Here is a 54,984-nt window from a genome sequence, read left to right on the forward strand (position 1 = left end):
TCGCCGCCCTGATCATCCACATCCTGCTCGCGCTGGCCGTGCCGGTGCTGCTGCGGTGGCCGTCGGCGGGCCGCTGGGCGTCGCTGGCGCTGGTGGTGCTCGTGGTCCTGGAGACGTCGCTCGACGGCTCGGGCATCGACTTCGCGATCGACACCGTGTACGTCGCCGCCGCCGCGCTGTGGTTCGGCATCACGCTGCTTTCGGCGTGGGTGCCGGTGGATCAGTGGCGCGCGACGCAGTTCCGCGTCGGCCCGCTGTCCGTGACGCTCGGCGGGCTGCTGACGCTCGCGGGTGTGGTGCAGCTGGTGCTGTCCGGCGTCGGGTTCGATCGGCGGCTGTACGAGTCGCTGTTCGGCATCGCGTTGCTCGTGGTGGTCGCGCTGCCGGCCGTGGTCGCCGTGCTGTCCGGAATCCTGTTGTCCCGCAACGGTTTCACGCACGCCTACCGGTATGGCGTGATCGGCGTGGCCGCGGGTTTCGTCGCGTGGAGCGCGCTCGCGGCGGTGCCGCAGCCGCCGCCGTTGCCGATCCCGGGGGTGCCGCTGCTGGCCGACGCGACCGTCGGCGGCGGTTCGGTGCCCGTGCTGCTCAGCCCGCAGCGGCCGGGGCGCAACCTCGTGCACTTCCCGCCCAGCGCCGGTGAAGGCCTTTCCGCCGGTGCCGAGGGTGGCCTGATCTCGCCCGCCGTCGCGCGCGGCGGCGCCGAGGGCACCTGGGCGGACGTCGACCTGCCGCCCGGCCGCAGCTCATTGGTGATCAAACGCGGTGACGCCACCACCACCGTCGAGGTGGACGCCGGCACCGCGCCGGGCCCGGTCATCGGCGACGCCGACGCGCCCGAGTGCGCCTCGGCCGCGCTCGGCGGGCTGGTGGCGGAGAAGCACGACGTGCTCACGAGCTGCCCTTCCGACGCTCTTTCGCCGGAGGACAGCGGTTCGCTGGTGAAGCTCGTCGAGTTCCTGGCCGGGCGGAAGCCGTCGGCGATCACGCTGGTGGAGGACTCGTCGCCGCGCGGTGTGGCGGCCGCCCGGTTGGTGCGCGACACGGCGGCGCGTTTCGGCCTGCCCGTGCAGAAGGACGCCGGCACGGACACCGCGTTGGTGGTCGTCTCGGGCTGGTCCGACGGCTACCTGGCGATGACGCGGGCCGCCGAGTCGCAACGCCTGAAGCCGACGCACCAGTACGGCCTGTACCTCGCGCCGTGGCTGCTGAACGGCCCGATCGTGAACGCCGTGGCGAGCTCGTCGATGCCCCTGCGCTTCGACCCGCGCGACCAGCTGGCGGTGACCTACGCGGTGACGGTGGGCAACACGTTCGGCGGCGAAAGCCCCACTCTCGGCGGCTTCCGGACTTGGCTGGGCCCGCAGTGGCAGTCCGTGAACGGCGAGGTTCAGATCTTCGCCGCCGCCCAGGTCAACGCGATGCCCATGTACCCGGGCGAACCGCACGGCCCGGGCATGGAGGCCGCCCGCGACTACGCCGGCCAGTGGGTCCCGGACGGCACCATCGTGCCGGTCAGCGGGCTACTCCGGTGAGCCCCCGATCTTCCGCCCCAGCGGGCGGATTCCGCTCAACCGGGCGGAGAAGTGCCCCACCGAAGTGGCGCCGTCGAAGTGTCCGCGAAGTGTTCATCGAAGTGTCCCGAGGAGAGGAACCCATGAAACGCACCATCGCCCGTGTCCTGCTGCCGCTCGCCGCGGCGGGCGCGTTCGCCGCCCTCGCCGGGGGAGTGGCCGACGCCGCCCCCACCGCCCCCGCCGCACCGGCGCCGGGATTGCCCGCTCTGCCGAGCCTGCCGACCGGTGGCCTGCCTGCGTTGCCGACTGGCGGCCTTCCGGCCCTGCCGACTGGCGGGCTGCCCGCGTTGCCGACTGGCGGCCTTCCGGCCCTGCCGAGCCTTCCGACCGGTGGCCTCCCGGCCCTGCCGACCGGCGGTCTGCCCGCGTTGCCGACCGGTGACGGCACGGCGATCTGGGCCATCCCGGGCGTTGACCTCGGCGGGCTGCTCGGCCCGACCGTCCAGGCGCCGACCGAGCTGCTCGCGCCCGTGTTCAACCTCATCACCCCGATTTCCTGAACCAGCGAAAGGAAAATCCCATGAAGAAGACCCTCACACGGACCGTCGCGATCGTGGCGCTCGCGGGCGCCGGGGTGCTCGGCGCGTCCCTGCCGGCGCTCGCCGCGACGCAGGACCAGCCGGGCGTTGTCGTGGTCGACGAGCCCGACACCAGTGGTCTGAACAACCTGTGGACGTTCGCGCCGCTGGGCGTTCCGGTGCTCGGCCTGCTCCAGTCGGTCAACGGCGTGCCGGGCAAGCTCCTGCCGACCCCCGCCGGCGGTTACTGATCGGCGATCACCCGGTAACGGCGGCCGGTGGCTCCCGCGCGGGAGTCACCGGCCCCTCGGCGAGAGGAACGGGGAAGTGGACAGACAGATCGTCGGCCGGCTCGCGATCGCCGGCATCGCGGTGATGGCCGTCGCGGCCGTGGTGGTGATCCTCGGCTCGGGCGGCGATCCGGCGCCGGCCACGGTGGCCGTGGTGGGGGAGCCGTCGAGGCCCGCGCCACAACGCGGCCCGGACCAGACGGTGACGCGCACCCTCGCCCCGTCCACTTCGGTGGCCGCGGCCTCGAACGACTGGCCGGTCACCTACGAACTCACCGGCACGGGCACGGCCACGGTCGTCTACGACGAGAACGGCCTGGGCCTCGTGCACCAGGAGTTGTCCGTCGCGCTGCCGTGGCGCAAGGACCTGACGTGGAAGAACACGGGCGTCCCGCCGACCGTCCAGCTGATGGGCCAGGGCACGGGCGCGGTGGAGTGCCGGATCTCCATCCGCGGCGTGGTGGTGAAGACGGAGAAGTCGGCTCCCGGCGACGTCGCCTCCTGCGCCGGCCGCCTCAGCTGACTCTCGTATTTCCCGACGGCGACCGGGATTGCCGGGCCACCGCGCGATTCGTGCCCGGTCGCCCGGCAGCTCCGCCGCGGACCCGATGCGCCCGGATGAGAAGGAGACGCCCGCGGCGCATCGCGCGCCCGGCCCCAGCACAGCGCCGCAGCACAGCGCCACAGCACAGCGCCCCAGCAGCCGTGAGAAGCCAGCGCCGAAGCAGCTGGTTCAGCTCAGGTTCTTCGAGAACCAGTGCTCCGCGTACTTGTCGTCGTTGAAGGGCTCGACCTCGGTGTAGCCGGTGCGGGCGTAGAGGGCGCGGGCTTCCACGAGGTCGTCGCGGGTGTCCAGGCGCATGACGGTCGCGCCGAGGGCCCGTGCGGCGTCCTCGGCGGCCGCGACCAGGCGGGCCCCGGCGCCGTGCCCACGGTGGCCGGGGCGGACGTACATCCGCTTCAGGACGCCCAGGCCCGGCTGCCCCACCCGCGTGCCGACGCAGCCGGTCATCGTGCCGTCGGGCAGGCGCGCGATGAGGAAGGTGCCGGTGGGCGCGACCAGATCGTCGGTCGGGTCCTCCGCCAGCGCGGTGTCCACCTCCGCCTCGGTGGCCGGCCGGCCCCAGTACCGCGCGGCGATCTCGGCGATGTACTCCCGCATGATCAGCCGCGCGTCCGGATGGTCGACGGCAGTCTCGGTGATGGTCCAGCTCTCGGTCACCGTGTCATCGTCACCGGGTTGTCCACCGAAATTCACGCACCAGCACCCGCCGAGGCCCATCAAGCCGAACCACGCACCGAGGCGTTCGTCACCTAGCTCCCCCTCCCGGGGGAGGACGCCCGCCAACCCCCGGCCAAGCCCGGCCGGCGCCCCCGAATCGCACGCCGACCCCCCGCCGGCCCCACCGGACCCGCCCACGAGCTGGCCGAACTCCTCCCGTCACCGCGCCCCTCCCTCTCCTCGACGACGACGCCTCCCACGTCCGCTGCCCCCGATCGTGACCGCCCACCCCGACAGGAACGACGCGAATGGTGCGTTACGGCCATGTGTGTCACTCGAACGTGGAATGGGTACCGTGCGAGCCGCAAGGGGAAACCGAACACCAGGGGAGTGCGTCATGGACGGCAACGGAACCGAAGAGCAGAAAGACCAGCCGAAGGGGAGCCACGCCGCGCCGGAGGGGGCCGGGGTCCACCCGCTGATCGACCTCTCGCGCGACCCGCACCCGGGCAAGCCCGACCACGCCAAGCCCGACGAGGAATAGGCGCTCTTCCCGCCATGTTCTGAACTGTGGGACCACCGCGCGGCTCGGCCGCGCGAGCCCCAGCTGGGGTTACGATGGGCGGTCGCCGTCCCTTCGGACCCCCCGCCCGGACCTACTGGGAAGTGGCCGGGTATCTTTGGAGACCGTGCCCGGCAGGCGTCGGGCCGCTCCGCGTGCCGTATGGCATGAGCGGGGTGCTCGCGCACCCGGTTCACCGGCCTGGTTCACGTGGGGTTCCGACGGAAAACCCTCCGGGAAGTTACCGGTCGAGAGACCGTGACGCGGGCCGACACGCCCGACCGCGGGGGCCGGTGAAGACACGAAGAAGCAAGATCACGACAGGAAGCTGGTCCATTGCCCACGATCCAGCAGCTGGTCCGCAAGGGCCGCCAGGACAAGGCTGCCAAGCAGAAGACCGCGGCCCTCAAGGGGAGCCCGCAGCGTCGTGGCGTGTGCACTCGCGTGTACACCACGACCCCCAAGAAGCCGAACTCGGCGCTGCGCAAGGTCGCGCGTGTGAAGCTGACCAGCGGCATCGAGGTCACGGCTTACATTCCCGGTGAGGGCCACAACCTCCAGGAGCACTCGATGGTGCTCGTGCGCGGTGGCCGTGTGAAGGACCTGCCGGGTGTCCGCTACAAGATCATCCGCGGCTCGCTCGACACCCAGGGTGTCAAGAACCGTAAGCAGGCGCGCAGCCGGTACGGCGCGAAGAAGGAGAAGAGCTAATGCCCCGCAAGGGTCCGGCCCCTAAGCGGCCGCTGATCTCCGACCCCGTCTACGCCTCCCCGCTGGTCACCCAGCTGGTGAACAAGGTGCTGAAGGACGGCAAGCGTTCGCTGGCCGAGCGCATCGTGTACGGCGCCCTCGAAGGTGCCCGCGAGAAGTCCGGCACCGACCCGGTCGTCACGCTGAAGCGTGCGCTGGACAACGTGAAGCCCACCATCGAGGTGAAGAGCCGCCGTGTCGGTGGCGCCACCTACCAGGTGCCGATCGAGGTCAAGCCGAACCGCTCCACGACCCTCGCGCTCCGCTGGCTGGTCTCCTTCTCGCAGGCCCGCCGCGAGAAGACGATGATCGAGCGCCTGCAGAACGAGCTGCTCGACGCGAGCAACGGCCTCGGTGCCAGCGTCAAGCGCCGTGAAGACACGCACAAGATGGCCGAGTCGAACAAGGCCTTCGCGCACTACCGCTGGTGATTTCCGCCCGGCTGCCGATCCAAGCCATGCCGGGCCCCACGCTTGAGACAGGGGAACATTCTCGTGGCACGTGACGTGCTGACAGACCTGAACAAGGTCCGCAACATCGGGATCATGGCGCACATCGACGCCGGTAAGACCACCACCACCGAGCGGATCCTGTTCTACACCGGGGTCAACTACAAGATCGGTGAAGTCCACGACGGCGCCGCCACCATGGACTGGATGGAGGAGGAGCAGAAGCGGGGCATCACCATCACCTCGGCTGCCACCACCACCTTCTGGGACGACAACCAGATCAACATCATCGACACCCCGGGCCACGTCGACTTCACCGTCGAGGTGGAGCGCAACCTCCGGGTGCTCGACGGTGCGGTCGCCGTCTTCGACGGCAAGGAAGGCGTCGAGCCCCAGTCCGAGCAGGTCTGGCGGCAGGCGGACAAGTACGACGTCCCGCGCATCTGCTTCGTCAACAAGATGGACAAGCTCGGCGCGGACTTCTACTACACCGTGAAGACCATCGTCGACCGTCTCGGCGTCCGGCCGCTGGTCATCCAGCTGCCGATCGGTGCCGAGAACGACTTCGAGGGTGTTGTCGACCTGGTCCGCATGAAGGCGCTGACGTGGCGCGGCGAGGTCAGCAAGGGCGAGGACTACTCGGTCGAGGACATCCCGGCCGAGCTCGCCGAGCTGGCCGCGGAGTACCGCGAGAAGCTCGTGGAGACCGCCGCCGAGGCCGACGACACGCTGATGGAGAAGTTCCTCGAGGGTGAGGAGCTGACGGAGGCCGAGATCAAGTCCGGCATCCGCAAGCTCACCATCCGCCGTGAGGTCTTCCCGGTGCTGGCCGGCTCCGCGTTCAAGAACAAGGGCGTGCAGCCCATGCTCGACGCGGTCGTCGACTACCTGCCGTCGCCGCTGGACATGCCGCCGGTCGAGGGCTTCCTCGCCGACGGCGAGACCCCGGTCACCCGCAAGCCCTCGGTGGACGAGCCGTTCGCCGCGCTCGCCTTCAAGATCGCGGCGCACCCGTTCTTCGGCAAGCTGACCTACATCCGGGTGTACTCGGGCAAGGTCGCCGCCGGCGCGCAGGTCGTCAACGCGACGAAGGAGCGCAAGGAGCGCATCGGGAAGATCTTCCAGATGCACTCCAACAAGGAGAACCCGGTCGACGAGGCCCAGGTGGGCCACATCTACGCGGTCATCGGACTGAAGGACACCACCACCGGTGACACCCTGGCCGACGCGCAGAACCCGGTCGTGCTGGAGTCGATGACGTTCCCCGAGCCGGTCATCCGGGTCGCGATCGAGCCGAAGACGAAGGCCGACCAGGAGAAGCTGTCCCTGGCGATCCAGAAGCTGGCCGAAGAGGACCCCACGTTCCAGGTGAAGCTGGACGAGGAGACCGGTCAGACGATCATCGCCGGCATGGGCGAGCTGCACCTCGAGGTGCTCGTCAACCGGATGAAGTCCGACTACAAGGTCGAGGCGAACATCGGTAAGCCGCAGGTGGCCTACCGCGAGACCATCCGCAAGACGGTGGACAAGCTCGACTACGTCCACAAGAAGCAGACCGGTGGTTCCGGCCAGTTCGCGAAGGTCATCGTGAAGCTGGAGCCGCTCGAGCGCACCGACGGTGCGCTCTACGAGTTCGACAACAAGGTCTCCGGTGGCCGCGTGCCGCGGGAGTACATCCCGTCGGTCGACGCGGGCGCGCAGGACGCCATGCAGTACGGCATCCTGGCCGGCTACCCGCTCGTCGGGTTGAAGTTCACCTTGTTGGATGGTGCGTACCACGAGGTCGACTCCTCGGAAATGGCCTTCAAGGTCGCCGGTTCCATGGCGATGAAGGAAGCCGCGAGGAAGGCCAGCCCGGTCATCCTCGAGCCGATGATGGCCGTTGAGGTCACGACGCCCGAGGACTACATGGGCGACGTGATCGGCGACCTCAACTCCCGCCGTGGCCAGATCCAGGCCATGGAGGAGCGCGCCGGTACCCGTGTCGTCAAGGCACTGGTCCCGCTGTCGGAGATGTTCGGCTACGTGGGCGACCTGCGGTCTCGCACCCAGGGTCGCGCGAACTACTCCATGGTGTTCGACTCCTACGCCGAGGTTCCCGCGAACGTCGCGAAGGAAATCATCGCGAAGGCGACGGGGGAGTAGTCCCCGTTCGCTCGCGGGCATAAGGGACACTCCTGAACGTCCGCAGCACAGACGAGAACAATCGAGGGCCGGCAGCCACGCCGGCCCGCGAGCACAAAAGCGAAATCAGTCCAGGAGGACATTCCAGTGGCGAAGGCGAAGTTCGAGCGGAGCAAGCCGCACGTCAACATCGGGACCATCGGTCACGTTGACCACGGTAAGACGACTCTGACCGCGGCGATCACCAAGGTTCTGCACGACAAGTACCCGGAGCTCAACGAGTCGCGTGCGTTCGACCAGATCGACAACGCGCCCGAAGAGCGCCAGCGCGGTATTACGATCAACATCTCGCACGTCGAGTACCAGACCGAGAAGCGTCACTACGCTCACGTGGACGCCCCGGGCCACGCGGACTACATCAAGAACATGATCACCGGTGCCGCTCAGATGGACGGCGCGATCCTCGTGGTCGCGGCGACCGACGGCCCGATGCCGCAGACCCGCGAGCACGTGCTGCTCGCCCGCCAGGTCGGCGTGCCCTACATCGTGGTCGCGCTGAACAAGGCCGACATGGTCGACGACGAGGAGATCCTCGAGCTCGTCGAGCTGGAGGTCCGCGAGCTGCTGTCCTCGCAGGAGTTCCCGGGCGACGACGCGCCGGTCGTGCGCGTGTCCGGCCTCAAGGCCCTCGAGGGTGACGAGAAGTGGGCCGAGGCCGTTCTCGAGCTCATGACCGCCGTCGACGACAACGTGCCGGACCCGGTGCGTGACCTGCAGAAGCCGTTCCTCATGCCGATCGAGGACGTCTTCACGATCACCGGCCGCGGCACCGTTGTGACCGGCCGTGTCGAGCGTGGCGTGGTCAACGTCAACGAAGAGGTCGAGATCGTCGGCATCAAGGAGAAGTCGCAGAAGACGACTGTCACCGGTGTCGAGATGTTCCGCAAGCTGCTCGACTCGGGCCAGGCGGGCGACAACGTCGGCCTCCTGCTGCGCGGCATCAAGCGCGAGGACGTCGAGCGCGGCCAGGTCGTCGTGAAGCCGGGCACCACCACCCCGCACACGAGCTTCGAGGGCCGGGTCTACATCCTGTCGAAGGACGAGGGTGGCCGTCACACCCCGTTCTTCAACAACTACCGCCCGCAGTTCTACTTCCGCACCACGGACGTGACCGGCGTCGTGACCCTCCCCGAGGGCACGGAGATGGTCATGCCGGGCGACAACACCGACATCTCGGTGGAGCTGATCCAGCCGGTCGCCATGGACGAGAACCTGCGGTTCGCCATCCGTGAGGGTGGCCGGACCGTCGGCGCGGGCCAGGTCACCAAGATCAACAAGTGATTTAGACGCCCCGCCCCGGGGGCTCTACACCCCCGGGTTCGGGGCGTCAAATCACGTGTGCGACACTATTCAGGTTGCTCGTTCCGGGGCGGCCGAATCCCAGAGTTGTCCGATTGACTCAGCGGGTTCCGGCCGCCCCTGTACGAGTGGCCACGGTCCGTCCAGCTCTTCCTTCGGGGTGCGGCTAGCGGGCAAAGGCCAGGGTTGGCTTCACGCCGGCCCGCGGCCACCTCACGTTGAGGAAGACCAGGCAGGACGATCCCGCGGGATCCGTCTGTGCGTCGGGCGCGACACGCCCGACCGCGTGGACCGGGGACAGGGCCGTTGAACTGCTGAAACCGGGGCTCAGGCCCGGGTTGACCAGACAAGCGGCACGAGACGACGAAGGAACGAGCAGCCACCATGGCGGGACAGAAGATCCGCATCCGGCTCAAGGCCTACGACCACGAGGCGATCGACACCTCGGCGCGCAAGATCGTGGAGACGGTCACGCGCACCGGCGCCCGTGTTGTCGGGCCGGTGCCGCTGCCCACCGAGAAGAACGTTTACTGCGTCATCCGCTCGCCGCACAAGTACAAGGACTCGCGCGAGCACTTCGAGATGCGCACGCACAAGCGTCTGATCGACATCCTCGACCCGACGCCGAAGACGGTCGACGCGCTCATGCGCATCGACCTGCCGGCGAGCGTCGACGTCAACATCCAGTAAGCGTTGGGCGAGCGGCGGAGATAAGAGACTCATGTCTGACAGGCAGATGAAGGGCATCCTGGGCACCAAGCTCGGCATGACCCAGGTCTTCGATGAGCAGAACCGGATTGTCCCGGTCACTGTCGTCAAGGCCGGTCCGAACGTGGTGACCCAGGTTCGGACCCATGACAAGGACGGCTATGGGGCCGTGCAGCTGGCGTTCGGCGCGGTCGACCCGCGCAAGGTGAACAAGCCGCGCACCGGCCACTTCGACAAGGCGGGCGTGACCCCCCGACGGTTCCTCGCGGAGCTGCGTACCACCGATGCTGAGACTTACGAGGTCGGCCAGGAGATCACCGCTGAGGTGTTCGCCGCCGGCGTCGAGGTCGACATCACCGGTACCAGCAAGGGCAAGGGCTACGCGGGTGTCATGAAGCGCCACGGTTTCAAGGGCCAGGGCGCGAGCCACGGTGCCCAGGCCGTGCACCGCAAGCCGGGTTCCATCGGTGGCTGTGCCACCCCCGGCCGCGTCTTCAAGGGCCTGCGCATGGCGGGCCGGATGGGCAACGACCGGGTCACCACGCAGAACCTGACCGTGCACGCTGTGCGTGCCGAGGACGGCCTGCTGCTGATCAAGGGCGCGGTGCCCGGTCCCAAGGGTGGCCTGCTGTTCGTTCGCAGCGCCGCGAAGGGTGGTATCACCGAATGACAAGCGTCGAGCTGAAGACCCCGGCCGGTAAAGCCGACGGCACCGTGGACCTCCCCGAGGAGATCTTCGATGTGCAGGCCAACATCGCGCTGATGCACCAGGTGGTGGTGGCCCAGCTGGCCGCCGCTCGCCAGGGCACGCACGACACCAAGACCCGTGGCGAGGTCTCCGGTGGCGGCAAGAAGCCGTACCGGCAGAAGGGCACCGGCCGTGCCCGCCAGGGTTCGACCCGTGCGCCGCAGTTCAACGGCGGTGGCGTCGTCCACGGCCCCACGCCGCGCGACTACTCGCAGCGCACCCCGAAGAAGATGAAGGCCGCCGCTCTCCGCGGTGCCCTCTCGGACCGGGCGCGCGCCGGGCAGCTGCACGTCGTGACGGAGCTGGTCGGTGGCGAGAAGCCGTCGACCAAGGCCGCCAAGTCCGCCATCGCCGCGGTGACGCAGGCGAAGCGCGTTCTCGTGGTGCTGCACCGGGACGACGAGCTCAGCTGGGTTTCCTTGCGGAACCTGGACCAGGTCCACCTGATCTGGTCGGACCAGCTCAACACCTACGACGTGCTGGTCAACGACGACGTCGTGTTCACCAAGGCCGCGTACGACGCGTTCGTCGCCGGCCCCGTCCGGGGCAAGGGCGCGAAGGCGACCGCACGGTCGAGCGAGGTTTCGGAAGGGAGTGACGAGCAGTGAGTTCGGTCGCCATTGCCGACCCCCGCGACATCTTGCTCGCGCCGGTCATCTCCGAGAAGTCCTACGGACTGCTCGAGGATCACAAGTACACGTTCATCGTCCGTCCGGACGCCAACAAGACCCAGATCAAGATCTCGGTCGAGAAGGTGTTCGGCGTCAAGGTGGTCAGCGTCAACACGGCCAACCGTCAGGGCAAGCGGAAGCGGACTCGCGCAGGCTTCGGCAAGCGCAAGGACACCAAGCGCGCCATCGTGACTCTTTCGCCTGAGAGCAAGGCGATCGAGATCTTCGGCGGACCCACCGCGTAAAGGACTGAGCTGACATGGGCATCCGCAAGTACAAGCCGACGACCCCGGGTCGTCGCGGTTCCAGTGTCTCGGACTTCGCCGAGATCACCCGGTCCACGCCGGAGAAGTCGCTGCTGCGTCCGCTGAGCGGCTCGGGCGGTCGTAACTCGTCCGGCAAGATCACCACCCGGCACAAGGGTGGCGGCCACAAGCGCGCCTACCGCGTCATCGACTTCCGTCGTAATGACAAGGACGGCGTGCCGGCCAAGGTCGCGCACATCGAGTACGACCCCAACCGCACCGCGCGTATCGCGCTGCTGCACTACGCCGACGGCGAGAAGCGCTACATCATCGCGCCGGAGAAGCTGAAGCAGGGCGACACCGTCGAGAACGGCCCGCGCGCCGACATCAAGCCGGGCAACAACCTGCCGCTGCGCAACATCCCGGTCGGCACCGTGGTGCACGCGATCGAGCTCCGCCCCGGTGGCGGCGCGAAGATGGCGCGCTCCGCCGGCGCCAAGGTGCAGCTGGTGGCCAAGGACGGGCCTTACGCCCAGCTTCGGCTGCCGTCGGGCGAAATCCGCAACGTCGACGTGCGCAACCGCGCCACGATCGGCGAGGTGGGCAACTCCGACCACGCCAACATCAACTGGGGCAAGGCCGGGCGTAACCGCTGGCGCGGCAAGCGCCCCACCGTCCGTGGTGTCGTGATGAACCCGGTCGACCACCCGCACGGTGGCGGTGAGGGCAAGACCTCCGGTGGCCGCCACCCGGTCAACCCGAACGGCAAGCCCGAGGGTCGCACCCGCCGCCGCAAGGCGAGTGACGCCATGATCGTCCGCCGCCGGCGTACCGGCAAGAACAAGCGCTGAGCAGGGAGGTAGAAGAACATGCCACGCAGCCTTAAGAAGGGCCCCTTCGTGGACGACCACCTGCTCAAGAAGGTGGACGTTCTCAACGAGGCCAACAAGAAGACCGTGATCAAGACTTGGTCGCGTCGCTCCACGATCATCCCGGACTTCCTGGGACACACGATCGCGGTGCACGACGGCCGTAAGCACGTCCCGGTGTTCGTCACCGAGGCCATGGTGGGTCACAAGCTGGGCGAGTTCGCCCCGACGCGGACCTTCAAGGGTCACATCAAGGACGACCGCAAGTCGCGCCGCCGCTGAGCGGGCACGAGACAAGACAAGGGAAGTAGCGATGAACGCCCAGAACGACGCGACGGTCGAGGCTCTGCCTACGGCTTACGCGCGGGCTCGCTTCGTCCGGGACTCGCCGACCAAGGTGCGCCGGGTGATCGAGCTCATCAAGGGACGTAGCGCCGCCGACGCCTTGGCCGTGCTCCGGTTCGCCCCCCAGGCGGCCAGCGAGCCGGTCGCGAAGGTGCTCGCCAGTGCCGTGGCCAACGCCGAGAACAATCTTCAGCTTGACCCGGAGACGCTCTGGATCAAGAACGCGTACGCCGACGAGGGTCCGACCCTCAAGCGCATCCGTCCGCGGGCCCAGGGCCGTGCGTACCGGATCCGCAAGCGGACCAGCCACATCACCGTCGAGGTGGAGTCGCGCCCCAAGGCCGACGTGAAGAAGGCGCAGAGCAAGAAGAAGGCAGGTGGCCGGTAGTGGGCCAGAAGATCAACCCGCACGGCTTCCGCCTGGGTATCACCACGGACTGGAAGTCGCGTTGGTACGCCGACAAGCAGTACGCGGAGTACGTGGCCGAGGACGTCAAGATCCGGAAGCTGCTCGCCACCGGCATGGAGCGCGCAGGCATCTCCAAGGTCGAGATCGAGCGCACCCGTGACCGGGTCCGCGTCGACATCCACACCGCCCGGCCGGGCATCGTCATCGGCCGTCGCGGCGCGGAGGCCGACCGGATCCGTGGCGCGCTGGAGAAGCTGACCGCCAAGCAGGTGCAGCTGAACATCCTCGAGGTCAAGAACCCCGAGGCCGACGCCCAGCTCGTTGCGCAGGGTGTCGCGGAGCAGCTGTCCAACCGCGTGGCGTTCCGCCGCGCGATGCGCAAGGCGATCCAGACCTCCATGCGCTCGCCGCAGGTCAAGGGCATTCGCGTGCAGTGCGGCGGTCGTCTCGGCGGTGCCGAGATGTCCCGCTCCGAGCACTACCGCGACGGCCGGGTCCCGCTGCACACGCTGCGCGCCGACATCGACTACGGCTTCTTCGAGGCCAAGACGACGTTCGGTCGCATCGGCGTGAAGGTGTGGCTCTACAAGGGTGAGCTGGTCGGTGGCCTCAAGGCCCGCGAGGCGCGCGACGCCGCCGCGGCTGCCGAGCGGGCCCCCCGCCGCGACCGCGGTGACCGTCCGGCCCGCCCGCGTCGTTCCGGCGCGTCGGGCACGACGGCGACCTCGACCGAAGCCGCCCGGGCCGCTGCCCGGGAGGCGGAGACCACCGCCGCCGCTGCCAAGAGCGACGCCGCGACCGAGGCGGCCCCGGCTGCCGAGACCGCAGAAAAGACGGAGGGCTGAGACGTGCTCATCCCGCGCAGGGTCAAGCACCGGAAGCAGCACTCCCCGAAGCGCCACGGCGCCGCCAAGGGCGGTACGAAGGTCAGCTTCGGCGAGTTCGGCATCCAGGCGCTTGAGCACAGCTACGTGACGAACCGGCAGATCGAGTCCGCTCGTATCGCCATGACCCGTCACATCAAGCGTGGTGGCAAGGTGTGGACGACCATCTACCCGGACCGCCCGCTGACGAAGAAGCCGGCGGAGACCCGGATGGGTTCCGGTAAGGGTTCGCCCGAGTGGTGGATCGCCAACGTGAAGCCGGGTCGCGTGATGTTCGAGATCAGCTTCCCGAACGAGGAGACCGCCCGCGAGGCGCTCCGTCGCGCGATCCACAAGCTGCCCATGAAGTGCCGCATCGTGACCCGTGAAGGTGGTGAGTTCTGATGGCTAACGGAGCCGCTCAGGCATCCGAGCTTCGTGAGCTCACCGCTGAAGAGCTCGTGCTGCGTCTGAAGGAGTCCAAGGAGGAGCTGTTCAACCTCCGCTTCCAGATGGCGACCGGGCAGCTGGACAACAACCGTCGGCTGCGCACCGTCCGCACGGACATCGCGCGGATCTACACGGTCATGCGCGAGCGTGAACTCGGCCTGTCCGTCACGCCCGACGCCGAGAGTGAAGGTGCCGCATGAGCGAGCCGACGACCGAGAAGACCGTCCGCAACGACCGCAAGGTGCGCGAGGGCTACGTCGTCTCGGACAAGATGGACAAGACGATCGTGGTCGAGCTCGAGGACCGCAAGAAGCACCCGCGTTACTCGAAGGTTCTCCGCAGCACCACCAAGGTCAAGGTGCACGACGAGAACAACGAGGCGGGCCTCGGCGACCGGGTCACCCTGATGGAGACCCGTCCGCTGTCGGCAGCCAAGCGCTGGCGCCTCGTGCAGGTCGTGGAGAAGGCCAAGTAAGCAGGGCTCCTCGGAGTCCTTAGTTCCGCAAGGCTCGTGTTGTCGAAGACAGGCGAGAACCGGCGCGACATACAGGAGTTGACGTGATCCAGCAGGAGTCGCGGCTACGAGTCGCCGACAACACCGGTGCGAAGGAGATCCTTTGCATCCGGGTGCTCGGCGGTTCCGGGCGGCGCTACGCGGGCATCGGCGACATCATCGTCGCCACCGTGAAGGACGCCATCCCGGCTGCCGGGGTGAAGAAGGGCGACGTCGTCAAGGCGGTCATCGTCCGCACGGTCAAGGAGCGGCGTCGTCCGGACGGCTCCTACATCCGCTTCGACGAGAACGCCGCCGTGCTCATCAAGAGTGACAACGAGCCCCGGGGCACTCGCATCTTCGGCCCGGTGGGCCGCGAGCTGCGCGACCGAAAGTTCATGAAGATCATTTCGCTCGCGCCGGAGGTGTTGTAGAGCATGAAGGTGAAGAAGGGCGACACGGTCGTCGTCATCGCCGGCAAGGACAAGGGCGCCAAGGGCAAGGTCATCCAGGCCTACCCCGAGCGTGAGCGTGTGCTGGTCGAGGGCGTGAACCGGATCAAGAAGCACACTCGGATCACCCAGACCCAGCGTGGTGCGCAGTCCGGTGGCATCGTCACCCAGGAGGCGCCCATCCACGTGTCGAACGTGATGGTCGTGGACTCGGACGGCAAGCCGGCTCGTGTGGGCTACCGCTTCGGCGAGGACGGCAAGAAGGTCCGGGTCTCTCGCCGGAACGGTAAGGACATCTGATCATGACCACCGCAGAGAAGATGGTGCCGCGTCTGAAGACCCGGTACCGCGAAGAGATCAAGGGCGAGCTCCAGAAGGAGTTCACCATCGCCAACGTGCACCAGATTCCCGGCGTCGTGAAGGTCGTCGTGAACATGGGTGTCGGCGACGCCGCCCGCGACAGCAAGCTGATCGACGGCGCGGTCCGCGACCTCGCCGCGATCACCGGCCAGAAGCCCGAGGTCCGCAAGGCCCGCAAGTCCATCGCGCAGTTCAAGCTGCGTGAGGGCCAGCCGATCGGTGCGCGCGTCACGCTGCGCGGCGACCGGATGTGGGAGTTCCTCGACCGGCTGCTGACCATCGCGCTCCCGCGTATCCGCGACTTCCGCGGCCTCTCGGGCAAGCAGTTCGACGGCAACGGCAACTACACGTTCGGTCTCAACGAGCAGTCGATGTTCCACGAGATCAACCCCGACGACATCGACCGCCCCCGCGGCATGGACGTCACTGTCGTCACCACCGCCACCACCGACGACGAGGGCCGGGCGCTGCTGCGCAAGCTTGGCTTCCCGTTCAAGGAGAACTGAGCCGATGGCCAAGAAAGCGCTAGTCCACAAGGCCTCGAAGAAGCCGAAGTTCGCGGTGCGCGGCTACACCCGCTGCCAGCGATGCGGCCGGCCGCACTCGGTGTATCGCAAGTTCGGGCTCTGCCGGATCTGCCTCCGGGAGATGGCACACGCGGGCGAACTGCCCGGTGTCCGCAAGTCCAGCTGGTAAGGCTCGAAACTATTTCCCAGTTCGCCACAGGCCCCGCCCGCTCTGTTTCCGGGACAACCCGGACGCAGGGGGGCGGGGAACCAGGCGAGAAAGGTTGACAGGTCACCATGACGATGACCGACCCCATCGCAGACTTCTTGACTCGTCTGCGTAACGCGAACTCGGCGTACCACGACGAGGTCGTGCTTCCCCACTCGAAGATCAAGGCGAACATCGCCGAGATCCTCAAGCGCGAGGGCTACATCGCGAGCTACCGCGACGAGCCGGGCGAGAAGCACAAGAACCTCGTGGTGGAGCTGAAGTACGGCCCCAACCGTGAGCGGAGCATCGCCGGCCTCCGGCGCGTCTCCAAGCCCGGTCTGCGGGTCTACGCAAAATCGACCGAACTGCCGTCCGTTCTCGGTGGCCTCGGCGTCGCGATCATCTCGACGTCGTCCGGGCTCCAGACCGACCGGCAGGCCAAGCGCAACAGCGTGGGCGGCGAAGTCCTCGCCTACGTCTGGTAAGGAAGGGGGTACAGGCATGTCTCGTATCGGTAAGCTGCCGGTCGCCGTCCCTTCCGGGGTCGAGGTGACCATCAACGGTCAGCACATTCAGGTCAAGGGGCCCAAGGGCACCCTGGAGCACACCATCGCCGAGCCGATCATCGTCGAGCGCGATGAAGACGGCACGCTGCTGGTCAAGCGTCCGGACGACGAGCGCACGAGCCGGGCCCTGCACGGTCTCACCCGCACCCTGGTGAACAACCTTGTGGTGGGCGTGACCGCGGGCTACGAGAAGAAGCTCGAGATCCACGGCGTCGGTTACCGCGTGCAGGCCAAGGGCTCGGACCTCGAGTTCGCCCTCGGCTACAGCCACCCGGTGAAGATCGAGGCCCCGGAGGGCATCACCTTCAAGGTGGAGACCCCGACCCGGTTCTCGGTGTCCGGCATCGACAAGCAGAAGGTCGGCCAGATCTCGGCCGTCATCCGCAAGTTGCGCCGCCCCGACCCCTACAAGGGCAAGGGCCTGCGCTACGAGGGTGAGAAGATCCGCCGCAAGGTCGGAAAGACGGGTAAGTGATCATGAGCGACACGACTACGACGAAGCGCAAGCCGGTCGGCAAGGACATCTCGACCCGCCGCCGCGTCGCCAAGACCCGTCGGCACTTCCGCCTCCGCAAGAAGGTCAACGGCACCCCGGCGCGTCCGCGCTTGGTCGTCAAGCGCTCCTCGCGGCACATCGCCGTGCAGGTGATCGACGACCTCGCCGGCCACACCCTGGCGTCGGCGTCCACCCTCGAGGCGGACGTGCGGGCGACCGACGGCGACAAGAAGGCCAAGGCCGCCAAGGTCGGCCAGCTGGTCGCCGCCCGGGCCAAGGACGCCGGCATCTCGGCTGTGGTGTTCGACCGTGGCGGCAACGCCTACCACGGCCGCATCGCCGCGCTCGCCGACGCCGCGCGTGAGGCGGGGTTGGAGTTCTGATGCACATGCTCGTTAATGGAAGGAAAGCCTGATGCCGGGACGTACACGGCAATTCGGCGGCGGACAGGGCGGACCGGGCGGTCAGGGCGGCAACGACCGCAATGACCGTCGCGGTGGCGGCCGGGACCGGCGCGACAGTGGCCGTGGCGGGGCCGGCCAGGACAAGACCCCGCACCTCGAGAAGGTCGTGACGATCAACCGCGTCGCCAAGGTCGTCAAGGGTGGTCGTCGCTTCAGCTTCACCGCCCTCGTCGTCGTCGGTGACGGCGACGGTCAGGTCGGCGTCGGCTACGGCAAGGCCAAGGAAGTTCCCGCGGCCATCGCCAAGGGCGTCGAGGAAGCGAAGAAGAACTTCTTCCGCGTGCCTCGCGTCGCCGGCACCATTCCCCACCCGATCCAGGGTGAGGCGTCCGCCGGGGTCGTGCTGCTCCGTCCGGCGTCCGCCGGTACCGGCGTCATCGCCGGTGGCCCGGTGCGCGCGGTGCTGGAGTGCGCGGGCGTCCACGACGTGCTGTCGAAGTCGCTCGGCTCCGACAACGCGATCAACATCGTGCACGCGACCGTGGCGGCCCTCAAGGGCCTGCAGCGTCCCGAAGAGGTCGCGGCCCGCCGTGGCCTGCCGCTCGAGGACGTCGCCCCGGCTCGGATGCTGCGCCAGCGCGCGGGCCAGGGGGTCTGACATGGCTCAGCTGAAGGTCACCCAGATCAAGAGCAAGATCGGCACGAAGCACGCTCACCGCGAATCGCTGCGCACCCTCGGGCTGCGCAAGATCCGCCAGTCGACTGTGCGTGAAGACACCCCCGAGGTGCGCGGCCTGATCCGGGCCGTCCGCCACCTCGTGGTGGTCGAGGAGGTCCAGTCATGACCGCCATCAAGATCCACCACCTCCGTCCCGCCCCCGGCGCGAAGCGCGAGAAGATGCGCGTCGGCCGTGGTGAGGGCTCGAAGGGCAAGACCGCCGGTCGCGGTACCAAGGGCACCAAGGCCCGGAAGAACGTGCCGGCCGGCTTCGAGGGTGGGCAGATGCCCATCCACATGCGGCTGCCGAAGCTGCGTGGCTTCAAGAACCGTTTCCGCACCGAGTACCAGCCGGTGAACGTGGGCGACATCGCCCGCGTCTTCCCGGACGGTGGCAAGGTCGGCGTCGAGGAGCTCGTCGCGGGCGGCCTCGTCCGCAAGGGCCAGCTCGTCAAGGTCCTCGGCAACGGCGACCTGAACGGCGTGAAGCTCGACCTCACGGCCGACGGTTTCTCCGGCTCCGCCAAGGAGAAGCTCGAAGCTGCCGGTGGCACCGCCACCACCAACTGAAGCAGCTCCAGTACGACCGAGGGCCCGTCCGGCATCCGCCGGGCGGGCCCTCGTCGTATCCAGGGCTGTTCGTTATCAGCGAAAACGCTTGGGGCAGCGGCAAAGCAGGTCCGAAAAACGACCTCCGGCGGGGGCCGAACAGGTGATCATCACTGCCCGCGAACGGCCCAACCTGCGGCTGTGCGGAAGGGCCCGCGCGGGGGCTGAGACGGAAAACGCACACACACTGCGGACACGCCGTGTGAAGCTGTTAGAGTCGGCGACGCGCTTCGGGACCAGTGTGCCCTGAGGCGTTCCTGGCTTTACGCCAGTGAGCTGTGTTCCCGCCGGTCCTGTGCCGGCCAAGCCGATCGTCGGTAGGACAGCCGACGACGCCGAGGAGGTCCCCCGCGTGCTCAGCGCCTTCCGCTCGGCTCTCGCGACGCCGGATCTACGCAAGAAGATCCTGTTCACGCTAGCCATCGTCGCGGTCTACCGGATCGGTGCCGCCATTCCGGCACCCGGGATCTCGTTCTCCGCAGTCCAGGCCTGTAGCTCTCAGGCGGACCAGCAAGGCGTCTACCAGCTGCTGAACCTGTTCAGTGGCGGGGCGCTGCTCCAGCTGTCGCTGTTCTCGACCGGCATCATGCCGTACATCACGGCGAGCATCATCATCCAGCTCCTCACCGTGGTCATCCCGCGGTTCGAGGAGCTGAAGAAGGAAGGCCAGTCCGGCCAGAACAAGCTGACGCAGTACACCCGGTACCTGACGATCGCGCTGGCGATCCTGCAGGCCACCGGCGTCGTCGCGCTGGCCGACCGCGGCACCCTGTTCCAGGGCTGCCAGCAGCAGATCATCCCGGACAACAGCGTCTACTCGCTGGCGATCATCGTCTGCACGATGACCGCGGGCACCGCCGTGATGATGTGGCTGGGCGAGCTGATCACCGAGCGCGGCGTCGGCAACGGCATGTCCGTGCTGATCTTCCTGAACATCGCGGCCCGCATCCCGTCCGAGGGCGCCAACATCCTGAGCAACGGCGGCGGCGTCGCCCTGGTCATGATCTGCATCTTCGGCCTGGTGATCATCGCCAGCGTCATCTTCGTGGAACAGGGCCAGCGCCGGATCCCGGTGCAGTACGCCAAGCGCATGGTCGGCCGCCGGATGTACGGCGGGACCTCGACCTACCTGCCGATCAAGGTGAACCAGGCCGGCGTCATCCCGGTCATCTTCGCCTCGTCGCTGCTCTACCTGCCGCAGCTGCTCAGCCAGCTCATCGGCGACCCGAACAGCAACTCCGGCTGGCAGTCCTTCATCCAGAACTTCGTGGTCAACCAGAGCAGCTGGGTGCACGTCCTGCTCTACTTCGCGCTGATCATCTTCTTCACGTACTTCTACATCACGATCACGTTCAACGTGGACGAGCGTGCGGACGAGATGAAGAAGTTCGGCGGCTTCATCCCTGGCATCCGTCCCGGGCGTCCCACCGCGGAATACCTGAGCTACGTCCTCGGCCGGATCACCCTGCCGGGCTCGCTCTACCTGGGCATCATCGCGATCCTCCCGAACTTCTTCCTGTCCCTCACCGGCAGCGGGAACAATCAGAACTTCCCGTTCGGTGGCACGGCTGTGCTGATCATGGTGGGTGTCGGCCTCGACACCGTGAAGCAGATCGAAAGCCAGCTGATGCAGCGCAACTACGAAGGGTTCTTGAAGTGACGCGCCTGGTTCTCGTGGGCCCGCCCGGAGCGGGCAAAGGTACACAAGCCCTCGCCCTGTCCGAGCAGCTGCGGATCCCGCACATCTCGACCGGCGACCTGTTCCGCGCGCACGTCGGCCAGGAGACCCCGCTCGGCCAGGAGGCCAAGCGGTACCTGGACTCCGGCGAGCTGGTGCCGGACTCGGTGACGAACGAAATGGTGCGCGAGCGCCTGGCCGAGCCGGACGCCAAGGTCGGCTTCCTGCTCGACGGCTTCCCCCGCAATACCAAGCAGGCCGACGTGCTCGGCGACATCCTCGGCGAGTCGGACCTCAAGCTCGACGCCGTGATCCAGCTGCAGGTGTCGGAGGACGTCGTGGTGGGCCGGCTGATGGCCCGCGGCCGCGCGGACGACACCGAGGACGTGATCCGCCGCCGTCAGCAGATCTACGTGTCGGAGACGGCGCCGCTGCTGGAGTACTACGCCGGCATCCTGATCACTGTCGACGGGGTCGGCGACGTCGGCGAGATCTCGGACCGCGTGCTGAAAGCGCTGCGCGACCGCACGTGAATCTCGGAGGGTTGCGTGTTCTGCAAGTGCTCCGCCGTGGGCGCATGATCGAGGTCAAGACGCCGGGCGAGCTGCAGGCGATGCGGGCGGCCGGGCTGGTCGTCGCGAGGACGCTGGCCGCCGTCCGTGCCAAGGCACGGGCCGGGGTCAGCACCGCCGAGCTCGACGAGCTGGCCGAGCAGACCATCCGTGACGCGGGTGCCGTGCCGTCCTTCAAGGGCTACCACGGTTTCCCGGCGTCCATCTGCGCGTCGGTGAACGAGCAGATCGTGCACGGCATCCCGTCGAAGACACAGGTGCTCGCCGAGGGCGACCTGATCTCCGTGGACTGCGGCGCGATCCTCGAAGGCTGGCACGGCGACTCCGCCGTGACGCTGGCCATCGGCGACGTCGACGAGAAGGACCTCGCGCTGTCCGCGTCCACCGAGAAGGCCATGTGGGCCGGCATCGAGGCCGTCCGGGCGGGCGCCCGGCTCACCGACATCTCGTTCGCGGTGCAGACCGCGGCCGAGAAGGCGGGCCGCGACCACGGCCTCGAGTACGGGCAGATCGTCGAGTACGGCGGCCACGGCATCGGCCGCCAGATGCACATGGACCCGTTCCTGCCGAACGTCGGCAAGCCCGGCAAGGGCCCGCGGCTCAAGGTCGGCATGGCGCTCGCGATCGAGCCCATGCTCACCGGCGGCAGCGGCGAGACGGTGGAGCTCGAGGACGGCTGGACCGTGGTCACCGCGGACGGCTCCCGTGCCGCGCACTGGGAGCACACCGTGGCCATCACCGACGACGGCCCCTGGGTGCTCACCCTCCCCGAAGAGGACTGACCCGGCCGCCGGTCCTCGTGGGCCGCCCGCGCCGGTGAGAACCGGCCCCCGCCGCTCACGAGCGCCGGGCGGGCTTGCTCCGAACGGGCGATTTCGTTCACCTGACCAGATGTTTCCCCAGGTCGAGCCGTTTTCCGGCATACTGGAGCCGAGGCGCACCGGCGTCGACTTGTAGCACAGTTACCCCCCGTTTGGGGCCGCGACACGTGTTGCGTACACTGTCAAGTCGGCGTACTCATCGCGCCGGTTCCAGCGCGCTCGTGAATCTTGCGGTCAATGGAGTCGGGGTGCAGTGTGCCGGAGCACCACCCAGGTAAGCAAGGACTCGAGCTCAACCGATCACGCTGTGTGCATCAAGCGTGCATTCAGGGATTGCGGAGGACATGGCTAAGAAAGACGGGGCCATCGAGGTCGAAGGCCGCGTAGTCGAGCCGCTCCCCAACGCGATGTTCCGCGTCGAGTTGGAGAACGGCCACAAGGTTCTTGCCCACATCAGCGGCAAGATGCGGCAGCACTACATCCGCATCCTGCCCGAGGACAGGGTTGTCGTGGAGCTCTCGCCCTACGACTTGTCTCGTGGTCGCATCGTCTACCGCTACAAGTGATCACGAAGAGCTGAGAAGAAGCAGGAGAGCAGGAGACGTGAAGGTCCAGCCGAGCGTCAAGAAGATCTGCGACAAGTGCAAGGTGATCCGCCGTCACGGCCGGATCATGGTGATCTGCGAGAACCTGCGTCACAAGCAGCGTCAGGGCTGACCACAGCACTCACGACCAGAGTGGCTTGACGGCTACACACCCTCCCCGCACCTGCCGGGCCGCGCGAGCGGTCCGGTTCACCCCCGGACTTCAGGCCGGGGCCGGGACACCCGAGGCGCAAGCTCCGGGCACGACAGGCGAGTCGGTTCCGGAACCGGACGGGGAGAAGACCTGAAGACGAAACCGAAGAAGGAGCATCAGCGCCAATGGCACGACTCGCTGGCGTCGACCTCCCCCGCGAAAAGCGGTTGGAGATCGCGCTGACCTACATCTACGGCATCGGCCGTACGCGCTCCAAGCAGATGATCGCCTCCGCCGAGCTCAACGCGGACACCCGCGTCAAGGACCTCAGCGACGACGACCTCATCAAGCTGCGCGAGTACATCGATGAGAACTTCAAGGTCGAGGGTGACCTTCGCCGTGAGGTGAACGCCGACATCCGTCGCAAGATCGAGATCGGCACCTACCAGGGCCTGCGCTGGCGTCGCGGTCTGCCCGTCCGCGGTCAGCGGACCAAGACCAACGCCCGCACCCGCAAGGGTCCGAAGAAGACGGTCGCCGGCAAGAAGAAGGCTGGCAAGAAGTGAGCGTCCAGGGCAAGAAGGTCGTGCAGATGCGTGGCGGCAACCGCCACAGCTCGGCTTGTGTCTCGCCCAAGGCGCTCTATGCCCGCCCGATGGCGCTGCGCAACCTGTACACCGACGCCGGTTCCATCATCCGGCGCGGACAGCACGAGGCAGCCGCCGCTCACCTTCAGAACGCGCGCTAACAGGAGAACCCTCAAAACATGCCACCGAAGTCCCGCACTGCGGCAGGGACCAAGAAGGTCCGCCGTAAGGAAAAGAAGAACATCGCGCACGGTCACGCGCACATCAAGAGCACCTTCAACAACACCATCGTCTCGATCACGGACCCGACCGGTGCCGTGATCGCGTGGGCGTCGAGTGGTCACGTGGGCTTCAAGGGCTCGCGTAAGTCCACCCCGTTCGCCGCGCAGATGGCCGCCGAGAGCGCCGCCCGCAAGGCGGCCGAGCACGGCATGAAGAAGGTCGACGTGTTCGTGAAGGGTCCCGGCTCCGGCCGCGAGACCGCGATCCGTTCGCTTCAGGCCGCCGGCCTCGAGGTCGGCACCATCCAGGACGTGACCCCGCAGCCTCACAACGGCTGCCGCCCGCCCAAGCGGCGCCGGGTCTGAGGAACGGGGAGGAGTAAGAAGAAATGGCTCGTTACACCGGCCCCGCGACGCGTATTTCGCGTCGCCTGAAGGTTGACCTCATCGGCGGCGACCAGGCTTTCGAGCGTCGCCCCTATCCGCCCGGCCAGCACGGCCGCGGCCGGATCAAGGAGTCCGAGTACCTCCTGCAGTCGCAGGAGAAGCAGAAGGCTCGTTACACCTACGGCGTTCTCGAGCGCCAGTTCGTCCGGTACTACAAGGAGGCCGTGCGGCGTCCGGGTAAGACCGGCGAGGTGCTGCTGCAGATCCTCGAGTCCCGGCTGGACAACGTGATCTACCGCGCCGGCATCGCCCGCACCCGCCGTCAGGCGCGTCAGCTGGTGAGCCACGGCCACTTCCTGGTCAACGGCGTCAAGGTCAACGTCCCGTCCTACCAGGTCTCCAAGTGGGACATCATCGACGTGCGGCCCAAGTCGTTCGCGATGCTGCCCTTCGTGGTGGCCAAGGAGTCCTTCGGCGAGCGTCCGGTCCCGGCGTGGCTGCAGGTCGTCGCGTCGAACCTCCGCGTGCTGGTCCACCAGCTGCCGGAGCGCGCGCAGATCGACGTTCCGGTTCAGGAACAGCTGATCGTCGAGCTTTACTCCAAGTAGTTTTTGGGGGTCCAGGGGGCTTGCCCCCGGCTCGGGTCTGGGGCTCGGCCCCAGACGAACAGAGTCCGGCCCCGGTCGGACACGGGCGGCGGCGCCCAGAGTGCGCCGCCGCCAACGCCATCCCTTCGACGTCATATGGCGGGCGTCGTCTGGAAAGGAAACAAGAACAATGCTGATTTCCCAGCGGCCGGCTCTCGGCGAAGAGACGGTCAACGAGACCCGCTCCCGGTTCACCATCGAACCGCTGGAGCCCGGCTTCGGCTACACGCTCGGCAACTCGCTGCGGCGCACGCTGCTGTCGTCCATCCCGGGCGCGGCCGTGACGAGCATCCGCATCGACGGCGTGCTGCACGAATTCACCACGGTCCCGGGGGTGAAGGAAGACGTCACCGACATCATCCTGAACCTCAAGGAGCTGGTGGTGTCCTCGGAAGAGGACGAGCCGGTCACCATGTACCTGCGCAAGCAGGGCCCCGGTGAGGTCACGGCTGCCGACATCGTGCCGCCCGCGGGCGTCACCGTGCACAACCCGGACCTGCACATCGCGTCGCTGAACGGCAAGGGCAAGCTCGAGATCGAGCTCGTCGTCGAGCGCGGCCGCGGTTACGTTCCGGCCCTGCAGAACAAGCAGGCGGGCGCGGAGATCGGCCGGATCCCGGTCGACTCGATCTACTCGCCGGTGCTGAAGGTGACCTACAAGGTCGAGGCCACCCGTGTCGAGCAGCGCACCGACTTCGACAAGCTGATCCTGGACGTCGAGACCAAGCCGTCGATCACGCCGCGCGACGCGGTCGCGTCGTCCGGCAAGACGCTGGTGGAGCTGTTCGGCCTCGCCCGCGAGCTGAACGTCGACGCGGAGGGCATCGAGATCGGCCCGTCGCCGCAGGAGGCGGACACCATCGCCGCCTACGCGATGCCGATCGAGGACCTGGACCTCACCGTCCGGTCGTACAACTGCCTCAAGCGCGAGGGCATCCACACGGTGGGCGAGCTGGTCTCGCGCAGCGAGGCGGACCTGCTCGACATCCGCAACTTCGGCGCCAAGTCGATCGACGAGGTCAAGCTGAAGCTGGTCGGTCTCGGCCTGGCGCTCAAGGACAGCCCGCCCGGGTTCGACCCGACCGCGGCGGCCACCAGCTACGACGGTGAGGGCTGGTCGGAGAGCGTCACCGGCATCGGCGGCGGGATTTCGGACGAGGGCCACGACGATGGCCAGGACTACGCAGAGACCGAGCAGCTCTGAGGCTTCGCGCCTGGACGCTGTGAGCTGAACTAGGAGAAACGATGCCCACCCCTACCAAGGGAGCCCGGCTCGGCGGGTCCGCCGCGCACGAGCGGCTGATCCTGGCCAATCTGGCCACGCAGCTGTTCGAGCACGGCAAGATCACGACGACCGAGGCGAAGGCCCGCCGGGTGCGCCCGCTGGCCGAGAAGCTGATCACCAAGGCGAAGCGGGGCGACCTGCACAACCGTCGTCAGGTGCAGCGCGTCGTCCGTGACAAGGACGTCGTTCACAAGCTGTTCGCCGAGATCGGCCCGCACTTTTCGGAGCGCGCCGGCGGTTACACCCGCATCACCAAGACGGTGCCGCGCAAGGGCGACAACGCCCCGATGGCGGTCATCGAACTGGTCGCGGAGAAGACCGTGACGTCGGAGGCCGAGCGGGCTCGCAAGACGAAGTTCGCGAAGGACGAGAACGTCGCCGCTGTCGAGGCCGCCCCGGCCGCCGAGGAGACCACTGAGGTCGCCGAAGCTGCCGAGGAGACCACCGAGGCCCCGGCTTCGGACGAGGCTGCCGCTTCGGACGACGCGGACGCCAAGAAGGACTGACGTCCTGACGGCACAGTCGACACCGGACGAGCCCGCCACTCCCCACGGGGAGGGCGGGCTCGTTCGTCTGCGCCTGGACGTGAGCTACGACGGCACGGACTTCTCGGGCTGGGCCCGGCAACCGGGCCGTCGCACCGTCCAGGGCGTGCTGGAGGAGGCGCTGCAGCGGCAGCCACCCGGCGCCGCGGTGCCGAAGTCGGTCGTCGTGGCGGGCCGTACGGACGCCGGGGTGCACGCGACCGGACAGGTCGTGCACGTCGACGTCGTGCCGCTGCCGCCGGACACCACCGGCCGGATTCCCGTGGACGCGCACGGCATCCCGGACCTGGCCCGGATGACGGGCCGCTGGAACCGGCTCCTGCCCGGTGACGCCAGGGTGCTGCGCGCGCAGGTGGCCGCGCCGGGCTTCGACGCCCGTTTCTCCGCCATCCGACGGCACTACCGCTACCGGGTCTCCGACGCTCCCTGGGGTGTGGACCCGTTGCGCCGCAACGACACTCTCGCGTGGGGCCGTCCACTGTCGACGGACGCGATGAACGAGGCCGCGCAAGCCCTGCTGGGACTGCAGGACTTCGCCGCGTACTGCAAGCAGCGTGAGGGCGGCACGACGATCCGCGAGCTGCAGCGGCTCGTCTGGCGGCGCGTGGACGAGCACCTCGTCGAGGTCGAGGTCTCGGCCGACGCCTTCTGCCACTCGATGGTCCGCAGCCTCGTCGGCGCCCTCCTGCTGGTCGGTGACGGCCGCCGCGGCGGCGACTGGCCCGCCGAGGTCCTCGCGAGCGGCGTCCGGGACAGCGCCGTCGCCCCGGCCCACGGCCTCACCCTGACGGCCGTGGACTACCCGCCGGACGCGGAGCTGGCCGCGCGGGCGGAGCAGACCAGGAACGTGCGTACCTCACCAAAAGACTCGTGAGTGTTTATGACGGTTAGAACCGTCATAAACACTCACGAGTCTTTGGACGGGCGGAGGGCCGGCTCAGTCGCCGCGGCGGACGGGGCCGAGCAGCTGCTGCTCCTTCTGCGTGGTGACCAGGCGCAGCGGCCGCCACAGGTTGCGGCCCAGCGCCACCACCTGGTCGTCCTTCAGCGTGGTCAGCTGGCGCATCATCTGCGGCGGCAGGCGCCAGATGCGGGCGGCCAGCTCGGCCTGCCCGGCGGGCAGCCGCTGCATCAGCACGAGGTCGGCGGCGTTGGCCGTGGCGCCGGCCTGCGGGTGCAGGTACGGCAGCACGTACACGGTGGTCTGCCAGGCCGAGCGCGGCGGGAACAGGTCCTGCGGCGTCGGCCCGCCGTCGGTGACGACCAGCAGCGGCGCGTCCTCCGACGGGCGCGGCAGCTCGACCGGCGACAGGCGCCGGATCTGCACCAGCGGGGACGGCCGCCCGTCGCGGTCGCCCGCGGCCTGGGGGAGCACCTGCCAGGCCGCCGGACGCCCGGTGGCCACGACCACCCAGGCGCCGACGGCCATCGCGCGCATGGCCACCTGGCGGGCCAGGTAGAGCCCGCCGACGAGCACGATGCGGGTCGGCGTGGAGCGCAGCGCCGAGATGGTCAGCGGCTCGCCCTTGAGGCCCGAGCCGAGCACGATGCCGCCGCGGTCGCCCGAGGGGCTGATCGCGTCGAGCATTGCGGGGTCGACGGTGAACTCCGGTGCCACGCCGGCGTTCTGGCCGGCGTCGCGGACGCGGGAACTCATGCCGTACCTCCGATCGGCAGCGTCGCGGCGAAGGCCGAGATCTGCAGGCCCCGCAACGGCGTCAGGTCGACGCCCAGCCGTTCCGAGATGGTCTTCAGCCGCTGGTCGGCGACGTCCAGCTCACGCGGGTTGCGCGCGCTGATGCGGACGACGCCGCGCAGCCCGATCCGGCCCTCGTCGGACGCGGGCGAGATCGACATGGCGACCGTGGCCGACAGCGCGCGGACGCTGGTGAGCGCGTCCAGGCTGCCGCTGATCTTGCCCTTCGGCCAGCCGGTGATGGCGTAGCTGGAGTGCCCGATGCCGGCCGCGGTGACGCCCGTCCAGCTCTCCTGCAGCGAGACCTCCGTCGGCGAGCCAGCGACCGCGGTCAGCTCGGCCGCGGAGATGCTGGAGCGCAGCAGCTCGTCCGGGTCCAGCGGCCGCGTCGGCACGCCCTGGGACTCCAGCGCGTTGCGCACGCGGGACATCGCGCCGATCAGCGCGCGGTGGGCGCCGACGACGCCGCCGCCACGCTCCCGGATCGCCGCCGGGCAGCGCCGCGGGTCGAGCCGGATCGCGATCCACGTGGTCCGCCGGGCCGCCGCGGGCAGCGGGCCGAGCACCTCCATGTACGAGCTGAGCGCCGGCGAGTCCGACGGCAGCGCCGCGGAGCCGGGGTAGCTGTGCCAGATCATCTGGATCGAGTCGAGGACCACACCGCGGTCTTCGAGGCACGGGGCGAGCGCGGACAGCGGCAGGCTCGGCGCGCCGCCGGCCTGCGTGATCAGCGCGGGCGCCGGCTCGACGAGCAGCACGGCCGTCCAGGTGCCGTCGTTCCAGGCGAGGCCGACCTGCTGACGCTCGTGGTCGACGCCGTGCGCGACGACGAGGTCCGGCACGGCGAGGCGCAGCAGGTTCACCCGCGCGTCGTCCGGCCCGGTGACCGCGTTGTCCTCGCCCTCGGCCGCCAGCGACTCGAGGCTGCTCGGCGGCGGCGGGGTGGCGACGCGGTCGTGCGAACGGAAGCGGTAGCGCAGGGTCAGGCCGAGCCACTGGGTGAACCAGCGGCCGCCCCAGCGCAGGAACGCGAAGATCAGGCAGACCGCCGCGATGCCGATCGCGACGTACTTGAGCGACATGTTGATCGCGAGCAGCACCAGTCCGACCGCGACCCCGACCTCGAGCAGCACGAGGTTCGCCACGGGCAGCGGGCCGAGGCTGATGCCGCCGGAGCGACGGCGTGAGGGCGGGGCCATCCGGACCGCGGACGCGGCGCTCGGCTGAGGCGTGTCGCCGGGGCCGTCCGGTCCGGGGCCGCCAGGTCCGCCACCACCGGGTCCACCGGGGCCGCCACCACCGGGTCCACCGGGTCCACCGGGGCCGCCAGGTCCACCGGGACCGTTGCCGCCGGGGCCGCCAGGTCCGTTACTGCCGGGACTACCAGGTCCGCCGGGGCCAGCGGGCCCGTTACCGCCAGGGCCTCCCGGTCCGCCGGGGCCGCCAGGACCACCGGGTCCCTTGGGGCCGCCGGGTCCACCCGGGCCGCCGGGGCCCTTGGGCCCGCCGGGACCGCCCGGTCCACCGGGACCGCCGGGTCCCTTGGGGCCACCAGGACCACCAGGACCACCAGGCCCGCCAGGACCACCGGGTCCTTTGGGAGCGTTGGGAATTCCAGGGCCGCCGGGTCCACCGGGGCCACCAGGTCGAGGGCCGGGTCCGCCAGGGCCCGCAGGGCCGCCAGGTCCACCGGGAACCGCGCCGGGACCGCCCGGTCCACCCGGGCCGCGCGGCGGCAGAGCGGGTCCACCAGGACCGCCCGGTCCACCGGTTCTGCCGGGCCGCTGAGGCGGGCCGAGGGGGCGTCCCCCGGGCGGCGGCGGTGGCCCCGGGGGGCCAGGTTGGCGTGGAGGCGTGCTGACGGACATCCGCGCGTTCTCTTCCCCTCGTGCGTGCTGCGTACCCGGATAGCCGGTCCCGGGGTGTCCGACCCTAGCTTGAGTTGGTAGAAACCCCACACCAGACGGTCCCCGTACGGCTATCCTGCGGAACCGTACCGCGACGGGGAGGACTGTAGGTCGAGAATGCCATCAACACCCACGACTAAGTCTCAGGTTCAGGCCTACAAGTTCGTTCTGCGCCGGATGCAGTCAGCGCTGGTCCGGCGCGATGCCGTCATGCTCCACGACCCCATGCGCACGCATACGCGGGCGACCGTCGTGGGTGTGGTCCTCGGTGTCCTCGGCGCCGTCGTCTTCGTGCTGATCGCGCTGCTCAGCCCGGCACCGTCCGTGCCGGCGACGGACAACATCGTGATCGGCGAGCAGTCCGGCACCGTCTACGTGGTCTCCGGCAACCCGATCAAGCTGACCCCGACGTTCAACCTCGCGTCCGCGCGGCTGATCCTGATGGCGCAGAAGAAGAACGCGTCCCAGGGACAGGGCCAGGGGCCGGCCGGCGCGCAGCCGGCCGCGGCGGACGTGAAGATCCCGACCGTCGTCTCGGATGAACAGCTGAAGAACATCCCGCGGACGAAGCTGACCGGAATTCCGGACGGCCCGCAGCTGCTGCCCGACGCGAACCAGCGCATCACCCCCAACTGGGCGGTCTGCGACCAGGTGCGGCTCGACCCGCAGCTGCCGCAGCCGGACATCGGCAAGACCGACACCACGGTCGTCGCCGGGGTGGCGAACGTGGGCGCCGAGCTGCAGCAGGGCCAGGCGCTGCTCGGCGCGGCCGACAACGGCAAGACGTACCTGATCTACCGGCTGCCGGCCAACCAGAGCCGCCCGTCCGCGAACACGGTGCGGGCCGAGGTCAGCATGGAGACCAACGACCCGGCGCACTCGGCCCTCCAACTGCCGTCGCACGCGCGCAAGGTTTCGCAGGCCTTCCTGAACGCCATCCCGGAGGTCAACCCGCTGGTGGCGCCGGCCATCCCCGGCGCGGGCACCAGCCCGTCCGCGGACTTCGACGGCCTGACCGTCGGCGACGTCTTCTCGACCACGCCGGCCGGCCAGGAGCCGGAGTTCTGGCTGATCACGCAGACGGGCATCGAGAAGGTGAGCCCGGCCGTCGCCGACATCATCCGCGTGGCGCGCAACGGCGACAGCGGCACCATCCGGTCGCTCGGCCTCGACAAGACCAAGACCACCCAGCAGCTGCAGCCGACCGACAACGGCTACATCAAGGTCGACGACTTCCCGGCGAAGGTGCCGACCGTCCTCGACGCCACCCAGGGCTCGCCGGTCGCGTGCCTCGGCTGGTCGCTCAGCGCGGACAAGACGAGCGCCCACACGTCCGTCTACATGGGCCGCGAGCTGCCGGTGGACAAGAACGCCGACGGCTCGTCGAAGGTGCTCCCGGTCAGCGCCACGGGGCCGAACGGGCTGCCCATCACCGGCTTCTACATGACGCCGGGCTTCGGCGCGGTGGTGCAGTCGGCGACCGAGTCGCCCGCGACCTTCGGCAAGGGCCCGATCCAGCTGATCTCCGACCGCGGCATCCGTTACGGCGTGCCGGACGCCGCCACGGCCGACGGGCTCGGCCTGAACGACCGGCAGCCGGCGCCGGAGGCGATCATCGGCCTGCTGCCCACCGGCTCGTCGCTGAACACGCAGAACGTGCTCAAGCAGTTCGACTCCGTGCCGATCGACCCGAACGCGGGCGCGTTCCCGTCGGCGTCCACCCCGCCGGCCGGTAACTGACCGCCGGAACCACCGGCGGGTCCCAACCGTCCACACTCGAACACAGTCGGGTGAAGTGGAGGGCGTTGTGGCCCCAGGGCAGAACGCGTTGCGGATCGACGGCGTCGTCGTCGGTGGCTACGCGAAGCAGGTCGCGCAGGCGGCAGAGGAGCTGGACGCCGCGGCGGCCGGGGTGGGCGCCGCCGCGACCACGGCCGAGCGGTTCGGTGAGCTGGGCGGCCGGCTCGGCCTGGACCAGTCGTACGCACGGGCGTCGGACGCGCTCCGGCAGCAGCTCGCCACCGGGGCCGTCGCGCTCCGGTCGGCGGCTGCCGCGCTGGAGCAGCTCGCCTCGGGCCACGCGCAGCGTGACGCCGACGCGGCCGAGCGGATCACCAGCGCCGGGAGGACCTCGTGACGGAACCGTCGCTCGCCTTCGTCTCGGATCTCGCGCGTGAACTCGGCGCGACCGACCCGGTCGAGACGTACTACCGGCCTCTCGCGGGCCGTTGGGAGGAGCTGAGCGCGGAGGCTGAACGCCTGCGTGCGGCGGCGAAGACCGCGGCCGGTGCCTCCGGTGGCCTGAATGACGAGCTGGGCCGCCTCGACGCGTCCTGGTCCGGCGCGGACGCCGACGCGTTCATCGCCTACATGAGTGAAATCCGGTCGGCGAGCGAAGGCGTCGAGGACGCTCTCGACGCGCTGGCGGACGCGCTGGACGAGCTGGTCACCTCGCTGACCGGGATCGTCCACGACGCCGAGGACGTGCTCGTGGACGCGGCCGACGTGCTGTCCGAGTCGGCGATGCTGCCGTCCGGCGGCACCAGCCGCGCCCGCGCGCAGCTGCGCGAGACCGAGCAGTCGATGAAGTCGCTCCACGACGCCGCCGAGCACGTACTGCAGGGCTTCGGCCAGCTGTGCGACGGCGTCGACGCACCGCCCGGCACGGCGTCGAGCATCGAGGTCCGGCACCGGTACCCGCAGGAGCAGTTCCGCCTCCACGACGAGGACGCGCAGCCGGCCGCCACCGCGGGCGGCTCGGAGCCGGCGTCCGGGACGCTTCCCGCCGACCCGGCGCCGCATCAGTCGCACGGTGGCCCGGCCCCGCAGGGCGACCAGCCGCAGCCCGCGGCAGTGGCCTCGGGCTCGGGTTCGGGTTCGGGGGAGACGCCCGCGTCCGCCCCGGCCGACGACGGCGTTTCCCCTTCCGGCGCGGACGATTCCGTGTCCCCGTCGGCGACCGGCGATTCCCACGACGGCAAGCACACCGCCGCCGACCCGGGGATGGAGCAGGGCCAGGCGGGCGCCGTCCCGCTCACGCCGGAGCCGGCGGCCGCGGCCGCGCCGGCCGCCGCGCAGAACCAGTCCGGCGGGATGGCGATGATGCCCATGGGTGGCATGGGCGGAATGGGCGGCGGCGGTGGTGGCGGCGGTACGCAGCACAAGTCGAAGCACCAGACGGTCGCGAAGCGGCCGGAGCTGTTCGGCGAGCCGGCCAACGTCACCCCGCCCGTGATCGGCGAGGACCCCAAGAGCGCTCAGAAGCCCGGTAAGAAGCCGAAGACCGGGAAATGACCAAAGACCCCCTCACTGCCGGGAAAGGCGGTGAGGGGGTCTTTGAGTACGGGCCGGCGGCCGGTCAGCGCGAGGGCGTCGACGGAGGTGCCGTCGAGCGGTTGCGCCGGATCGTGTGCATGACGAACAGCGTGATCAGCAGCGCCAGCACCCCGCCGCCGGTGCCGGCCAGCGCGACGATCATCGGGGTGGAGCTCTGGCCGTCGCCGGGAGGCAGTTGTGCCTGCTGCACCATGGGCTTCGGCGTCGCCAGCGCGCCGACGTCGCCCGGCAGGTTGGCGGTCAGCGCGGCCACCGGGTCGATCACGCCGTAGCCGACGTACTCGTCACGGCCGCCCGGGGCCGCCGGGTGCTGCGCGGTCGCCTCGATGCGCTGGATCACCTGGCGCGCGCTGAGGTTCGGGAACATCTGCCGCACGAGCGCGGCCACTCCGGCGACGTACGGCGACGCGAAGCTGGTGCCCTGGATCGGCGAGGTCTGGCTGCCGCTGGAGATGGTCAGGTTGGCCAGCCCGGTCGAGCCCTCGGCCGGGTCCAGCGACACGATCTCGGTGCCCGGCGCGGCGACGCCGACCCACGGGCCGTGCACGCTGAAGCTCGCCACGCCACCGGTGCGGTCGATCGCGCCGACCGAGAGCACGTCGTCGGCGAACCACGGCGGCGTGACGATCGAACGCGGCTTGTTCGCGTCCGCCTGGTCGTTCTGCGGGCAGGTGTCGGAGACGTTGCCCGCGGCCGCGACGACCACCACGTCCCGGTCCGCCGCGTACTTCACCGCGGCCTGGACCTTCTGCTCGCCGTCCTGGATGGTGCCGTCGGCGGCGCGGCAGTGGTCCACCGACATGTTCACGACCTTGATGTCGCCCCGGTCGGCGATGTTGCGGATGATCTCGGCGAGCGTCTGCAGCGTGCCCGCCGTGCCACCCTTCTCCAGCTGGCGCTGGTCTCCCTTGTCGTCCTGCTGGGAGTTGGTGCCGCCGGGCTGGCCACCGCCACCGCCACCGGAGGTCGACGGCGGGAGCGAGGAGCCGCCACTCGGCTGACCGCTGTTGTTCGGCTGGCTCGAGCTGCCGCCGCCCGTGCTGCTCTGGTCCTTCTCGCCGTAGTTCTCGCTCAGCTGCCGGTAGGAGACGATCGTGGCGTCCGGTGCGACGCCGATGAAGCCGACCTGGGGGTTGTCCGGCTTGGCCGCGATGATGCCGGCGACCTCGGTGCCGTGACCGTCGCAGTCCTGCAGGCTCGGGTCCGCGTGGTTGGTCGGCGGGGCGACGTAGTCGACGCCGCCGCTCTGCACCCGGCCCCCGAACCACGGGTGCGGGGTGACGCCGGTGTCGATCACGCCGATCTTCTGGTTGCCGCCGACATTGCCGAACTTGGCACGGACGATGTCCTGCGCCTTCGGCAACTGCAGGTAGTCCTGGCCCCAGGGGCGGTAGTTGATGTCGACGTTGCCGAGCGTGCTGCGCTGCACGCAGGCGGTCTTCTGCTGGTAGTCCTTGTCCGGCTTCTTCTCGTCCGACGGCAGCTTGGACATGTCCACCGGTGGCGGCACCGCCCAGGAGCCCGCGGCGTTCGTGGTCTGTGCGAGCGCCGGCGAGGCGACGGCGAACGGGGACAGCACCCCCAGCCCGGCGGACAGCAGGACGACTCCGACGCGGCCGGTGCGGCCGAGCTTCCTGGCGGCGGGACGCATGCGGCCGGTCACTTGAGGTTCAGGTGTCGCAGCGTCGTGTAGAGGTCCATCACGCCCAGCGCGAGCGGGAGCACCACGGCGATGCAGATCGCCTCGAGGATCTCCACGGTCCGCCGCAGCGGCGGCGAGAAGCGCTGGTTCGGGAAGATCACGCCGACCACGAGCGCGCCCGCGCCGACCAGGATCAGCGCGCCGAAGACGTACATCACGCGCTGGTCCGCCGAGGCCGAGGTCATCCACCCGATCAGGATGCCCGCGGCCGCCACCATGCCGGTGGTCAGCAGCGCGATGGCCTGCGCGCCGTTCGCGTAGGCCCGTGCGCGCAGCAGCAGCACGAGCGTGGCGACCACGCCGAGGATGATGCCGAAGACGCCGGGGGCGGTCGCCGCGATCACGGCCGAGATCGCCGTGACGGTGCCGCAGCCGATCATCAGGCCGGTCATGTAGTCGTGGGCGATCGAGGTGCGCTGCTCGATGGCGTGGTAGTCCGGGAAGCCGGTGTCCTCCTTCAGCTCCTCCGCGGTGCTGGGCACGTGCGGCAGGGGGAGCTTCGCGAGCCAGATGGTCGCGCGGGGCAGGATCGAGATGCAGGCGAGCGCGACGGCGACCGCACCGGCGGCGACGCCGGCCGCCGGCTCCGTCGAGATCAGCGTCGCGGCCAGGAAGGCGAGCGCGCCGAAGGTGCCGACCGTGGCGGCCGCGATGAAGACGGTGATGCCCGCGCCGATGACCGCGATGCAGACGGACGCGACGATCAGCACCAGCACGCTGCCCAGCAGCAGGTTCGCGCGCACCGAGAGCCCCGGCACGATGTAGAACCCGCTCACGAACGCCAGCGGCAGGCCGCCCGAGGCGGCGATCAGCACGCCCGTGGCCTCCGCCTGGTACGCCTTCGCCAGCGTCGCGCCGATCGCGACGCACGCGATCGCGCCGATGCCGCCGGCGATGGCGGGGGCGATCGCGCTGCCGCCGTAGAGGGACCCGCTCAGGAACAGCGCGAGCGCGGACAGCGCCAGCGCCAGCCCGCCCGCGACGTGGCCGAAGCGGCGTGCGGTCTCCTTGGTCCAGGGCCGGAAGCTGTCCGGCGCGGACTCCGCGATGGCGTCCACGACGTCGTCGTACAGCGGCGGCGGCGGGTTCTCGTTGCGCTTGCGCAGCTGCAGCAGCTCGCCGTCGATGATCCCGAGCGACGCCAGCGTCCGGCTCGGGTCGAGTGCGGCGTCGCCGAGTTTGGCCAGTGCCCAGCCGCCGTGGCGGGCGCCGCCGTCCGGCGAAGTCTCCTTCGCCATGTCCAGCAGCATGGGCAGCAGGTCGGCCACCGCGACGTCCGCCGGCAGCGCGACGTCGATCCGGGTGTTGGGTGCCACCACCGTCACCCTGCTGAAAACCGTCGTGCCCGTTGCCACTAGTTGCCCCCGCTCTGATGAGTCAGCTCCCGGGGGAACTTATACCGGACCCGGGCGACCCTTACACCGACTGTCTGAAAATGACCGGCGAAAGTACCTTGCCGTACCACCGGGGGCGGCCGCTACCGGGCGCGGACGCGGTGAGTGGATCTTTACTGTCGGTGGTGGGTCGTAGACTCTGGCCGCGAGAGGAAACGGGTGGGCGAACGACCCGCCGTGGGGGCTGAACGGGCCGGATCCGGGCGTTGCCCGGATTTCCACGGCGACGTTCGATAGGTTGTGCCGCGCACCCGAGCGCAGACCGCCGGCCGCCGTCGTCGAGTAGGAATAGAGGGGCCTCGATGAGCACGCTGCAGTTCAAGAAGTCGCCGCGGCTGGCCGCGCCGCGCCCGCCGGGCGGCGAGGTGCACCTCGAGCCACCACCCGAGGTGCCCCGCACGATCCCGGGCAGCATCATCGCGAAGCTGATTCCCGGCGTGATGATCTTCGCCTCGCTCGGGATGATGGGCTTCATGTTCACGTCGTCCAAGGGCAACCCGACGACGATCATGATGAGCGGCATGATGCTGATGGGCACCGTCGGCATGCTCGCGGGCGGCGGCGGCAAGGGCGGCGGCGCCAAGAAGGCCGAGATGGACGAGGACCGCAAGGACTACCTGCGCTACCTCGGCCAGATGCGCGACCGCGCCCGTGAGGCGATGGTCGACCAGCGCGCCGCGCTCGAGTGGGTGCACCCGGACCCGCAGAGCCTGTGGTCGCTCGCGGCCAGCCGCCGCATGTGGGAGCGCCGGCAGAACGACCAGGACTTCCTCCACCTGCGCGTCGGCCGCAGCTCGCACCGTCTCGCCACGCGGCTGGTCCCGCCCCAGACCGGCCCGGTCGACGAGCTGGAGCCGATCGCCACCCTCGCGCTGCGCCGGTTCGTGCGCGCGCACTCGATCGTGCCCGATCTGCCCACGCAGATCACCCTGCGCGGGTTCGCCGCGGTGAGCATGCAGGGCGACCGCGCGCTGACCCGCGGCCTCGCCCGCGCCATGGTCGCGCAGCTGGTCGCCTTCCACGGCCCCGACGACGTGATGATCGCGATCGCCACCGCGGGCCGGGCGAAGGAGGAGTGGGAGTGGGCGAAGTGGCTCCCGCACGTCCAGCACCCCACCCTGTCCGACGGCATCGGGCAGCTGCGCATGATGGCCGGCTCGCTCGCCCAGATCGAGCAGTGGCTCGACGAGGAGCTGCGTGACCGGCAGCGGTTCTCCCGCAACGCCACGCCGGCCCCGGACCAGCCGCACGTCGTGATCATCGTCGACGACGCCGAGGTCACCCGCGAGGAGCAGATCATCCTCGAGGAGGGCCTGGTCGGCGTCACGCTGATCGACCTGTCCGAGTCCGTCGGCAACCTCGCCGCCCGCCGTGGCCTGCGGCTGGTCGTCGAGCCGGAGCGCCTCGGCGCCCGCAGCGCCGGCGGAGTGGAGTGGTTCGGCCGTCCGGACACGCTCACGGTCGTCGAGGCCGAGGCGCTGTCCCGGCTGATCGCGCCGTACCGCGTCGGCACCGCGACCGGCGCGGATGTGAGCGACGAGGAGCCGCTCCTGTCCAACCCGTCGCTGCTGGAGCTGCTCGGCATCCCCGGCGACCCGATGACCTTCGACGTCCAGCAGGCCTGGCGGCCCCGCCCGATCCGCGACCGCTACCGCGTGCCGTTCGGCGTCGGCGAGTACGGCCAGCCGGTCGAGCTGGACATCAAGGAAGCCGCGGCCGAAGGCATGGGCCCGCACGGCCTGTGCATCGGCGCCACCGGTTCCGGTAAGTCGGAGTTCCTCCGCACGTTGGTGCTGGGCATGCTCGCCACGCACTCGTCGAGCACGCTCAACTTCGTCCTGGTCGACTTCAAGGGTGGTGCGACGTTCCTCGGGCTGGACAAGGCGCCGCACGTCTCCGCGGTCATCACCAACCTCGCGGACGAGGTCACGCTGGTCGACCGTATGCGCGACGCGCTGGCCGGCGAGATGAACCGGCGCCAGGAGGCGCTGAAGAACGGCGGTAACTTCAAGAACGTCTGGGAGTACGAGAAGGCCCGCGAGAACGGCGCCGACCTCGACCCGCTGCCCGCGCTGTTCATCGTCTGTGACGAGTTCTCCGAACTGCTGGCGGCGAAGCCGGACTTCATCGACCTGTTCGTCGCCATCGGCCGGCTGGGCCGGTCGCTGCAGATGCACATGCTGCTCGCCTCGCAGCGGCTCGAAGAGGGCAAGCTGCGCGGGCTCGACTCGCACCTGTCGTACCGGATCGGCCTGAAGACGTTCTCCGCGGCGGAGTCCCGCGCGGCGATCGGCGTGCCGGACGCGTTCGAGCTGCCGTCGGTCCCCGGTGGCGGTTACCTCAAGTTCGACACGTCCACGCTGGTGCGGTTCAAGGCGTCCTACGTCTCGGGCGCGTACCGGCCGGCCGGCATCCAGGCGGCCGGCCCGGCCGCCACGGTGGTGCGCGCGGACAAGCGGCCGCAGCTGTTCGTGCCGGACTTCGTGGAGCTGCCGAAGGAACCCGAGCCGCAGCAGCAGCTCGAGGAAGAGCCGAAGGCGGAGGAGAAGCAGCCCGAAGAGGCGGTCGAGCCGAGCGAGCTCGACGTCATCGTCTCGCGGCTGGTGGGCCAGGGCCCGCCGGCGCACGAGGTGTGGCTGCCGCCGCTGAACGAGCCGAACTCGCTGGACACGCTGCTGCCGAACCTGAACCCCACGGACGACCGTGGGCTGTCCCCGGTCGGGTTCTTCGGAAACGGCAGGCTGCAGGTGCCGATGGGCATCGTCGACCGGCCGTACGAGCAGCGGCGCGACATGCTGTGGGCGGACTTCGCCGGTGCGGCGGGCCACGGTGTGCTCGCCGGCGGGCCGCAGTCGGGCAAGTCGACCATGCTCCGCACGCTGATCATGTCGATGGCGCTCACGCACACGCCGGAAGAGGTGCAGTTCTACTGCCTCGACCTCGGTGGTGGCACGCTGGCCGGCCTGGCCGACCTGCCGCACGTCGGCGGGGTCGCGGTGGCCCGGCGTGAGCCGGACAAGGCCCGCCGCATCGTCGCCGAGCTGACCACCCTGCTCACCGAGCGGGAGGGCCGGTTCGGGGCCATGGGCATCGACTCGATGAACGAGTTCCGCAACCGCAAGCGCCGCGGCGAGATCCCGCCGGAGCAGGACGCGTTCGGCGACGCGTTCCTGGTGGTGGACAACTGGCGGGCGCTGCGCGACGACTTCGAGGAGCTCGAGACCTCGATCACCCGGCTGGCCACGCAGGGCCTGTCGTACGGCGTGCACGTGGTGATCTCGGCCAACCGCTGGGCCGACCTGCGCCCGGCGATCAAGGACATGCTGGGCACGCGGTTCGAGCTGCGCCTCGGTGACCCGACCGAGTCGGACATCGACCGCCGCACCGCGGTCAACGTCCCGGCCGGCCGCCCCGGTCGTGGCCTGACCCGGGAAAAGCTGCACATGCTCACCGGCCTGCCGCGGATCGACGGGTCCAGCGACGCGGACACAGTCGCCGCGGGCGTGGCGGACGCCGTCGCGAAGGTCCGTGGCGCGTGGCGTGGCCGCCCGGCCCCGCAGGTCCGCCTGCTGCCGGAGATGATCACCTACGAAGACGTCCTCAGGGCCGACACGAGGCGCGACTCCAAGCTGGTGCCGATCGGCGTCAACGAGGAAGACCTCCAGCCGATCTACCTGGACTTCAACGCCGACCCGCACTTCTTCGCGTTCGCGGACGGCGAGTCGGGCAAGACGAACCTGCTGCGGCAGATCGTGCGGGGCATCACCGACCGGTTCACGTCGCAGGAGGCCGTGATCCTGCTGGTCGACTACCGCCGCACGATGCTCGGGTTCCTCAGCGGCGACTCGCTGCTCGGGTACGCCGTGTCGGCGACGCAGCTGGACAGCATGGTCCAGGACGTCTACGGGTCGATGACGCGGCGCCTGCCGGGTCCGGACGTCACCCAGGAGCAGCTGAAGACGCGGTCCTGGTGGACCGGGCCGGACCTGTTCATCCTGGTCGACGACTACGACCTGGTGGTCACGCAGACCAACAACCCGCTCAAGCCGCTCTCGGACTTCCTGGCCCAGGCGAAGGACGTCGGCCTGCACCTGATCGTCGTCCGCCGCACCGGTGGCGCGAGCCGGGCGTCGTACGACCCGATCATCGGCAAGCTCAAGGAGATCGCGGCGCCGGGCATGGTCATGAACGGCTCGAAGGACGAGGGTGCGCTGATCGGCAACATCAGGCCGAGCGCCATGCCGCCGGGCCGGGGCAACCTGCTCACCCGCAAGGCGGGCAAGCAGCTCGTGCAGGTGTCGTGGATCCAGCCGGACTGAGGTCGGCAGGAGTGCGTTATAGCGTCAGCGGGGCTTTCCGGTGACGGTGCGGGTGGCGGTGGACTTCGGGACATCGAGCACCTGCGTCGTCATCTCCGTCAACGGCCGCGAACCGCAGGTCGTGGTGATCGACGGGTTGCCGCTGATGTCGTCGGCGGTCTACGCGGCCGCCGACGGCACGCTGTTCGTCGGCCAGGAGGCCGAGCGGCAGGCGGCCATCGACCCGTCGCGGTACGAGCCGAACCCGAAGCGGCGGATCGACGAGGGCGAGCTGCTGCTCGGCGACTCCGTGCTGCGGGTCACCGACGTCGTGCACGCCGTGCTGGGCCGGGTGGTGACCGAGGCCCGGCGGATCGTGGGCGACGCCGAGGTCGACCTGCTTGTCCTCACCCACCCAGCCGACTGGGGCGCGATCCGCACCCGGCTGCTCCGCCAGGCCGCGGGCCGGCTGGCGCGGGAGGTCGCGCTGGTACCCGAGCCGGTCGCCGCGGCGGTGTACCACGCGGCCACGTTCGCGCCGGCCGCGCAGGCTGACGACCGCACGGTCGAGTTCAGCGGCCGTCCCGGCGACGCGCTCGCGGTGCTGGACCTCGGCGGCGGCACGGTGGACGTCAGCGTGGTGCAGCGGCTGCCGGAAGCGCCGCACGACCGGGCGCGGCGGCCGTCGCCCGGAGCCGCTCAGGCCGGGGTGCCCCCGCGCGGCGGGTTCCAGGTGCTGGCCACCCGCGGTGACCCGAGCTTCGGCGGCGCTGACATCGACCAGGCGCTGCTGGAGCACGTCGGCTCGCTGGTGTCGGCCGCCGATCCCGACGCGTGGCGTCAGCTGGTGGAGGGCCGTGAGCTGACCGACCGGCGGCGCCGGCGCGTGCTGCGCCAGGACGTCCGCGGCGCGAAAGAGACGCTCTCCCGGCACGCCTACACCGACGTGCCGATGCCATCGCCGTTCGCCGACGCGCACGTGACGCGTGAGGATCTGGAGCGGCTGATCACGGCGCCGCTGGGCCGCGCGGTCGAACTCACCAGCGCGGCCATCGCCGAAGCGGGACTGCGGCCGAAGCAGCTGACGGCGATCTTCCTCGTCGGCGGGTCCAGCCGGATCCCGATGATCTCGCGGCTCGTGCACGAGCGCACCGGCGTCGTGCCGACGAGCCTGGACCAGCCGGAGACCGTGGTGGCGCGAGGCGCGCTGCGCGCGGTGCTCGTGGACCCGGACCGGACCGGCGCGTTGCCCGGCTCGTCCGTGGCGCGCCTTGGCGGGACTCAGGACCAGCACGGGGAACGCACCGAGGTCGTCCGCCCGCGGGAGCTGCCGCGCGATGGCCGGGCCGACGCCGAGAGCCGCACGGAGCTGCTGTCGCGGCCGGGGCGCACGCCGTCGGGGCCGATCCCGGTCGTGCGCCCGCCGTCGCCGGGTCGGAGCGGTTACGGCGGCCCGGTGCCCGGTGGCGTCGCGAACGCGGTGCCCGGTGGCGCCGGACCCGCGCTCGGCGGCGGGCCCAGCGGTGGGCCCGCGTTGGGCGGTGGACGCGGTGGCGGCCCCGTCGGCCCGAACGCCGTCCGTCCGGGCGGGATGTCGCAGCCGGGGCGCGCACCGTGGGCGCCGTCGCCAGGCCGCGACGACGCCGAGGCGAACGGCAGGAAGCGGCGCTCGAAGCTGCTGTGGATCGTGCCCGCCGCGGTGGCCCTGCTCGTCGCGGGGCTCGTGGTGTTCCTGACGACCCGGACGAGCGACCAGTCCGGCACGGCGCAGGGCCGGACGTACGCGCAGTACGATTTCAGCCTTGTCGCGCCCGAAGACTGGGTGCAGACGAGCGACCAGGTCGCCCAGCGGCAGGTGATCCTGCACCCGCAGGAGTCCGCCGGGGGCAACGATCTCGTCGTCGCGCAGGAGTACGTCATGGACTATGACGCGACGGCGGACCGGCAGCGGCTCATCACCGCATTGCGGGCCGAAGCGGGTAGTCAGGAGAAGTACAGCGGATTCGATCCCGGCATGACCTATGGTGGCCGCACCGTCGTCGGCTACCACGAGACCAAGGGCGACCAGTTACAGGTCGACTGGTACGTGGTCGTGCAGGGGAAGTTCCGCGTGCACGTCGGCTGTCAGTACAACGTGCCGGCGTTGCGACAGCGTGTCGCCGCGGCCTGTGACCAGGTCGTGCGAACGCTGAAGATCACCAGCTGAGGAGTGCCCGTGCCGTCCGAACCCGAATCCGCAACGGCGGCTTTCACCCGAGCGGGGCAGGACGCGGTCACGTACGCGCGCCGCGTCGCCGGCACCGCGCTCGCCCGCAACGAGCGGCACCGCAGCGAGAACCGGGAGCTGCTGAAGCAGTTCGGCCGTCAGCGGCTCTCCGGCGGGGCCGAACCGGTGCCGAGTGTGCTGCGGGGCGCCGCCCAGCGGTTCCGCGCGGCGCGCGGCCTGCCCGTGCCGGAGGTCCCCTCCGCGGCGGAATTGGCGGAGCCGGCGCCGAATTCCGCACCGCGTCCACCACGGACGAGTGAAGATGACGAAGACTTTTCGCAGTTGCGAATCATGCGCCAGGCGTAGTGAATCCGCTTCGGTTGCCGCTGTGCGTCTGCTAACCACGCAGGTGGAAGTCTTCTTTTTCGACAACAGGTCTTCGTACGGCCCGTACCTGGCGCTGCGTGCGGCGATCGGTTCCCGGATCTCGCGTTCCCGCAAGCAACTACTTGCCGCCAAACAGCGACAAGGGGGAACCAGTCATGGCAATGTCTTCGTCGTAGGTCCGTACGAAACAAACACGAGCTAGTGTGGACAACCACTAAATGAAGGGGGTAGCTCCCATGGCTGGCGGTTTTACAGGGACTCCGGAGCAGTTCACCGACGCTGAGGGTCGCGTCACCGACGTTCGCGCCCGGATGGACCAGAACCTCTCGCAGCTGCGCGACCGGATCGAAGCGACCCGCGCGGGGTGGCAGGGCGAGGCGCAGAAGGCGTTCGACCACGTCATGCAGCGCTTCGACGAGGACGGCAAGGGCATGAACCAGGCCCTGCAGAACATCGCGAACCTGCTCCAGGAAGCGGGCTCCAAGTACAAGCGCTCTGAGGAGCAGCAGCAGGAGATCATGCAGTCGATGAACAAGGGCTTCGGCGTCCTCGGCTGATCTGGGCTTCCCGCCCGGTTTTCTTTCCACCCCAGACTTCTTCTTCACTGATTCGCAAGGGAGTGCACCATGGCTGACGGCATTGTTGTCGATTACGCCACCATCCACGCGGCTGCCGACGACTGCACGTCGACGGGCAAGGAGCTGCAGCAGTCGTTCGACACCCTCAAGGACGACCTGAACCCGCTGATCCAGAGCTGGTCCGGTGAAGCCAAGGACCAGTACATGAACGCGCAGCGTGAGTGGGACCAGAAGTTCGAGGACCTCAAGCAGGTTCTCGCGCAGATCGCCGCGGTGCTGCCGCAGATCGCGGATGGTTACCAGAGCACGGACAAGGGCGTTCAGAACCTGTTCTGAGCCACCTCCGGCCGAAACCACGGCGGGCCAGGCACTTCGGTGCCGGCCCGCCGTTTTTCGTTGCCGGGCAAAGAGTTCAGCGATTTTTTGTTCGTGCGACACCGGTGCGTCACGTAATTCGGCGACGGCCTGAGGGTGCCGTCGCGTCATAGTTTTCCGGTTGGGTGCTGATTGATGGCGCCGGCCAAGAATGCCGTTGCGTCACGGATTAGGTGTGACGAATTGACCGAGGCTGTCTCCGCATCGGTGAATTAAGCGGGCAGGTCGGCCGAGGATGCTTGGTGCGGCAGGAAATCAGTGCGGTGCGCCGACCGAATACTCGGGTTTGTCGTTGAGCACCCGCACGGTCACCTTCTTCGGCTGGCCGCCGATCTGCACGCTGCAGTCGAACGTCGTCCCGTTGGCCACGGCCTCGCCGCTCGGGCACTGGACGTTCTTCACGTCGGGCTCGCCGTAGTTCTGGTTGAGCACCCGGGAAACGCCGTCCTGCAAGGACTTCTGCTCAAGAGTGTCCCCTTGGAATGCCCCGAGCAGCCACGCGACGACCCCGCCCACGACCACCACAGCCACCACGCCCCCGCCGATCACGAGGGGCCGCTTCGACCGCGGCGCCTTCCGCACGGCCTCCGCGGAAAACGCCCCGAGCCCCCCATACTGCGACGGCTGGAACCCACCCCCGAACTGCTGCCCGGACGGGTCTTGCTGCCCCGGCTGTGACGGCACCCCGGGCACCTGCTGCCCGAACCCGCCGGCGGGCTGCTGCTGTGCCGGCCAGCCGCCACTGTCCGGATTGGCGGCTGGGGCCCATGCGCCCGACTGAGCCGCCTGCTGCGCCGGTTGCTGAGGCGACTGTTGGGCCGACTGTTGCGCCGGTTGCTGAAGCGACTGCTGTGCCGGCTGTTGTGCCCACTGCTGGACCGATTGCTGTGCCGGTTGCTGAGGCGACTGTTGGGCCGGCTGTTGTGTCGGTTGCTGAGGCGACTGCTGCGGCGGCTGTTGTGTCGGTTGCTGAAGCGGCTGCTGTGTCGACTGTTGTGCCCACTGCTGGACCGGCTGCTGAGGCCAACCCTGCGCCTGCCCCGGCTGTAGCTGTCCTGGCTGTGCCTGCTCAGGGTGCGCTTGCCCGAGCTGCGCTTGCCCCGGCTGCTGCCAAGCGGCCTGCTGCCCGCCCGGCTGCTGCCACGGGCTCTGCTGCCACTGGCCCTGTTGGCTGTCGGCGGGCTGTTGCCACTGGCCTTGTTGGCTGTCGCCGGGCTGTTGCCATGGGCTTTGCTGGCTGTCGCCGGGCTGCTGCCACGGGCCCGACGATGTCGGACCGCTCGGCGACCAACCCCCACCGGTCTGGTCCGGCTGCGGCTGCCACGGCCCGGTCGCCGCGCCCTGCGGCTGACCCGGCTGCCCGGTCTGACCCAGCGGACTCGCCTGTCCCGGCTGCCCAGTCTGACCCGCCTGACCCGGTTGACCCGCCTGTCCCGGCTGACCTACCTGGCCCGGTTGACCCAACTGGCCCGGTTGACCCAGCTGACCCGGTTGACCTACCTGGCCCGGTTGACCCAACTGGCCCGGTTGACCCAACTGGCCCGCTTGACCCAGCTGACCCGCTTGGCCCAACTGCCCCGGCTGCCCCGGCTGCCCCGGCTGTCCAGCAGCGGGCGGCTGCCACCACTGCTGCTGCCCACCCGTCACCCCTGGCTGCCCACCCGGCCACCCGGCCGGCTCGCCCGCCCCAGTGGGCTGCTCAGGCGGCTGGCTCATCGGAGATCACCTCGGGTGCTCATCAGTTGCCCTGCAGTTGGCTGAGGCGGTTGTAGAAATCCTGTTTCGCGGCGGCGTCCGGCAGGGCCGTGACCTGGGCCGCGTCGGGGATCTTCGGCAGGTCCTGGGCGCTGGCCTTGCCGGTGAAGCGGAAGTCGTAGCGCAGTTCGATGTTGTGGCCGCCGCCCTGGAGCTTGGCGTCCATCACGAACTCGATCAGGGAGCCGTCCGGGTTCAGGCGGATCGTGGTGGGCACCGGGGCCTTGCGCAGGTCGGCGCCGATCTTCGCCAGCATGTCCGGCGGGAGGACTTCCACGCGCTTGTCGAGGAACTGCGAGAGCGGCACGTTCACGGTCAGCTCGGTCGTCCCGTCGCCCATGCTCTTGGCGCCGCGGACGGCCTTCTTGTCGGCGGCGTACGAGGCGTCGACGGCGTCGGCCATCTTGCACGCCGTCAGCACGCCGCCCCAGGCGCACGGCTGCACCAGGCCAGCCTCGGGCTTCGGCATCGACACCCACGGCGTCGGCTCCAGCGACTTGTACGCCGGGCCTAGGTACAGGTACTCGACCGGGCCGTCGGCGGGGGTGAAGGAGTCGATCACCTCGTCCGGGTTCTTCTGCGACCGGTTGTGCACCACGCGGCTCTCCGGGCTGCCGGTGCGGGCCGAGGTGATGATGTTGTGCACGTACTTGTCGTCGAAGCGGAGGTACGCGTCGGCGGAGTTGGTGACGTCGCGGGCGTCGAGGATGGAGTCCTCGAGCTTGGACATCGCCTTCTCGAACTTCGCGCCGACGTACGAGGCCGCCTGGTCGCCGTCCGGCAGCGCGGTGCCGGCGCGCGCCTGCCCGCACGCGGTCGCGAGCACCAGCACGGCGCTCACGGCGCCGATCGCCCTGACTGCTCGTTTCCCCATCGATGTCCCCCGGTCCTCGATCCCCGCCGCGATCGTCTCATCATCAGGTCCGACGCTCGGATGCGCGGGTGGTTCCCTCGGAACCACCCGGTACACTTCACGTGAACGGGCCTACCGTGCACCGTAGGATGAGGCCTTGTTCGCCACCCCGCTGTCCGGGTGCCGCGAACAGGGGGGTATCTTCATATGTCGTTGTGCGTTGCGGCGCGTCAGCGCTAGGCCCGCACAGAACCCACACGCAATGTTGACGACGAGGTAGACCCTTGCCCACGTACAGCCCCAAGCCCGGCGACGTCACTCGTGCCTGGCACGTGATCGACGCCGAGGATGTCGTGCTCGGCCGGCTCGCGACCGAGGTCGCCACGCTGCTGCGCGGCAAGCACAAGCCGACCTACGCCCCGCACGTGGACACCGGTGACTTCGTCATCATCGTCAACGCCGAGAAGGTCGCGCTCACCGGTAACAAGCGCGAGCAGAAGTTCGCGTACCGCCACAGCGGTTACCCCGGTGGCCTGCGCAAGCGCTCGTTCGGCGAGCTGCTCGACACCAAGCCCGAGCACCTGCTCGAGAAGGTCGTCAAGGGCATGCTGCCGAAGAACAAGCTCGGCCGCGCCCAGGCGAAGAAGCTGAAGGTCTACGCCGGCCCGCAGCACCCGCACGCCGCGCAGCTGCCGCAGGCGCGCGAGATCACCAAGATCGCGCAGGTCGCGCAGTGAGTGAGGAACAGTCTGTGACCAGCACCGAGACCGAGGCCGAGGCCGTCGTCGCCACGTCGGAGACCCCCGCGGTCGCCGACGCTGTCGCGACCAGCGAGTCCGCTGCCGCCCCGCGCCCGTCGCGGGCCGCGGGCGGCAACGCCCAGACCGTCGGCCGTCGCAAGGAGGCCGTGGTCCGCGTTCGCGTGGTCCCCGGCACCGGCGAGTTCAAGCTGAACGGCCGCACCATCGAGGAGTACTTCCCGAACAAGGTGCACCAGCAGCTCATCCGTGAGCCGCTGGTCCTGGTCGACAAGCCCGACTCGTTCGACATCTTCGCCAACCTGCACGGTGGCGGCATCTCGGGCCAGGCCGGCGCGCTGCGTCTCGCCATCGCCCGTGCGCTCATCGAGGTCGACGCCGACGACCGCCCGGCCCTGAAGAAGGCCGGCTTCCTGACCCGTGACGCTCGCGCCACGGAGCGGAAGAAGTACGGCCTCAAGAAGGCCCGTAAGGCTCCGCAGTACAGCAAGCGCTGATTCTCGCGCCTCCGGCGCAACCCCGGGAGCGCCCATCCGTCCATCGGATGGGCGCTCCCGTGTTTTTTGGGCCCTTTTGCGTCTGCCTGTCCCTGAAGCGATGCGTTTCGCGTTCCGCGAGCGACTTTCCAGGGGCAGGGGCAGGGGGCCCGCGGCCCGCGACGGCCGCTAGGTTGTCGTGGTTGTTGCTGATCCGGCCGAAAGCAGGCGGATACGGTCTGCAGCCGACCGGCTCGCAGAACCAGTTTCCGCCGTGACTGCCGTCGGATCAGCAACGAACGGCACTGTTTGGGACAAGGAGGTCGAGAATGGCTCGCCTATTCGGCACCGACGGGGTACGTGGCCTGGCCAACGCCGAGCTGACGCCGGAGCTGGCGCTGTCGCTCGCCGCCAGTGCGGCGCGGGTGCTCGCCGCCCACGACCGTTCGCACCGGCCGATCGCCGTGGTCGGCCGTGACCCGCGCGCCAGCGGCGAGATGCTGGAGGCCGCGGTGGTCGCGGGCCTCGCCTCCGCCGGCGCCGACGTGCTGCGCCTCGGCGTCCTCCCGACGCCCGCCGTCGCCCACCTCGTGAGCGCGCTGGACGCCGACCTGGGCGTGATGATCTCCGCCTCGCACAACCCCATGCCGGACAACGGCATCAAGCTCTTCGCCGCGGGCGGGCACAAGCTCCCCGACGGCATCGAGGACGAGATCGAAGCGGGCCTGAGCGCCGAGGTCGTCCGCCCGACCGGCTCCGGCGTCGGCCGCGTGTCGGACGTGTCGGACGCGCTGGACCGCTACGTCGAGCACCTGCTCTCGGCCACGCCGCACCCGCTCGCCGGGCTGAAGCTGGTCGTCGACTGTGCGAACGGCGCGTCGTCCGTCGCCGCGCCGGAGGCCTACCGCCGGGCCGGCGCCGAGGTGGTCGCCCTGCACGCGGAGCCGGACGGCATCAACATCAACGAGCACTGTGGCTCGAACCACCCGGACCTGCTGCGCGCCGCCGTGGTCGAGCACGGCGCCGACCTCGGCATCGCGCACGACGGCGACGCCGACCGCTGCGTGGCCGTGGACGCCGCCGGCGAGCTGGTCGACGGTGACCAGATCATGGCCGTGCTGGCGCTCGCGCTCGCCGAAGAGGGCGTGCTGGTGAAGGACACCCTGGTCGCCACCGTGATGAGCAATCTGGGCCTGCACCTGGCGATGAAGGCCAACGGCATCAAGGTCGTCACCACGGCGGTCGGCGACCGCTACGTGCTGGAGGAACTGCGTGCGTCCGGGCTGGCCCTCGGTGGCGAGCAGTCGGGCCACGTTGTCCTCCCGGCCCACGCCACCACGGGTGACGGCCTGCTCACGGCGCTGCGCCTGATGGCCCGCATGGCCGCGACGGGCAAGCCGCTGGCCGAGCTCGCCGCCGTGATGAACCGTCTCCCGCAGGTGCTGGTGAACGTCCCCGTCGCGGACAAGGCCGCCGTCGCGGCGTCCACCGAAGTCCGTGACGCCGTCGGCGAGGTCGAAGCCGAACTCGGCGAGGAAGGCCGCGTCCTGCTTCGCCCGTCCGGCACCGAACAGCTCGTCCGCGTCATGGTGGAGGCCCCGTCGCCCGCCACGGCCCAGGCCGCCGCCGACCGTCTCGCGGGGGTCGTCTCCGCGGCCTCCTGACCTCACTCGATCTCCCCCGAACCGCTGCGCTCGCCGTCACTGGCCAGGTACATTCCGTGTGCGAGTGCGACGGCACCGGACGTGGGTTTCCCGCGTCCTAGTGTGCTGTACACAGCAGGGCTTTGAGGGAGGACGAGCGATGGCGGGCGGCCACAAGGTCGACACGGAAGCGCTGACCAGTGCGGCCAGGGCGGTGAGCGAGACGCCGCGGAACACGCTGCAGCAGCCGCTGGCGGCCGTCAAGGACGTCCAGCTCGCCGCCGCCGATTTCGGCGAGGCGCACGGCGGCAACTTCGACTCGTACCACACCGGCGTACTGCGGCTGGCCGGCATGGCCGACGCTTACCTCAAGGCGTCGGACGCCTTCGCTCAGAAGCTGAACGCCGCGGGCGGCCGCTACCAGGCCAACGAGGCCGACAGCGCCCAGGCGGCCGGGGGTGCGGGCAAGTGAGTGCGAGCGCCGAGGACGATGCTCCTTCAAGGCAAGAAGTCGAGCAGCTGGTCTATTCGCCTGGCCTGGCCAAGACGGACACCGGGCGGGATCTGGCGCTGCAGTACCTGGACTACGTCGAGGACGAAGACCCCACGAAGTACGGGTTCAAGGACCGCGACGAGTTCAACCAGTGGCGGGACAAGCTGAAGCAGGACTTCAGCATCAGCGAAGGCGACATCAACGCCAACAACTTCGTCGGTGGCTTCACCTCCGACATCCCCGGGGTGTCGAGCCTCCAGCAGGACGTCTACAGCGCGTACTCGAACGCCAAAGCGGTCTACGACCAGGATCAGGAAAACGGCCGTCAGGCGGACAAGAAAGCCGCCGACGACGCCAAGGGCAAGCTGGACGAGATGGCCGGGCGCGCGTCCGCGACGAACGCCGGCGCGAACACCTCCGACGAGATCCTCGACCTCGGCAACGCCGGGATGCGGACGTTCGACGTCTTCGTGCCGCTGTTCAACCGGGCGGTCGCCGCTGTCGGCACTTACCAGCCTGCCAACAAGGATGATCTGTACAAGCTCTACAACGAGCAGCGGAAGATCCCGTTCACGAAGTTCGTCGCGGGGGCGGACGAGTTCACCAAGCTGAAGACCGCCGTCGCGGATTCGTCCAACGACGTGAAGGGGCAGCTCGCGACCGACCTCGCGAACTGGCAGGGCGGCGCGGCGGACCAGGCGAACGCCTTCCAGAAGAACTACCTCGCCGACGCGAAGACCACCGCGGACGGCATGGGGCACGCGGCCGACGCGATGCTGGCGGCCGTCGGGTCGGTGGGCAAAGCCTGCCGGGACAAGGCGAACTGGGTGATCAAGTACCGTGTCGACTCGCTCGGCCCGGTCACCGCGCAGGACCTCGACCGGATCATCCGGATCGTCGAGCTGCGCAGCAACGCGAGCCAGGACGACTTCAAGCACTGCGCCAAATTCCTCGACCAGCAGTCGCAGGACTCGATCAACGACGACGACTGCGACCTCAACGACGACACGATCAACCACATCGTCGACCAGTGCACCCAGTACCTGAAGAACAACTTCGGCAAGTTCTTCGACGGGTACATCCGCGACTTCAAGACCATGTGCACCAACACGCACACGGCCGTCGACGGGGCGTGGAAGGCGCTGTCGGACTTCCTGCTGAAGCTGCCGGAGGATCCGTTCGCCGATGTCGGCAAGTCCACTGACGACGGTGGGTCGACGAAGGCCAGCAGTAGCTCTGGCAGCGGTGTCGGCAGCGGTGGTGGCGTCAACAGTGGTGGGGGTGGCGGCGTCACCCCGCCGCCGTCCGCGTCGGTGGGACCGCAGCCGAAGCCGCCCGAGGTGCCGGACCCGAGCCTGAACCCGGTCACCCACCAGGCCCTCGAGACCAATCCCGAGACCGGGCAGCCGTACCCGATCGACCCGCGCACCGGGGCCGCGATCAAGACCGACTCGACCACGCCGGAGTCGATGACCGTCGAGCAGGGTGATCACAAGATCGCCATGACCGAGCCGGGCGCGGACGGCCGGATGGATATCAAGGTCGACGACGGCTCCGGGGCCGCGAAGGACTACCAGCTCGACTTCGACCCGGCCAAGGACGGCGCGACGCCCGGGGCCACGCCTGCCGATGGCGCGGTGCCGGGGACAACGCCGACCGGGGTTCCGGCCCACGGCACCGCTCCGGGTGGCCCGGCCGGGCACGAGCCCGGTGCCCAGCCCGCTCCGGACGGCGGCTATCGGCCGGGCCCGGACGGCAAGATCCACATCGAGGACGGCCCGCTCAAGATCACCGCCGAGCAGCCCGAGGGCGCCGGTGGCCCGACCGTGGTGACCGTCGACGACGGGAGCGGCGAGCCGGTCAAGTACACCCTCGGTGACGACGCGGCGACCGGGCAGCCCGCTGACGGCTCGGCTGTCGCCGGTGGCCACGGCGGCGCCGCCACGGCTGGCGGCCCGGCTGCGGCCGGCGGCGCTGCGGCGGCCGGCGACCCCGCCGCAGGCGGTGCCATGCCCGGTGGTCATCCCGGCGGTGCGGCGGCCGGTGACCCGGCTGCGGCTGGCGGCGCTGCAACGGCTGCAGGCGGTGCCGCGCCTGGTGGCCATTCCGGCGGTGCGACGGCCGGAGACCCGGCTGCGGCCGGCGGCGCTGCAACGGCTGCAGGCGGTGCCACGCCTGGTGGCCATTCCGGCGGTGCGACGGCCGGAGACCCGGCTGCGGCCGGCGGCGCTGCCACGCCCGGTGGCCATCCCGGCGTGACCGGCCACGACCCGGCGACGCCGTTTGGTTCCGCCCAGCCGGCCGCGGCCGCGCACGACCCGGCCTCGGCCCATGCGGTTTCGGCCGGTCATGATCCGGCGTCCGCCCAGTCCGTTTCGGCGGTGCACGACCCGGCGTCCGTTCAGCCGGGCTCCGCCGGGCATGACCCATCCTCGGCGCAGTCCGTTGCGGCGCAAGTGGATCCTTCTCACCACGTCCAGTCCACAACGGACACCAGCGCGGCCCAGCCGGCCGTCGGCGTTCACGCGGCCCAGGCGTCCGGACCGGACGACTCGACCTCGGCCCAGTCGCTCACCGATCCGATGGACAGCCACAGCGGCGTCGGCCGGCACGAGGATGCCGGTCTGGGCGCGGCCGTCGACTCGACCGCGCTGAGTGGTGGCGGGGCGACCGACCCGTCGGCGTCCGGGCTGGGGGTCGCGCCGACCGCTGGTGACCAGCACTCGCAGCCCGCCTCGATGGGCATGATGGGCGGCGGGATGATGGGCGGCGGCGGAGGCGGCGGAGAGCAGGACCAGGAGCGTTCCGCCAGCCCGTACCGGGTCGATCGCGGCTTGTTCGAGTCGTCTGCGTCGGGTGGGCGGATCAGCGGTTCGCTCGACGACGACAGTGCGATCGGCTCCCGGTAACCGGTGTCGGAAAGGGGAGTCCGATGAGTTCCGAAGACGCGCTGGCGGCGATGCGCGCGAAGCTGTCGACGCTCGAGGCGGAGAACACTGCCCGCGCGGCATTGCTGGACCGCAGCCGGGACGAGGCCGTCGCGGAGAGCAAGGAAAAGCTCGACAAGCAGGGCAAGATCCAGGGTGAGGTGTTCGCCCGGCTGCAGGAACGCAACCGCCGGGCCAAGGCCGCGGGCGGCTGGGTGACGGAGTCGACCGTCGGGGAGAAGCCCGGCGACGAGAACGACTTCGGGTTCGAAGAGGACGACACGGAGAAGGACCGCCGCGCCGGTTACCGCGCCGCGGCGGAGCCCGAGCCCGCTTTCGGGGGCCGCGCCGTTCCGCTGCCCAAGGTCGAGACACCGCCCGCACCGCAACCACCGCCGCCGGTGCCCGGCCGGCATCGGCGCGGCGCGGCGCACCCGGACGACGACGACTTCGCCAACACCGACTGGCTGGCCACCTAGCCGCTCACCCCGGCGTGGGAACGCACCGTGGCGCGGTGGGAACACCCGGTCACTCGCTCGCCCGGGCCCGCCGCGCCGGTTCTCGCGGGCGCGTTGGGTGGGTAGATTCCCCCTTGCACGGAATGCGGCACCCGTGGGCGTCGAACCGGGCGAGACCATGGGGGACCAAGGGGGCGAGGGCCATGTCTGACGGTGGCTACCGGCACGACTCGGAGAGCATGCTGTCCGCCAAGACGTCGCTGGAGCGCGCGGCCGAGAAGACGTCGGGCGACTCCGGCAAGGTCGCGCCGACATTGCTCACCGCGAAGGACTTCGGCCGCGTCCACGGCGACGCGTTCACCGGCTACAGCAACGGCATCAACGCCATGGGCGACGCCATGAAGGGCTACGCCGGCCAGCTCGCGCAGCTTGGCGGCGGCGTCGGCACGGCTGCGACGCGGTATTCGGCGGACGACCAGCAACAGGGCTCGGACGCGCGGAACGCGGGGCGCCGATGACCGTCACCGAGGCGCAGATCAAGGCGCTGCAGAACGATCCGTACGTCACCGAGGGCACGAAGCAGTCGGCGATCTCGGCGTACCACCGGCTCGGCCCGGACGGCGCCGACGAGGCCTACGAGCAGGCCCAGGTGGAGCACGATTCGCACGCGCAGGACGACAAAGCCAACCGCGACGAGACGGTGCAGTCGGAGAAAACCCTTGATGCGCAACAGGGTCCGGCGCCGGGCGGCGTCGGGGTGAAGAAGTCCGACGAGGTGCTTGACCTCGCGAAGCCGGCGCTCGACTTCTTCTCGCGCTGGGCGGACCAGGTCTGGAACAAGATGCCGGACGCCCCGCCGGAGAAAATCGACTCCCGGAAGGACATCTGGGACAAGTTCGCCGAGAACGCCGACCTCGACTTCCGGAAGTTCCTCGATGACGCCGAGGGCCTGGCGAACGCGCGCCAGACCCTCGACGGGACGCGCACCGACGCGACCAACGCCGTGACCACGCTGTTCCACGACTGGAAGGGCGACGGCGCCGAGGCCGCGAAGGCCCAGTACGAGCAGCGCATCCAGCCCAGCGCCCAGGACCTGCTCGACCAGATCGACGGCGCCGCGAAGCTCATCCCCGAGACGATGATGCACATCTACACCGCGCTGAAGACCAAGGTCGACGAGGTGCTGAAGCTGCGCGTCGACGAGGTCGCCACGGCGCCGCTGTACCTGGCGAGCCAGGTCGTCGAGGTCGCGCGGGGCAAGGTCGACTCGAAGGACAAGCTGCTGGA

66 protein-coding genes (2 of these 66 cut by a window edge) are annotated in these 54,984 nt (G+C 69.6%); 59 read left to right on the top strand and 7 right to left on the bottom strand.

What is annotated here, in order from left to right; all coding sequences use genetic code 11:
* The 4 genes from OG943_RS40510 to OG943_RS40525 form a co-directional block, all read left to right on the top strand.
* Positions 1–1,535: the 3' portion of a hypothetical protein gene (locus OG943_RS40510; RefSeq protein WP_328606187.1), read on the top strand. Its footprint begins 226 nt before the window's first position; 1,535 of the gene's 1,761 nt are visible here — the last part of the coding sequence; the start codon falls outside the window, past its left edge; the stop codon is at positions 1,533–1,535.
* Positions 1,536–1,657: 122 nt separating this feature from the next.
* On the top strand, positions 1,658–2,077 hold the full coding sequence (locus OG943_RS40515) for a hypothetical protein (RefSeq protein ID WP_328606188.1): 420 nt from the start codon (positions 1,658–1,660) through the stop codon (positions 2,075–2,077).
* A gap of 20 nt (positions 2,078–2,097) precedes the next feature.
* Positions 2,098–2,346, top strand: a complete 249-nt coding sequence (locus OG943_RS40520; protein WP_328606189.1) for a hypothetical protein — start codon at positions 2,098–2,100, stop codon at positions 2,344–2,346.
* Between the two features lie 76 nt (positions 2,347–2,422).
* Positions 2,423–2,908: an MmpS family transport accessory protein gene (locus OG943_RS40525; protein WP_328606190.1), complete on the top strand. Its 486-nt coding sequence runs from the start codon at positions 2,423–2,425 to the stop codon at positions 2,906–2,908.
* 210 nt (positions 2,909–3,118) lie between these two features.
* Here the strand turns inward: OG943_RS40525 and OG943_RS40530 are convergent, their stop codons facing one another.
* Positions 3,119–3,607: a GNAT family N-acetyltransferase gene (locus OG943_RS40530; protein WP_442874636.1), complete on the bottom strand. Its 489-nt coding sequence runs from the start codon at positions 3,605–3,607 to the stop codon at positions 3,119–3,121.
* 397 nt (positions 3,608–4,004) lie between these two features.
* Between OG943_RS40530 and OG943_RS40535 the strand changes: the two genes are divergently transcribed.
* The 38 genes from OG943_RS40535 (at position 4,005) to truA (ending at position 27,329) form a co-directional block, all read left to right on the top strand.
* Positions 4,005–4,151, top strand: coding sequence for a hypothetical protein (locus OG943_RS40535; RefSeq protein WP_328606191.1), 147 nt, complete (start codon positions 4,005–4,007; stop codon positions 4,149–4,151).
* 354 nt (positions 4,152–4,505) lie between these two features.
* The gene (gene rpsL, locus OG943_RS40540) at positions 4,506–4,880 is read left to right on the top strand and encodes a 30S ribosomal protein S12 (RefSeq protein ID WP_003102113.1); all 375 of its coding nucleotides are present in this window, start codon (positions 4,506–4,508) and stop codon (positions 4,878–4,880) included.
* Positions 4,880–5,350, top strand: coding sequence for a 30S ribosomal protein S7 (gene rpsG, locus OG943_RS40545; RefSeq protein WP_091618491.1), 471 nt, complete (start codon positions 4,880–4,882; stop codon positions 5,348–5,350). Before rpsL ends, rpsG begins: the two co-directional genes overlap by 1 nt.
* Positions 5,351–5,413: 63 nt before the next feature.
* On the top strand, positions 5,414–7,513 hold the full coding sequence (gene fusA, locus OG943_RS40550; RefSeq protein ID WP_328606192.1) for an elongation factor G: 2,100 nt from the start codon (positions 5,414–5,416) through the stop codon (positions 7,511–7,513).
* A gap of 126 nt (positions 7,514–7,639) precedes the next feature.
* Entirely contained in the window at positions 7,640–8,833 is a 1,194-nt protein-coding gene (gene tuf, locus OG943_RS40555; protein ID WP_328606193.1) for an elongation factor Tu, read from the top strand.
* A 402-nt stretch (positions 8,834–9,235) separates the two neighbouring features.
* Positions 9,236–9,541 carry a 30S ribosomal protein S10 gene (gene rpsJ, locus OG943_RS40560; RefSeq protein WP_003102098.1) on the top strand — a complete coding sequence of 102 codons (306 nt, stop codon included), beginning with the start codon at positions 9,236–9,238 and terminating at the stop codon, positions 9,539–9,541.
* Between the two features lie 31 nt (positions 9,542–9,572).
* A complete protein-coding gene (rplC, locus tag OG943_RS40565) occupies positions 9,573–10,229 on the top strand; it encodes a 50S ribosomal protein L3 (protein ID WP_328606194.1) in 657 nt (218 codons plus the stop codon).
* Positions 10,226–10,915, top strand: coding sequence for a 50S ribosomal protein L4 (gene rplD, locus OG943_RS40570; RefSeq protein ID WP_328606195.1), 690 nt, complete (start codon positions 10,226–10,228; stop codon positions 10,913–10,915). Before rplC ends, rplD begins: the two co-directional genes overlap by 4 nt.
* Positions 10,912–11,223 carry a 50S ribosomal protein L23 gene (gene rplW / locus OG943_RS40575; protein ID WP_328606196.1) on the top strand — a complete coding sequence of 104 codons (312 nt, stop codon included), beginning with the start codon at positions 10,912–10,914 and terminating at the stop codon, positions 11,221–11,223. Before rplD ends, rplW begins: the two co-directional genes overlap by 4 nt.
* Positions 11,224–11,237: 14 nt before the next feature.
* Positions 11,238–12,074: a 50S ribosomal protein L2 gene (gene rplB, locus OG943_RS40580; protein WP_328606197.1), complete on the top strand. Its 837-nt coding sequence runs from the start codon at positions 11,238–11,240 to the stop codon at positions 12,072–12,074.
* Positions 12,075–12,092: 18 nt separating this feature from the next.
* Entirely contained in the window at positions 12,093–12,374 is a 282-nt protein-coding gene (gene rpsS / locus OG943_RS40585) for a 30S ribosomal protein S19 (protein ID WP_091618498.1), read from the top strand.
* Between the two features lie 31 nt (positions 12,375–12,405).
* On the top strand, positions 12,406–12,825 hold the full coding sequence (gene rplV / locus OG943_RS40590; protein WP_091618499.1) for a 50S ribosomal protein L22: 420 nt from the start codon (positions 12,406–12,408) through the stop codon (positions 12,823–12,825).
* The gene (gene rpsC, locus OG943_RS40595; protein ID WP_328606198.1) at positions 12,825–13,691 is read left to right on the top strand and encodes a 30S ribosomal protein S3; all 867 of its coding nucleotides are present in this window, start codon (positions 12,825–12,827) and stop codon (positions 13,689–13,691) included. Before rplV ends, rpsC begins: the two co-directional genes overlap by 1 nt.
* 3 nt (positions 13,692–13,694) lie before the next feature.
* Positions 13,695–14,114 carry a 50S ribosomal protein L16 gene (gene rplP, locus OG943_RS40600; protein WP_091618501.1) on the top strand — a complete coding sequence of 140 codons (420 nt, stop codon included), beginning with the start codon at positions 13,695–13,697 and terminating at the stop codon, positions 14,112–14,114.
* Positions 14,114–14,359, top strand: coding sequence for a 50S ribosomal protein L29 (rpmC, locus tag OG943_RS40605; protein ID WP_328606199.1), 246 nt, complete (start codon positions 14,114–14,116; stop codon positions 14,357–14,359). The genes rplP and rpmC overlap by 1 nt, the downstream gene beginning before the upstream one ends.
* The gene (rpsQ, locus tag OG943_RS40610) at positions 14,356–14,634 is read left to right on the top strand and encodes a 30S ribosomal protein S17 (RefSeq protein WP_091618503.1); all 279 of its coding nucleotides are present in this window, start codon (positions 14,356–14,358) and stop codon (positions 14,632–14,634) included. The genes rpmC and rpsQ overlap by 4 nt, the downstream gene beginning before the upstream one ends.
* A gap of 83 nt (positions 14,635–14,717) precedes the next feature.
* Positions 14,718–15,086 carry a 50S ribosomal protein L14 gene (rplN, locus tag OG943_RS40615; RefSeq protein ID WP_091618504.1) on the top strand — a complete coding sequence of 123 codons (369 nt, stop codon included), beginning with the start codon at positions 14,718–14,720 and terminating at the stop codon, positions 15,084–15,086.
* 3 nt (positions 15,087–15,089) lie between these two features.
* Positions 15,090–15,404, top strand: coding sequence for a 50S ribosomal protein L24 (gene rplX / locus OG943_RS40620; RefSeq protein WP_091618505.1), 315 nt, complete (start codon positions 15,090–15,092; stop codon positions 15,402–15,404).
* A 2-nt stretch (positions 15,405–15,406) separates the two neighbouring features.
* On the top strand, positions 15,407–15,970 hold the full coding sequence (gene rplE, locus OG943_RS40625) for a 50S ribosomal protein L5 (RefSeq protein WP_328606200.1): 564 nt from the start codon (positions 15,407–15,409) through the stop codon (positions 15,968–15,970).
* Positions 15,971–15,974: 4 nt separating this feature from the next.
* Positions 15,975–16,160 carry a type Z 30S ribosomal protein S14 gene (locus tag OG943_RS40630; RefSeq protein WP_328606201.1) on the top strand — a complete coding sequence of 62 codons (186 nt, stop codon included), beginning with the start codon at positions 15,975–15,977 and terminating at the stop codon, positions 16,158–16,160.
* Between the two features lie 107 nt (positions 16,161–16,267).
* Positions 16,268–16,666: a 30S ribosomal protein S8 gene (gene rpsH, locus OG943_RS40635; protein ID WP_076163008.1), complete on the top strand. Its 399-nt coding sequence runs from the start codon at positions 16,268–16,270 to the stop codon at positions 16,664–16,666.
* Positions 16,667–16,682: 16 nt separating this feature from the next.
* On the top strand, positions 16,683–17,222 hold the full coding sequence (gene rplF, locus OG943_RS40640) for a 50S ribosomal protein L6 (RefSeq protein WP_328606202.1): 540 nt from the start codon (positions 16,683–16,685) through the stop codon (positions 17,220–17,222).
* A gap of 2 nt (positions 17,223–17,224) precedes the next feature.
* A complete protein-coding gene (gene rplR / locus OG943_RS40645; RefSeq protein WP_328606203.1) occupies positions 17,225–17,626 on the top strand; it encodes a 50S ribosomal protein L18 in 402 nt (133 codons plus the stop codon).
* 31 nt (positions 17,627–17,657) lie between these two features.
* Positions 17,658–18,305, top strand: a complete 648-nt coding sequence (gene rpsE / locus OG943_RS40650; RefSeq protein ID WP_091618516.1) for a 30S ribosomal protein S5 — start codon at positions 17,658–17,660, stop codon at positions 18,303–18,305.
* Position 18,306: 1 nt separating this feature from the next.
* On the top strand, positions 18,307–18,492 hold the full coding sequence (rpmD, locus tag OG943_RS40655; RefSeq protein WP_328606204.1) for a 50S ribosomal protein L30: 186 nt from the start codon (positions 18,307–18,309) through the stop codon (positions 18,490–18,492).
* The gene (rplO, locus tag OG943_RS40660; protein ID WP_328606205.1) at positions 18,489–18,935 is read left to right on the top strand and encodes a 50S ribosomal protein L15; all 447 of its coding nucleotides are present in this window, start codon (positions 18,489–18,491) and stop codon (positions 18,933–18,935) included. Before rpmD ends, rplO begins: the two co-directional genes overlap by 4 nt.
* Positions 18,936–19,326: 391 nt before the next feature.
* A complete protein-coding gene (gene secY / locus OG943_RS40665) occupies positions 19,327–20,634 on the top strand; it encodes a preprotein translocase subunit SecY (RefSeq protein WP_091618625.1) in 1,308 nt (435 codons plus the stop codon).
* Positions 20,631–21,185, top strand: a complete 555-nt coding sequence (locus tag OG943_RS40670; protein ID WP_328606206.1) for an adenylate kinase — start codon at positions 20,631–20,633, stop codon at positions 21,183–21,185. The genes secY and OG943_RS40670 overlap by 4 nt, the downstream gene beginning before the upstream one ends.
* Before the next feature lie 44 nt (positions 21,186–21,229).
* Positions 21,230–22,006, top strand: a complete 777-nt coding sequence (gene map, locus OG943_RS40675) for a type I methionyl aminopeptidase (RefSeq protein ID WP_328612285.1) — start codon at positions 21,230–21,232, stop codon at positions 22,004–22,006.
* A gap of 383 nt (positions 22,007–22,389) precedes the next feature.
* Positions 22,390–22,611 (top strand): translation initiation factor IF-1, encoded by a 222-nt coding sequence (gene infA, locus OG943_RS40680; RefSeq protein WP_004558881.1) that lies wholly within the window; start codon positions 22,390–22,392, stop codon positions 22,609–22,611.
* A gap of 37 nt (positions 22,612–22,648) precedes the next feature.
* A complete protein-coding gene (gene rpmJ, locus OG943_RS40685) occupies positions 22,649–22,762 on the top strand; it encodes a 50S ribosomal protein L36 (protein WP_004558882.1) in 114 nt (37 codons plus the stop codon).
* A 206-nt stretch (positions 22,763–22,968) separates the two neighbouring features.
* Positions 22,969–23,349 carry a 30S ribosomal protein S13 gene (gene rpsM, locus OG943_RS40690; protein WP_328606207.1) on the top strand — a complete coding sequence of 127 codons (381 nt, stop codon included), beginning with the start codon at positions 22,969–22,971 and terminating at the stop codon, positions 23,347–23,349.
* Entirely contained in the window at positions 23,346–23,531 is a 186-nt protein-coding gene (locus OG943_RS40695) for a hypothetical protein (RefSeq protein ID WP_328606208.1), read from the top strand. Before rpsM ends, OG943_RS40695 begins: the two co-directional genes overlap by 4 nt.
* A gap of 18 nt (positions 23,532–23,549) precedes the next feature.
* On the top strand, positions 23,550–23,957 hold the full coding sequence (rpsK, locus tag OG943_RS40700) for a 30S ribosomal protein S11 (protein ID WP_091618530.1): 408 nt from the start codon (positions 23,550–23,552) through the stop codon (positions 23,955–23,957).
* 23 nt (positions 23,958–23,980) lie between these two features.
* The gene (gene rpsD / locus OG943_RS40705) at positions 23,981–24,586 is read left to right on the top strand and encodes a 30S ribosomal protein S4 (RefSeq protein WP_328606209.1); all 606 of its coding nucleotides are present in this window, start codon (positions 23,981–23,983) and stop codon (positions 24,584–24,586) included.
* 169 nt (positions 24,587–24,755) lie between these two features.
* Entirely contained in the window at positions 24,756–25,829 is a 1,074-nt protein-coding gene (locus OG943_RS40710; protein WP_328606210.1) for a DNA-directed RNA polymerase subunit alpha, read from the top strand.
* Between the two features lie 41 nt (positions 25,830–25,870).
* Positions 25,871–26,416, top strand: coding sequence for a 50S ribosomal protein L17 (gene rplQ, locus OG943_RS40715; protein WP_328606211.1), 546 nt, complete (start codon positions 25,871–25,873; stop codon positions 26,414–26,416).
* Positions 26,417–26,489: 73 nt separating this feature from the next.
* Positions 26,490–27,329, top strand: a complete 840-nt coding sequence (gene truA, locus OG943_RS40720; RefSeq protein WP_328612286.1) for a tRNA pseudouridine(38-40) synthase TruA — start codon at positions 26,490–26,492, stop codon at positions 27,327–27,329.
* A gap of 63 nt (positions 27,330–27,392) precedes the next feature.
* Here the strand turns inward: truA and OG943_RS40725 are convergent, their stop codons facing one another.
* Complete coding sequence (locus OG943_RS40725) at positions 27,393–28,112, bottom strand: hypothetical protein (RefSeq protein ID WP_328606212.1); 720 nt, start codon at positions 28,110–28,112, stop codon at positions 27,393–27,395.
* Entirely contained in the window at positions 28,109–29,350 is a 1,242-nt protein-coding gene (gene eccE, locus OG943_RS40730) for a type VII secretion protein EccE (RefSeq protein ID WP_328606213.1), read from the bottom strand. Before eccE ends, OG943_RS40725 begins: the two co-directional genes overlap by 4 nt.
* A gap of 825 nt (positions 29,351–30,175) precedes the next feature.
* Between eccE and eccB the strand changes: the two genes are divergently transcribed.
* The 3 genes from eccB to OG943_RS40745 all read left to right on the top strand — a co-directional run bounded on the left by eccB (position 30,176) and on the right by OG943_RS40745 (position 33,352).
* Positions 30,176–31,798, top strand: coding sequence for a type VII secretion protein EccB (gene eccB / locus OG943_RS40735; RefSeq protein WP_328606214.1), 1,623 nt, complete (start codon positions 30,176–30,178; stop codon positions 31,796–31,798).
* A 67-nt stretch (positions 31,799–31,865) separates the two neighbouring features.
* Positions 31,866–32,195: a hypothetical protein gene (locus OG943_RS40740; protein WP_328606215.1), complete on the top strand. Its 330-nt coding sequence runs from the start codon at positions 31,866–31,868 to the stop codon at positions 32,193–32,195.
* Positions 32,192–33,352: a WXG100 family type VII secretion target gene (locus OG943_RS40745; RefSeq protein ID WP_328606216.1), complete on the top strand. Its 1,161-nt coding sequence runs from the start codon at positions 32,192–32,194 to the stop codon at positions 33,350–33,352. Before OG943_RS40740 ends, OG943_RS40745 begins: the two co-directional genes overlap by 4 nt.
* 64 nt (positions 33,353–33,416) lie before the next feature.
* On the opposite strand, the gene OG943_RS40750 is transcribed toward OG943_RS40745, so the two are convergent.
* Together OG943_RS40750 and eccD are read right to left on the bottom strand one after the other, a co-directional pair.
* Positions 33,417–35,045: a S8 family serine peptidase gene (locus OG943_RS40750; protein ID WP_328606217.1), complete on the bottom strand. Its 1,629-nt coding sequence runs from the start codon at positions 35,043–35,045 to the stop codon at positions 33,417–33,419.
* Positions 35,046–35,053: 8 nt separating this feature from the next.
* Positions 35,054–36,421 (bottom strand): type VII secretion integral membrane protein EccD, encoded by a 1,368-nt coding sequence (eccD, locus tag OG943_RS40755; RefSeq protein ID WP_328606218.1) that lies wholly within the window; start codon positions 36,419–36,421, stop codon positions 35,054–35,056.
* Between the two features lie 371 nt (positions 36,422–36,792).
* On the opposite strand from eccD, the gene eccCa reads away from it, so the two are divergent.
* From eccCa to OG943_RS40780, 5 genes are all read left to right on the top strand, one after another.
* Positions 36,793–40,809 carry a type VII secretion protein EccCa gene (gene eccCa, locus OG943_RS40760; protein ID WP_328606219.1) on the top strand — a complete coding sequence of 1,339 codons (4,017 nt, stop codon included), beginning with the start codon at positions 36,793–36,795 and terminating at the stop codon, positions 40,807–40,809.
* 40 nt (positions 40,810–40,849) lie between these two features.
* The gene (locus OG943_RS40765; protein WP_328606220.1) at positions 40,850–42,994 is read left to right on the top strand and encodes a type VII secretion-associated protein; all 2,145 of its coding nucleotides are present in this window, start codon (positions 40,850–40,852) and stop codon (positions 42,992–42,994) included.
* A gap of 9 nt (positions 42,995–43,003) precedes the next feature.
* On the top strand, positions 43,004–43,360 hold the full coding sequence (locus OG943_RS40770) for a hypothetical protein (protein ID WP_328606221.1): 357 nt from the start codon (positions 43,004–43,006) through the stop codon (positions 43,358–43,360).
* Between the two features lie 257 nt (positions 43,361–43,617).
* Entirely contained in the window at positions 43,618–43,938 is a 321-nt protein-coding gene (locus tag OG943_RS40775) for a WXG100 family type VII secretion target (RefSeq protein WP_091623789.1), read from the top strand.
* A gap of 69 nt (positions 43,939–44,007) precedes the next feature.
* Entirely contained in the window at positions 44,008–44,295 is a 288-nt protein-coding gene (locus OG943_RS40780) for a WXG100 family type VII secretion target (protein ID WP_328606222.1), read from the top strand.
* 294 nt (positions 44,296–44,589) lie between these two features.
* Here the strand turns inward: OG943_RS40780 and OG943_RS40785 are convergent, their stop codons facing one another.
* On the bottom strand, positions 44,590–45,018 hold the full coding sequence (locus tag OG943_RS40785) for a DUF4333 domain-containing protein (protein WP_328606223.1): 429 nt from the start codon (positions 45,016–45,018) through the stop codon (positions 44,590–44,592).
* Positions 45,019–45,414: 396 nt separating this feature from the next.
* Here OG943_RS40785 and OG943_RS40790 point away from each other — a divergent pair, with 396 nt between their 5' ends.
* Positions 45,415–46,095 carry a hypothetical protein gene (locus OG943_RS40790; RefSeq protein WP_328606224.1) on the top strand — a complete coding sequence of 227 codons (681 nt, stop codon included), beginning with the start codon at positions 45,415–45,417 and terminating at the stop codon, positions 46,093–46,095.
* Here the strand turns inward: OG943_RS40790 and OG943_RS40795 are convergent.
* The gene (locus OG943_RS40795; protein WP_328606225.1) at positions 46,073–46,963 is read right to left on the bottom strand and encodes a hypothetical protein; all 891 of its coding nucleotides are present in this window, start codon (positions 46,961–46,963) and stop codon (positions 46,073–46,075) included. The genes OG943_RS40790 and OG943_RS40795 overlap by 23 nt on opposite strands.
* A gap of 263 nt (positions 46,964–47,226) precedes the next feature.
* Between OG943_RS40795 and rplM the strand changes: the two genes are divergently transcribed.
* The 8 genes from rplM to OG943_RS40835 all read left to right on the top strand — a co-directional run.
* Positions 47,227–47,679, top strand: a complete 453-nt coding sequence (gene rplM / locus OG943_RS40800; RefSeq protein WP_091623802.1) for a 50S ribosomal protein L13 — start codon at positions 47,227–47,229, stop codon at positions 47,677–47,679.
* A 14-nt stretch (positions 47,680–47,693) separates the two neighbouring features.
* A complete protein-coding gene (gene rpsI, locus OG943_RS40805) occupies positions 47,694–48,197 on the top strand; it encodes a 30S ribosomal protein S9 (RefSeq protein WP_328606226.1) in 504 nt (167 codons plus the stop codon).
* 308 nt (positions 48,198–48,505) lie between these two features.
* A complete protein-coding gene (glmM, locus tag OG943_RS40810) occupies positions 48,506–49,840 on the top strand; it encodes a phosphoglucosamine mutase (RefSeq protein ID WP_328606227.1) in 1,335 nt (444 codons plus the stop codon).
* Positions 49,841–49,979: 139 nt separating this feature from the next.
* A complete protein-coding gene (locus tag OG943_RS40815) occupies positions 49,980–50,291 on the top strand; it encodes a hypothetical protein (protein ID WP_328606228.1) in 312 nt (103 codons plus the stop codon).
* On the top strand, positions 50,288–53,221 hold the full coding sequence (locus OG943_RS40820; RefSeq protein WP_328606229.1) for a hypothetical protein: 2,934 nt from the start codon (positions 50,288–50,290) through the stop codon (positions 53,219–53,221). The genes OG943_RS40815 and OG943_RS40820 overlap by 4 nt, the downstream gene beginning before the upstream one ends.
* Before the next feature lie 23 nt (positions 53,222–53,244).
* Entirely contained in the window at positions 53,245–53,718 is a 474-nt protein-coding gene (locus tag OG943_RS40825) for a hypothetical protein (protein WP_328606230.1), read from the top strand.
* A gap of 182 nt (positions 53,719–53,900) precedes the next feature.
* Positions 53,901–54,215 carry a hypothetical protein gene (locus OG943_RS40830; protein ID WP_328606231.1) on the top strand — a complete coding sequence of 105 codons (315 nt, stop codon included), beginning with the start codon at positions 53,901–53,903 and terminating at the stop codon, positions 54,213–54,215.
* A protein-coding gene (locus OG943_RS40835) for a hypothetical protein (protein ID WP_328606232.1) crosses the window boundary here: on the top strand, positions 54,212–54,984 show its 5' portion. 868 nt of this gene lie beyond the right edge of the window; only the first 773 of its 1,641 coding nucleotides appear in the window; the start codon lies at positions 54,212–54,214; its stop codon lies off the right edge, out of view. The genes OG943_RS40830 and OG943_RS40835 overlap by 4 nt, the downstream gene beginning before the upstream one ends.

The organism is Amycolatopsis sp. NBC_00345, from assembly GCF_036116635.1.
Lineage (GTDB): Bacteria > Actinomycetota > Actinomycetes > Mycobacteriales > Pseudonocardiaceae > Amycolatopsis.

What these genes read in the sequence shown, in the direction of transcription:
- OG943_RS40515 (WP_328606188.1), top strand. Translation starts at nt 1,658, where the DNA reads ATGAAACGCACCATCGCCCGTGTCCTGCTGCCGCTCGCCGCGGCGGGC.
- OG943_RS40520 (WP_328606189.1), top strand. Translation starts at nt 2,098, where the DNA reads ATGAAGAAGACCCTCACACGGACCGTCGCGATCGTGGCGCTCGCGGGC.
- OG943_RS40535 (WP_328606191.1), top strand. Translation starts at nt 4,005, where the DNA reads ATGGACGGCAACGGAACCGAAGAGCAGAAAGACCAGCCGAAGGGGAGC.
- rpsG (WP_091618491.1), top strand. Translation starts at nt 4,880, where the DNA reads ATGCCCCGCAAGGGTCCGGCCCCTAAGCGGCCGCTGATCTCCGACCCC.
- rpsJ (WP_003102098.1), top strand. Translation starts at nt 9,236, where the DNA reads ATGGCGGGACAGAAGATCCGCATCCGGCTCAAGGCCTACGACCACGAG.
- rplC (WP_328606194.1), top strand. Translation starts at nt 9,573, where the DNA reads ATGTCTGACAGGCAGATGAAGGGCATCCTGGGCACCAAGCTCGGCATG.
- rplD (WP_328606195.1), top strand. Translation starts at nt 10,226, where the DNA reads ATGACAAGCGTCGAGCTGAAGACCCCGGCCGGTAAAGCCGACGGCACC.
- rplB (WP_328606197.1), top strand. Translation starts at nt 11,238, where the DNA reads ATGGGCATCCGCAAGTACAAGCCGACGACCCCGGGTCGTCGCGGTTCC.
- rpsS (WP_091618498.1), top strand. Translation starts at nt 12,093, where the DNA reads ATGCCACGCAGCCTTAAGAAGGGCCCCTTCGTGGACGACCACCTGCTC.
- rplV (WP_091618499.1), top strand. Translation starts at nt 12,406, where the DNA reads ATGAACGCCCAGAACGACGCGACGGTCGAGGCTCTGCCTACGGCTTAC.
- rpmC (WP_328606199.1), top strand. Translation starts at nt 14,114, where the DNA reads ATGGCTAACGGAGCCGCTCAGGCATCCGAGCTTCGTGAGCTCACCGCT.
- rpsQ (WP_091618503.1), top strand. Translation starts at nt 14,356, where the DNA reads ATGAGCGAGCCGACGACCGAGAAGACCGTCCGCAACGACCGCAAGGTG.
- rplX (WP_091618505.1), top strand. Translation starts at nt 15,090, where the DNA reads ATGAAGGTGAAGAAGGGCGACACGGTCGTCGTCATCGCCGGCAAGGAC.
- rplE (WP_328606200.1), top strand. Translation starts at nt 15,407, where the DNA reads ATGACCACCGCAGAGAAGATGGTGCCGCGTCTGAAGACCCGGTACCGC.
- OG943_RS40630 (WP_328606201.1), top strand. Translation starts at nt 15,975, where the DNA reads ATGGCCAAGAAAGCGCTAGTCCACAAGGCCTCGAAGAAGCCGAAGTTC.
- rpsH (WP_076163008.1), top strand. Translation starts at nt 16,268, where the DNA reads ATGACGATGACCGACCCCATCGCAGACTTCTTGACTCGTCTGCGTAAC.
- rplF (WP_328606202.1), top strand. Translation starts at nt 16,683, where the DNA reads ATGTCTCGTATCGGTAAGCTGCCGGTCGCCGTCCCTTCCGGGGTCGAG.
- rplR (WP_328606203.1), top strand. Translation starts at nt 17,225, where the DNA reads ATGAGCGACACGACTACGACGAAGCGCAAGCCGGTCGGCAAGGACATC.
- rpsE (WP_091618516.1), top strand. Translation starts at nt 17,658, where the DNA reads ATGCCGGGACGTACACGGCAATTCGGCGGCGGACAGGGCGGACCGGGC.
- rpmD (WP_328606204.1), top strand. Translation starts at nt 18,307, where the DNA reads ATGGCTCAGCTGAAGGTCACCCAGATCAAGAGCAAGATCGGCACGAAG.
- rplO (WP_328606205.1), top strand. Translation starts at nt 18,489, where the DNA reads ATGACCGCCATCAAGATCCACCACCTCCGTCCCGCCCCCGGCGCGAAG.
- map (WP_328612285.1), top strand. Translation starts at nt 21,230, where the DNA reads ATGATCGAGGTCAAGACGCCGGGCGAGCTGCAGGCGATGCGGGCGGCC.
- infA (WP_004558881.1), top strand. Translation starts at nt 22,390, where the DNA reads ATGGCTAAGAAAGACGGGGCCATCGAGGTCGAAGGCCGCGTAGTCGAG.
- rpsM (WP_328606207.1), top strand. Translation starts at nt 22,969, where the DNA reads ATGGCACGACTCGCTGGCGTCGACCTCCCCCGCGAAAAGCGGTTGGAG.
- rpsK (WP_091618530.1), top strand. Translation starts at nt 23,550, where the DNA reads ATGCCACCGAAGTCCCGCACTGCGGCAGGGACCAAGAAGGTCCGCCGT.
- rpsD (WP_328606209.1), top strand. Translation starts at nt 23,981, where the DNA reads ATGGCTCGTTACACCGGCCCCGCGACGCGTATTTCGCGTCGCCTGAAG.
- OG943_RS40710 (WP_328606210.1), top strand. Translation starts at nt 24,756, where the DNA reads ATGCTGATTTCCCAGCGGCCGGCTCTCGGCGAAGAGACGGTCAACGAG.
- rplQ (WP_328606211.1), top strand. Translation starts at nt 25,871, where the DNA reads ATGCCCACCCCTACCAAGGGAGCCCGGCTCGGCGGGTCCGCCGCGCAC.
- OG943_RS40725 (WP_328606212.1), bottom strand. Translation starts at nt 28,112, where the DNA reads ATGAGTTCCCGCGTCCGCGACGCCGGCCAGAACGCCGGCGTGGCACCG.
- eccE (WP_328606213.1), bottom strand. Translation starts at nt 29,350, where the DNA reads ATGGCCCCGCCCTCACGCCGTCGCTCCGGCGGCATCAGCCTCGGCCCG.
- eccB (WP_328606214.1), top strand. Translation starts at nt 30,176, where the DNA reads ATGCCATCAACACCCACGACTAAGTCTCAGGTTCAGGCCTACAAGTTC.
- OG943_RS40750 (WP_328606217.1), bottom strand. Translation starts at nt 35,045, where the DNA reads ATGCGTCCCGCCGCCAGGAAGCTCGGCCGCACCGGCCGCGTCGGAGTC.
- eccCa (WP_328606219.1), top strand. Translation starts at nt 36,793, where the DNA reads ATGAGCACGCTGCAGTTCAAGAAGTCGCCGCGGCTGGCCGCGCCGCGC.
- OG943_RS40775 (WP_091623789.1), top strand. Translation starts at nt 43,618, where the DNA reads ATGGCTGGCGGTTTTACAGGGACTCCGGAGCAGTTCACCGACGCTGAG.
- OG943_RS40780 (WP_328606222.1), top strand. Translation starts at nt 44,008, where the DNA reads ATGGCTGACGGCATTGTTGTCGATTACGCCACCATCCACGCGGCTGCC.
- OG943_RS40795 (WP_328606225.1), bottom strand. Translation starts at nt 46,963, where the DNA reads ATGGGGAAACGAGCAGTCAGGGCGATCGGCGCCGTGAGCGCCGTGCTG.
- glmM (WP_328606227.1), top strand. Translation starts at nt 48,506, where the DNA reads ATGGCTCGCCTATTCGGCACCGACGGGGTACGTGGCCTGGCCAACGCC.
- OG943_RS40815 (WP_328606228.1), top strand. Translation starts at nt 49,980, where the DNA reads ATGGCGGGCGGCCACAAGGTCGACACGGAAGCGCTGACCAGTGCGGCC.
- OG943_RS40825 (WP_328606230.1), top strand. Translation starts at nt 53,245, where the DNA reads ATGAGTTCCGAAGACGCGCTGGCGGCGATGCGCGCGAAGCTGTCGACG.
- OG943_RS40830 (WP_328606231.1), top strand. Translation starts at nt 53,901, where the DNA reads ATGTCTGACGGTGGCTACCGGCACGACTCGGAGAGCATGCTGTCCGCC.